This is a genomic window from Bacteroides sp. An51A (genome assembly GCF_002161565.1).
In the GTDB taxonomy this organism is placed as follows: Bacteria; Bacteroidota; Bacteroidia; order Bacteroidales; family Bacteroidaceae; genus Phocaeicola; species Phocaeicola intestinalis.
In genome coordinates this window covers 258,015-315,685 of sequence record NZ_NFIC01000001.1, presented here as the reverse complement: position 1 = coordinate 315,685, position 57,671 = coordinate 258,015, and the positions used below count along the sequence as shown (strand labels likewise).

The following is a 57,671-nucleotide window of genomic DNA, read 5'->3' as shown; positions in this document are numbered from 1 at the left end:
TTCGGGATAGTTTTTATAGATATAATCGTTGGTTACCATGTTGGCATTGGGCATTTGGGCATGGTTTTTCGAACGGATGGCACGTACCATGGCATTGCCCCAAATCCGTTTTCCGTTGGGTGTTTTCCATATCGAATCGGTGCGGTAAGCCGTATACGAGTAGAATTGGCTGATGTTTTGCCCGATGCGGAGTATCATCCGGTCTGTTTTCGTATCAGTCCCTAATGTATCAAGTTTCATGGTGCACCGGTAGGTGCATTGCAAGATGGCAGGTTCCAGTTCTTTGATAAAGTCGACGGTCTGTGCATATGCGGGCATCAGGAAACACAGCATGAAGAGTGAATAGAACATGGGTCTCATGGCATTTTTCGTTTTTGGTTTGAAGCAAAAGTAGGGAAAACTGCTGAATAGGGTGCTGTAAACGGGTTCGGTTTTTGTTCGATGCAGTACGGTTTTTGTTCGAAAAAGCATTTGCGAATTCTGAAGGGACACAGAAAACACGGAAAGACACAGACGGGCTTTTAATGTGCCAATAAATAATAGAACAATGTGCTAATTTATTTTCACATTTTCACATTATCACATTGTCACGTTGTCACATTATCACATTATTTATTGCCCCATCCACGAAAGGCACAATTTCATACCGCGCATGGTATAATCCGTGTCATCTGTAGTGGAAAAACCGGGCAGTTGGCGGATGCTTTCAGAAAGCCCGGATAAAGCGGTCGAAGTCTTCTGCCGAGCCTTTCTTGCCGCATAGCTTTTCGAATAGGTTTTTGCGGGCGGATGTGATGGTGGACTTTACACGACCAGTCAGTTGGGCGATGCCGGTAGGCTGGATTTCGGCTTTTACCAGCAGGCAAATGCGAAGCTCGCGTTCGTTGAGGGGAGAGAGTGCATAGAGGCGTGCTGTGAAATGGTTGAAGGTTTCATCGATGGTGTGTTGCAATACTTGCCAGTCTGCTTCCGACAATTCACAAAAGTCTGCTGCCTGATGGAAACGGATGTAAATATCCGATTGGCGGAACGTATGCAGTGCCAGTTCCTGTTGGCGCATTTCGGCTTCGGCACGGATGTTGCGTTGGCGCAATTGCTCTTGTTGGGTCTGCAGGCGTTCGCGCATCCGCGTGTTATCTGCCGAGGTAGAAGCCAGTCGGGTCTCCAGTTGGCGGATGACGGCATTGTTCTGTTCAATGTAGGCACGGCTTCGGGTGTATTGTTCTTCCTGTTGGCGCTCCAGTTCCTTGATGCGTTCGTTCTGCTTCTGCCGGCTGGTGCGCAGGTGGAGCAGGTAGACAGTGCCGCCTCCTGTGATGAGTACACCGGCAAGCAGGTAGACCAGTATCAGGGTGCGCTGCTCGGCGTTTTTCAGTTTCAGCTGGTTGTTCTCCCGCTCGCGTAACCGGTAGTTGTAGGTAGATTGTGCCTTGCTGATGGCAGCGGTACGGATGAGTTTCTGCACCGAGTCGGTATAAGTGACGTATTGGCAGTACTGGTTGACGGCATCCTGAAAACGTCCTTGTCCGGTAAAGATGCCTGCCATTTCCAGGCTTGCTGCCTGCCGGTCGTACACCGAGCTGCCCTCACGGGTCAAAAGACGGCAATAGTAGAGGGCAGAGTCAGGTTGTCCGGTGCGGTGAAAAAGCTGAGCTTTCAAGCGGTAGAGCGTTGCCTGCACGCTGGCATCCATATCGGCAGGAGGTGCATCGAGCAGGTGCCATGCTTTGTCGTATTCGCCCAGGCGGAGATGGAGTGCTGCTATGTCTTCTTTTACGTAGAAGCGGACGGAAGCATTGCAGGCGGTTTCGGCTTTCCGCAAGGCTTCCTGGTAGTAAAGGAAAGCGCTGTCGGTCTTTCCCTGTGCCGCGTAAGTGGCTCCTAAGTCTTTCAGGATAAATACTTCCGACACGCTGTCCACCGCCAGGTGTTTGTAGCCAAGTGCTTTCCGCTGGGCATTCAATGCCTCGTTGTACACATCCTGATGCAGGAAGATGTGCCCCATCTGGAAATAGATACGTTGCATCAGCTTTTCATTGCCTTGCGCAGCAGATGCGTCCAAAGCCTGCTGGTAATAGTCCAGTCCCCGGAGGGCATCGCCAAAACTGGCATATACCCGCCCGGCAAGGTAATACACTTCGGGCAACATCCGGCGGTCGTTCTTCTCCTCGTAGTAGTGCACGATGCCTTTTATCAAGCTATCGGAAGGATGGCGGAAACTAATCTGGTCTTCATATTTAATGGTAAGGTAGTCGTAATACATCCGCACGGCTTCGGGTTGCCTTTGGACCTTAGGCTTGTAGTCTTGCAACATATAGTATATTCCCGGTTTGTCGCTTTCGATAGCTTCGTTGATTGCTTTCAATTCGGCTGGGATTTTCGGTTCTTCCTTACAGGCAGGGAGAAGCAACATCAGGCAAAGCAACGGCAGGATGATTCTTCTTAACATAGGCGGTTATGTCTTTTAACGGTGCAAAAGTAATAAAAATGATGGAATCGGCTCATGATTTTACAACGATAAGAACGCTTTCCCTGTCTGAAAGATGATTATTTCCTTTGATTTTTCACCACAGATTACACAGATTATATCTGCATTTTTCTTAATTGCCTATAGGAGGGTGTGCCGAAATTGGAATCAACTTTCATTTTGATACACCTTCTCTGCAAAAAAACATCCCCAATCATCGCACGATAAATTCAAAACAGTTTGTAAGTTTTTGAGTTTGTAAGTTTTTGAGTTTGTAAGTTTTTAAGTTTGTAAGTTTTTGAGTTTGTAAGTTTTTAAGTTTATGAGTGTTTTTGAGTTGAAACTTTTAAGTTGAAACATACAAACTCAAGAACTTAAGAACTCAAAAACTTAAGAACTCAAAAACTTAAGAACTCAAAAACTCACTAAACGAATCCTTTCTTCGCCCATTTCATGCTGTTCCAGCGGCGGACGAAGATAATGGCACGGATATTCTCGTCGAGCAGGAAGGCGCACCACATGCCTATCAGTCCCCAGCCCCAATGGATGCCGAGCAGGTAGCTGACGCCTACCGACACGCTCCACTGCACCACCAGCCCTACATAGAAAGGGAAGTTGACATCGCCCGCAGAACGGAGGGCGTTAGTGGCATAGATGTTCACGGCACGTCCGATTTCCACAATCACATCGATAATCATCACAGTGACACCCAGCCGGATGATTTCCTGGTTGTCGGTCAGGAGGCTGAAGATGAAATGCCCCGAAGCTGCCCAGATGCACGAGAGTATGAGCGACACCAGAATGGAAAGCCGCATTACGTACTTGCCCAAAAGGTAGGCGGCACGGACCTTTTTCTGTCCTACCAGGTGTCCGATGGTGATGGCACCTCCTTGCGCCATGGCGATGGCAAAGAGGTAGACAAACATCACGATGTTGACCGTATAGGTACGGGTGGCAAGGGCATTGTTGCCTAATATATTAATAAGGTAGGTGATGACCACTTGCGAGAAACTGTACGAGATGTTTTCGCCGGCAGAAGGAAGCCCGATTTTCAACAGGTTTTTCAGCTCTATCCATGGGAAAGGGCGGAAATAGGCAAGGGGAAACTTGGGGATGTGTTTGCGGAAGAGGATGACAAACAATACAACCATGCTTACGCCACGGGCGAAAGCGGTAGAGATGGCAGCACCTTCGGCTCCCAGTGCCGGCATGCCCCACTTGCCGAAAATCAGCGAATAATTGCCGATGATGTTCATGATGTTGACCAGTACGGTAACCAGCATCGGGTAAATGGCTTTGTTGGCACTGCGTAACGAGGCGGAAATGGTGAGCGAGATGGCCTGGAAGAAAGCGAATGCTCCCACAATCTCCATATAGCCGATACCATATTGTAACAACTCGGGGCGTAGTCCCATCCAGCCCAACAGTGTAGTGGCACCAAAATGCAGGATGGCACTGACTGCCAGTCCTACTACCAAATTGAGCAATAAGGCTACCCCCACTACCTGTATCATGTTTTTTTCTAATTTAGCTCCCAAGTACTGCGAGCAGAGTACCGATGTGCCGATGTTGATGACCTCGAATACCAGAAAGGCAAAGGTCACAATCTGGTTGACCACGCCTACGGCAGCCACGCTCTCATCGGAGTATTGGCTCAGCATGATGGTATCTACTGCTCCCAGCATCATGATGAGCAAAGTTTCGATAAAAATGGGTATAACGAGTTTGACCAGTCCTTTGCGGATGCCTGTTTGTTGAGTCATAGTCTGTTTTTATTTTAGGGAACGAGGCGACCCGTTGACAAGGGGGCGAGGTCCAGCATACTCAAGACTATCTAAAGCCTTGTCACCTTGTCAACTGGTACCTTGTCAACTATCTTTCTCTTCGGATAAGATTCATGAATTCCTCGCGTGTCTTTGCCTGGTTGAACGCTCCAGTGAAATCGGAGGTGGTTGTGATGGCGTTTTGTTTTTCTACTCCTCTCATTTGCATGCACATGTGTTTGGCTTCTATTACTACCATTACGCCTAATGGGTGCAGCGTTTCCTGAATGCATTCTTTGATTTGCAGGGTCATGCGCTCCTGTACCTGGAGGCGGTGCGAGAATACATCTACTACGCGGGCTATCTTGCTCAGTCCCGTGATGTATCCGTTGGGGATATAAGCTACGTGGGCTTTCCCGTAGAAGGGAAGCATGTGATGTTCGCACATGGAGAAGAAATCGATGTCTTTCACCACTACCATCTGGCTGTATGCCTCCTTGAACTTGGCACCTAACAAAATTTCTTTCGGGTCTACCTCATATCCCCGTGTAAGCGTCAGCATGGCTTTGGCTACTCTTTCAGGGGTTTTCACCAGTCCTTCCCGTTCAGGGTCTTCACCCAGCAGGGAAAGTATTTCTTTGTAGTGTGCCATCAGTTTCTGTACTTTCTCTTCCGGGAACTTCAACAAGTTTGTATCAATCATTATTCAATGGGAATGTTAATTTGTTCACGTACAATCGCTACTTCTTTGAATTCGCCGCTTGCTCTTAGTTGGCGCATGGCTACGTGTGCCTCTTCTATGCTCTTGAAATCTCCTACACGGCACAGCCAGCGTGGAGGTTGGAAATACGTATATACCGGCATTTCCGGAAATGTTTCTTTTATCTTCCCGGCTATCCGATTTGCTTCGTTGCGTGCTACGCGCGAATTGTTTCCGGCATATACCTGTACGCGGAAACCTCTTGCCTTCAATGTTTTCGGGGCTGAAGCGGCATAACGTGTACCTATTAGCGAAGTGATGTAGGATTCTGCATGTACCGTTACTACTCCTTCGCCTGCACGGTGTGTCTCCAGGCTTTCCACAATGGTGCGCTGGGCATGCATTGCCGAAACCCACAAGAGTAAAAAGAGGGATAGTAAGTATTTCATGATGTGTGTGTTTTAGGGACTAGACAATCAGGTACGGGGGAACTACGTTCTAAATAGTTTTACTAAATCTATCTAAAACCTAGTCAACCAGTACCTGGTTCCTAGTCAACTATAAAGAATTATTTGAACGCATCGATGATGCCTTTGAAGTCGGCAGCTTTCAAAGCAGCACCACCAATCAATCCGCCGTCTACATCGGGTTTAGCGAACAGTTCTTTGGCATTCGACGGCTTGCAGCTTCCTCCGTACAGGATAGAAGTGTTTTCTGCTACTTCCTGACCGTATTTGGCAGCTACCAGCGAACGGATGTGTGCATGGATTTCTTCTGCTTGTTCGGGAGTAGCGGTTTTACCGGTACCGATAGCCCAAACCGGTTCGTATGCCAGGATAACCTTACCGAAGTCTTCTGCTGAGAGTGAGAATACAGAAGCCAATTGAGCTTCTACCACTTCGTTTTGCTTGTTTGCTTCGCGTTCTTCCAACACTTCACCGATGCAGAAAATAGGTTTCAGGTTGTTGGCAAGTGCCAATTTCACCTTTTCTGTCAGGATTTCAACGGTTTCGTGATAATAAGCACGACGTTCAGAGTGACCCAGGATAACGTATTGGGCACCTGTAGAAGCTACCATTTCTGCCGAAACTTCGCCAGTATAGGCACCTGAAACTTTGTCTGCGCAGTTTTCTGCACCTACGCCGATGATGTTTTTATCGACAATCGGAGTAACAGAAGCCAGGTGGATAAACGGAGTACAGATGATAACGTCGCAGTTCGGTTTGTCTGCGGTCAACACTTCATTCAGTTCTTTTGCCAAAGCAATACCTTCTTGCAGGTTCTTGTTCATTTTCCAGTTTCCTGCTACAATGTTTTTTCTCATTTTGTTTTAAGTTTTAAAAGGGTTAATATACTATTTTGTCGTTAAGGGGTTAAGAAGTTAAGCCAGTGGCCTGATTCGTATGTATTGACTTAACTTCTTAACTTCTTGACTCTTTCTTCTTTTTCTTCTTGCTCCATTCCAGCCAGCCTAAATCGCATAGGGTCAGGAAGATGAGTGGACCGAAGAACCAGCCGAACACCAATATGATTTTATGCCATGTGTTGGGAGGTTCCAACCGGCCGATGGGAAGTTGGTCTAAAGGTGCATTCAACTGATATTCGTCGGGGATGTTGTTTACGCTCCACTTGTTCAGAATGGTTCCGTCCTTCAGAAGCAACAGGCCCGGATTGGAGCGGATAATGGTTTTCAGGGTAATTTCGTCCATGATGGCAAAAGGATATTCAGCACCGGTATTGTCTTGCCACATCGCGATGTCTTCGTCGGATGAAGCGGTGACACACAAGAAGCTGTATCCATATTCTGAACAGTAGTCGTACACTTCGTTGAATAAATCCATCCCGCTCTCATCGGCGTGCCGCAGGTTGGGCGAGATAAGTAAGAACGTGTAATTGTCATCGTTCAGGATTTCTTCGGTCAGGTCGGTGCCGTCCTCTTGTGAGGTGAGGTGAAAATCGTGAGTAGGCGGTTCGTAGCCTTTCTCTTTTACCCGCGTTTGGGCTTCGACGAATGTCCATGTCGAGTCGGAGGGAAAGTTGTCGATGGTAAATTCTTGCTCTTTCCCGTCTTTAGCATAGATGAATGTTGTCTCGTAAGTTGTGAGTTTCACCCCTTCGGGGATTTCCATTCCTTGGCGGATGTTCATGCCGATGTGATAAGGACGGAAATCGAATACGGGCAGTTCGCGGACACAGTAGATGGAGAATACGATGATGAACACCACGGTGTAGAGGGCTATCAGCCAGTCTACCTTTTCGGTGACCAGTTTCCTGATGTAGGTTTTCCGATAGCGGAATACAGTGATGGCGGCAAGTAACAGCACGATGTTCTTGCCAAAGGTTTCCCAGTTGGTCAGGATAATAGCATCGCCGAAACAGCCGCAATCTGCTATCGGATTGTCAATGGCAAGCCATAGGGTGAGTGGAGTCATGAATGCCATGACCAGCAGGAGCAATGTGGAGGTCGCTTTGCGGTGGATGCCAAACAGCAGATAGACACCCAATGTAAACTCGAATGCTCCCATTGCCATGGAACCTACGTATGGGACGAACTGTGGAACAACCTGAAGCAGGCCCCACGCTTCCAGATAATCTTGTATCTTATAGGCGGTGCCGAAAGGGTCGTTCGCCTTCACGAATCCGGAGAAGATGAATACGGCTGCCAGCAGGAAACGGCAAACGTTTACTCCGACGACAAGGGCTCTATGTAAGCATTTATTCTCCAAATTCCAGTTTGATTAAAGCGAATACTGCATAATTAATCATATCCATGTAGTTGGCGTCTACGCCTTCCGAAACCAATGTGTTCCCACTCAATGCTTCAATCTGCTTGGTGCGGTACAGCTTCATCAAAATCAAGTCGGTGTACGACGTAATGCGCATGCTGCGCCACGCTTCGTCATAATCGTGATTTTTTTTCAGCATCAGTTCCATGGCATCTTTGGCATATTTGTCGTATAGTTCCAAGGCTTGTGCTTCGGTGATATCTTCCTTTTCTGCATAGCCCAGTTCCAGTTGGATCAGTCCGATGATACCATAGTTGACTATTGCCATAAATTCGGGGCGTATGCCCTCGTTTACCAGACTGACACCTTTGATTTCGATGCTTCGGATACGGTTCGCCTTGATAAACAGCTGGTCGGTTACTGAAGAAGAACGCATAATGCGCCATGCGGCTCCGTAATCGTGCAGCTTTTTGGCGAACAAATCCCGACAGGTGGTGATGACGTGCTCAAATTGTTCTTTCGTATCTTTCATACGCTTGTATCATGAATTTATGTCGCAAAGTTACGATTTTCCTGGTAAAGCGCGTAATAAATCGGTAAGATTTGTCGGATTTATGTAGGAAGTTAAAAAAGTGAAGGAGTTAAGAAGCAATATCCTATCAGGCTCTTAACTCCTTAAACCACTTATTTGTACGATTGTTTATAGATATTCAGTACTTCATCGTCGGTCAGCGGACGAGGATCGAGGGTAAAGAGGCTGCCCATGGTATCTCGTGCATTTTGTACCATCTTGGGAAAGTCTTCTTCTTTGATACCCCAGTCGCTCAATTTGATGTTGTCTACGTGACATTCGCGTTGCATGCGTACCAGTGCATCAATGAAATCGCTCGGACGGTTGCTCTTTTGTTGGGTCATGACATCTGCCATTTTCATAAAACGTTTCATGCAGTCGTTGCGGAAAGTTTCGAAGTAGGCTGTACTGATGGCAATCAGTCCGGCTCCATGAGGCAGTTCGGGATAATAGGCACTCATGGCATGTTCCATAGAATGTTCGGAAATGCAACAAGATGTAGCTTCTACCAACCCGGCCAGTGTGCTGGCCCATGCTACTTTGGCGCGTGCTTTGATGTCGCGTCCGTCATTGACGGCTACCGGCAGGTATTTATAGAGCAGGCGGATAGCTTCCAGTGCGTACAGGTCGCTTATAGGAGTAGCACAATTGGCAAGGAAGCCTTCTGCTGCATGGAAGAAGGCATCGAAGCCCTGATATGCCGTGAGATGGGGAGGTATGGTAACCATCAGCGTCGGGTCGACAATGGAGAGTACAGGAAAGGTAAGTGGGCATCCGAATCCGATTTTTTCCTGTTTCTCTTCGTTGGTAATCACTGTCCATGGATCGGCTTCCGTACCGGTTCCGGCTGTGGTCGGTATGGCTACAATGGGAAGTGCTTTTGTGACCGGACGCCCTTTGCCCGTACCTCCGTTTACGTAGTTCCAGTAATCACCATCATTGCATGCCATGACGGCGATGGCTTTTGCAGAGTCGATGCTGCTTCCTCCTCCCAACCCGATGATAAAGTCGCATTTCTGCTCGCGGCAGATGGCTGCGGCTTCCATAACATGTGTCTTGATGGGATTAGGAAGAATCTTATCGTATACAATGGCACTGACATCGTTTTCAGTAAGGTATCCCAATACTTTATCCAGGTATCCATATTTTTTCATGGACGTTCCGCCGGATATGACTATCATGGCTTTTCTGCCGGGAAGTGTTTCGGTAGCTAATTTCTTTATTTCACCGCACCCGAACAATATCTTGGTGGGTACGTACAAACTAAAAACTGGATTTGAGTTCATATCTGTTTGCTTTTAAAGGTTCATCATTTTCAAAGATACGAATAAAACCATTGCTTGTTGCCAGCAGAGTGTTAATTTTTTCAATTTAGAAGCTGTTTTGAATTTATCGTGCGATGATTTGGATGAGTTTTTGAGGCATTTTCGCTTCTGTGATGAGGAAGATAGCGGGCTATCTGACGAAGAACAGGAGCGAAAAGGGCCAAAAAATCGCCCAAAGCACACACGAAAACAGATACATCAAGCCAAGAAAAACTTTTTGGAGAAATTCAAAACAGCTTCTTAGGGCTTGTTTAATTTTGTTCAGGTTAAGAGCCTGTCTTAAATCTTCCAATAAAATGAGGACTCCTTGTCGGCTAAAGGACATTCATATTAATATTCTATCAGGATTCTTTTGCGTTTGTTTCCGCTCTGTGTTTCTGATTTCGGGGTTATTGTTGCTTTTTATAACTTACAATGGCCCACAGATAAAGCACAGTGGCAAAAATGGCAAGTGTACCCAGCTGCGGCAGAATATCGGTGAGACTGCTTCCTTTCAGGTACACCATGCGCATGATTTCCATAAAATAACGCAATGGATTGGCGTAGGTGATGCATTGTGCCCACTGGGGCATGCTGCTGATGGGGGTAAACAATCCGCTCATCAGAATGAATATCAGCATACAGAACCACATGACAAACATGGCTTGTTGCATGGTGGCTGAATAATTGGAAATGACCAGTCCTAAACCAGACACCACGAAGGTAAATACGATGGTGGCAATGTAGATGCAAAAGATATTCCCCGAAGGAGTAAGTCCGTATACCAGCCATGCCAACAGCATACAAAGGTTGAGAACGATGAATCCGATAAGCCAATAGGGTAATAACTTACTGAGTATGAAAGTGAATCGGCTTACGGGAGTGACATTGATTTGCTCGATGGTACCGGCTTCTTTTTCGCCTACAACGTTCAGTGCCGGAAGAAATCCGCAGAGCAGTACGAGCAACATGGTCATCAGTGCCGGAACCATGTAATTCTTGTATTCAAGGTGTGGATTGAACAGGTAGCGTATGGAAGTGTTTCCGGCAGGTGCAAGAATCTGGTTTAAATACGAACTGCCCAATCCACCTTTAGTCCCGTTGACGGCATTGACGGCAACCAGTGCTGAGGCAGGTCTGCCGTTCACTTGTTCTTTTTCAAAACCACGAGGTATTTCCAACAGCATGTCGGCACGGTCTTTCTCGATGGCTTCCAGTCCGTCACGATACGTGTCGGGCAGTCCGGTCAGCTTAAAATAAGGTGATGCTTCGATTCGGTGTACCAGACGTTCGGAAGAAGGGCTATGGTCGTTGTCGATAATCACAATGCGCAGGTCTTCTATTTCCAGGGTGGCAGCCCATGGTATAATCAGCATCATCATGCATGGGAAAAGCAGAATGAGACGTGGCAGGAAACTGTTGCGTGCCAGTTGCTTGAACTCTTTTTCTATCAGGTAGCGTAGTGTCATAGGCTTTCATTCTAAACGGTTCTTGAATTTGCGGGCAGTGATGCCTATCAGGGCGATGGCCATTACCAGTAGGACGGTTACTTCGTGCCAGACGTAGGCAAGGGGTACACCTTCTATCATGAGTTTCCGTACCAGGTCGACGTACCAGCGTGCCGGAATGAGACAGGAGAGGGCTTGCAGAATACCCGGCATACTTTCGATGGGAAAGATGATGCCCGACAGGATGATGGTGGGAATCAGCATCACCATGCCTGATACAAGCATGGCTGCTACCTGTGTCCGGACAAGGCACGACACGAGCAATCCTAATGCCAGCGAGACGAAGATGAACAGCAGGGATACACTCAGCAGGCTGAACAGATTGCCTGCAATGGGAACCTGGAGTACAAATACCGAGAGCAGCAGAATGGTGGTCAGGTTGATAAGGGACAAGACGAAATAGGGTACTGCTTTCGAGAGGATGACAAACAACGGATTGACGGGAGAGACAAGCAAGACTTCCATCGTTCCGGTTTCTTTTTCGCGTACAATGGAAATGGAGGTCATCATTGCACATATCAGCATCAGGATAAGCCCCATTACGCCTGGTACGAAGTTGTAGGCACTTTTCATTTGTGGATTATAGAGCAGCTTGCCCGATATGATGAGGCTGGGGGAAGCATCTGCTTTTGTTCCGGTCCGTTTGATGGCATTTAGGGCGGTATGCAGGATTCCATTGGCATACGTGCTCCGTGTGACGGCAAGGTTGGGATCCGTGGCATCGGCTATTAGCTGGATATCTTCTGCATCCATACGCAAGCGATTCAGGTCGGAAGGGAAAACTACTGCCAGTTCTATCCGGTTCCGTTTAAACAACCGGTCTATTTCATCGGGCGAATGTACGATGTATTTTACATGGAAGTATTCGCTGGCATCCAGCCGCTCGACTATACGTTGCACTTCTGCATCGCTAGAAGGCATCAGTACGGCGGTCTCTACATTGCGTACTTCGGTAGAGATAGCAAAGCCGAAAAGGATAATCTGTACGATGGGCATTCCTATCAGTATCAGCATCGTGCGCCGGTCGCGCAGGATGTGACAGAACTCTTTCCGGATAAAGGCGATAAATTGTTTCATAGTCGTATGTTTCTTTTTTTACCATAGAGGAAAAATTAAAGTCTCTGTGTGCTTCGGTTCCTCTATGATGAGCTGTCAGTTCCCGTTTCGTTTCGCTTCGCGTGCCAGGAGTCGGAACACTTCATCCATATCCTTGGCATTGAACATCTCTTTTAATTTTGCCGGTGTGTCGAGTGCTCGGATGCGTCCGTCTACCATCATCGAGATGCGGTCGCAATATTCTGCTTCGTCCATATAGTGTGTGGTGACGAATACCGTGATGCCTTGGTGTGCAGCCTGGTAAATTAGTTCCCAGAACTGGCGGCGAGTGGCAGGGTCTACGCCTCCGGTAGGTTCGTCAAGGAATACCAGCTGGGGGCGATGGAAAATAGCTACAGAGAATGCCAGTCGTTGTTTCCAACCCAAGGGAAGCTCGCGTACCAAGGTGTGGCGACTTTCATACAGTCCAATGCGATGAAGCATCTCCTCGGCGCGAGGCGGTATTTCCTTGTCGGGTACACCGTAGATTCCGGCAAAGAGACGCACGTTTTCCCATACGTTCAAGTCTTCGTAGAGTGAGAATTTCTGGCTCATATATCCGATGCGCCGTTTGATTTCTTCGCTCTGCGTGTATACGTCGAAGCCCATAACTTCAGCATTTCCTCCGGTAGGCAGGCTCAGTCCGCAAAGGATGCGCATGGCAGTGGTCTTGCCGGCTCCGTTGGCTCCTAGGAAGCCGAATATCTCTCCGCTTTTCACTTCGAACGAGATGTGGTCGACTGCCGTAAAATTGCCGAACTGTTTTACCAGTCCGTTGACGCGGATGATGGTTCCGGTTTCGGTAGTATCTATATCGCGTTGCAGGCCGGGCGGGCATAAGATGTTGCGGAAACGGTCGAGAATGACTGCTGGGGTATCGATGCCCCGTATATTTCCTTCTTGTAAAAAGGCAATCCGGTTACAACGTCTGGCTTCGTCCATAAAGGGAGTCGAGACCACGATGGTCATCCCTTGCGTACGGAGCTTAGCCAGTATCTGCCAGAATTCTTTACGTGATACGGGGTCGACTCCTGTTGTCGGTTCGTCCAGGAAAAGTATTTCCGGTGAATGCACCAATGCACAGCAGAGAGCGAGTTTTTGTTTCATTCCTCCCGAAAGGGCTCCTGCCCGTCGGTTGGCGAAGGGGGCTATTTGTTCGTAAATGTCTTTTATTTGTCCGTAATGGGCTTTTACGGTAGTCTGGAAAACGGTGGCGAAGAAATTCAGGTTTTCTTCTACCGTCAGGTCTTGATACAAGGAGAAACGTCCAGGCATATATCCTATACGCTTCCGTATCTCTTTATATTCTTTTCGTACATCGTAACCCATCACCGATGCTGTGCCTGTATCCGCATTCAGAAGGGTAGTCAGAATGCGGAATAACGTGCTTTTCCCTGAACCGTCGGGACCAATCAGTCCGAACAGTTCACCTTGTCCTATCTCAAAAGACACTTCGTGGAGGGCTTTTGTCTTTCCGTAGTATTTGCTGATGCCTTTGACTTCAATCACTTTCATCGGTTTGGAATTTTACTTTGCCATACATGCCCAGTTTGATGATACCGTCATTGCGGACAGCTATCTTTACGGCATATACCTGATTGGCACGTTCATCATCGGTCAGGATAGTTTTGGGGGTGAACTCTGCCTCGTCGGCTATCCAGCTCACGATACCGGCATAAGTTTTCAGGTTGTCGTCGCCGAAATCGGCATATACTTTTGCTTCCATTCCAATACGGACCGATGCAAGTTGTGTAGATGTGATGTAAGCGCGCAGGAAGATGTGTTCGGTATCGGCAATTTTGAACAGTGGCTTTCCTACCGATGCCAGTTCGCCTGGTTCGGCATATTTGGCAAGGACGGTACCGTTGATAGGAGCCACAATGTGACATTTCTGCAGTTGGTCTTCTATCTGCGCCATTTGGATGGCGACTGAAGAACTCTGTTCGTTCAAACTGGCTGTACTATTATATAAGGTAGAGCGTTGGGCTTCGAGTTGGCTTTCCAATACGGCTATCTGCGATTCCCAGTCGTCCAGTTGCTTGCGGTTGGCTGCATTTGCTTTTAACAGGTTCTCTACGCGTGCCCGTTCGCGTTGTGCTGTGGCAAGTTGTTCTTGCAGGGCAGCTATCTGTTTGCGGATGTCGGGCCGCTGGTTGTCTACCGACTTCATATTTGCCTGAAGTTGCAGTTTTTTCAGATAGAGCTGGACAGTGTCGGTCAGCCCTACTTCTTCTCCTTGTTTCAGCCGGACACCTTCTTCTGCATCCAGACGGAACAGTTTGCCGTTGCTTTCGGCAGACACGATAATCTCAGTGGCTTCAAAGGTGCCTGTCGCATCGAAGTCGATGTCCGGATGGCAGGATGCCAGCAGTATGCTTGTCAGTGAGGCAAAAAATAAAGAATAAGTTTTCATACGTTTGAGGTTATGGGTTTATGGTCGGTTGGTTGTTGGTAAGGTGCTGTTGCTGGTATTGGTGCATCAGCAGTTGGATTTCGTGTAACGCTTTGGCTTGTCGGGCAAGGCTTTCAGCGGTTACTTCGCGTAACATTTCAGTCACGCTTAGCGTGCCGTTGGCTACTTTGGCTTCAGCAGATTGCCGGATGTTGCTGCGCAAGCGGATGATTTCGTCATCGTCTTTCATCTGTTTCTGGAGTGCAAGCAGGATGCCGTCTTGTTCAGCCAGTTGCAGTCGGGTATTGAAGAGGAACAGGTCGCGGTTGCTTTCTATCTGCAAGCGGCGGGTATCCAGCTTCCGTTTGTCATTTTTCAGGGTATACAAGTTACCGAAGTTCCACGTGAGACGTGCTCCTACGATGTAATATGCCCGGAATTGGTCTTTCAGAAAGTCCAGTCCAGGATTGCCGTATGCGCCTTGTGCGAAGAGTCCGATGCGGGGCATATAGCCTGCTTGCAGGTTGTGACGTTCCACTTCGAGGCTTTGTACTTGTGCATTATACAGGTCCAGCTCCGGCCGGGCGATACGGAAAGCAGTCTTGTCATCGGGGGAGACAGGGCGTATCAGCTGGGTTTGTTCGTCCAAAGGCTTGCCGGTGAGCAGCGAAAGCATGCGCAGGTAGGCGGTGCGGTTGGCGGTGAGCTGTGTCCGTTGCTGACGGGTGTTGAGGATTTCCACCTGCACGGCATCTACATCGGCATCGTTGGCTATGCCGTTGTCACGATAAGCACGTATGTTTTTCAGGTTGCGTTGCAGGTCTTCTTCAAGCAGGTGGTTCTGTTCCAGTTGTTCGTCTATCAGCAGGATGCCGAAGAATACTTGGTTTACCTGTTCATTCAGGGCGTACATCGTGACGTTCAATTGCCTCCTGCTTTCTTCAGTTTCGGTTTTGACTTGTTCCTTTCTGGCTCGGATGTTGCCTCCGTCCCAGATGTTTTGTGTTACTTCCAACTGTATTTGATATTGGTCTTTGGGCAATCCCTTCATGCCGATGCCGGGGATGTCGAACGGGAAAGTGGTGGCTTCGCTTTGGTAGGATACTTTTCCACTGAGGCTGACTTGGGGCAGGTTGCCGCGGGTTGCATTGTCAAGTGTGTATTGTTCTGACAGGCGGAGCAGGTCGTATTGCCTTGCCAGCGGATAGTTTTGTTGCGCGGCAGCCCGGCACTCGTCCAGGGTCACCTGTCCGAAAGAGGAAAGGCAGAAGCATCCCACCAGCATCAATAAACAGGTTCGTATCATAAGCATGTCGTTTTTTAAGGTTCTTTTTGCAAATATAGATTGTTCTGTTCATATTCAGAAGTTCCATTACTTGTTTCAAATGTTCTATTTGTTTGATTTTGTACTGGCTATCTCCTGTTTTTGCTGTGAATTATTATCTTTGCAGGAGGTAGAGAACATTGGTTTATCTTAAAATTTAGGATATGGAACAGAAAGACTTTTTTTTGCTTGCTTTGCAACAGATACACGATTTTCCTTTTACACGGTGTAATGCGAGTCGTTTCATCACTCCCGAACTGGGTTTTGTGCGTTCGGTAGAGGGGATGGACGAGATTGCGGAGTCAATTCTGATACCGGGAAGACCCTATCGCCTGACAGAAGGACGGATTGTTTATATCCAGTCGGGCTATATCCGGGCTCGTATTAATTTACGTGAAGTGACGGTTTCAGGCGGGCAGCTGATTGTGTCTTCGCCAGGAGCTGTGCTTGAGTTTGAGGAAATGCCTGCGAATATGGATGTGACCATGCTGGCCTTTACTGATGACTTTATGGAAGGTTGGCAAAAAGAGCCTTTGTTGCATGCTTATCTGCAAGGTGGACTTTTTTTTGCTGTCGATTTGGATGAGAAGGAACGAAAGCGGCTGGAAGTGTTTTTGGACCTGATTTGGGAAGTGTTGCACGACGAACCTTTTCCGCGTGACACTGTCCGAAGTCTCATTTCTGCTTTGTTTCGTCAGATAGAAGTATTTTACCATCGCGATGCTGCGGTGGCGCGTCAGGAGCATACCCGGCAGGAAGAAATATTCAACCGGTTCTTGAAACTTGTTAACAGATATGCCGTACATGAGCGGAACATCACTTTTTACGCCGATGAACTGTATTTGAGTCCACGTTACCTGAGTACGCTTATCAAGCAGGTCAGTGGGCGGACGGTGATGGACTGGGTCAATGCTGCGGTGGTACAGGAAGCCAAATTACAACTGCGCCATACCGACAAACTGGTATATCAAATAGCTGATGACTTGAATTTTCCCAATGCTTCGTTCTTCTGCAAGTTTTTCCGTCGGATGACTGGAAAGACACCACATGCTTATCGGGATGAAGACTGAGTGAAATAAAATGCCACAGATTACACCGATTATATAATGAATGAAAAAATCGGTGTAATCTGTGGTGAAAAACAGAGGGCTGCTTTATTTCTTCTTGGCAGCAGGCTCTTCAATGTCAACCAGTTCTACTTCAAAAATCAGTGTAGAGAAGGGTTTGATTTTACCCGTGTTGCGTGAGCCATAGCCCAATTCTTGCGGGATGTAGAGAATCCACTTCGAACCTACCGGCATCATGGTCAGCGCTTCGGTCCATCCTTTGATGACTTGGTCTGCACGGAAGCTGGTCGGTTCTTTGCGTTTGTAAGACGAATCGAATTCTGTACCGTCGATTAACGTGCCTTTGTAGTGTACTTTCACTCTCGATGTCTTTTCGGGTACTTTGCCGTTACCTTCTTTCACAACCTTATATTGTAAGCCGCTCGGAGTAACTTTCACACCTTCCTTGGTCTTGTTGGTGGCAAGGAAGTCTTCGTTCTGTTTCTTGTAGTCGGCATATTTCTCGGCAAGTGCCTTTTCTTTGATGGCATCTACGCGAGTACGTACGTACAGGCTGGCAGAGTCGGCAGAGAAGAGAGATTGTTCTTTCACTGCAGCGATGAATCCGGCAAGGAAGTTTTCTTTCGTCAGGCTTTGTGCAGAGTCACCTTCAAAAATTTGGCCGTTGATGGCATCGAACATCTGACCACTGACTTGTTGTCCGATTTGCATACCCATCAGGTAAGCTCTTTCTTTATCTTCCGTTGTCTTTATGCCTTGTTCGATACCGCGGATGAAATCATCATAATAGGCCGAATCAATCCCCATGCGGCCAAGTGCATAGTCTTGCAGTCCTTGTGTGTTGCTTACACCCATCATGTATGAGAGGGTGTCCACTTCGGTTTTCATGTTGGCTTTCGGTCCTTGTGCGCACGATGCCATGCCTCCAGCGATAGCCAATGCCATTAAAAAAGGAGTCTTTTTCATTTGCTTGATGTTTTTATATTTGTTGTTGATAATTCTTGTTCAGCAGTTTAAGCACTGTCGTAACACACACAGGTAACGTATATTTCCTTCTTCTGATGGACACAGATAAATAATTAAAACTGTGCACGTCTGCTTTTGTCGCCTGTGTGCCGTTAATTATAATACTTCAATCAGCTCCACTTCGAAGATGAGCGTGCTGTGCGGAGGAATCATCTCGCCTGCACCTTGTGCGCCGTAAGCAAGGTCGGACGGGATGTAGAGTTTCCATTTTGCACCTTCCGACATCAGTTGCAGTGCTTCCACCCAACCTTTTATTACTTGGTTCACGCCGAATACGGCAGGTTCGCCCCGCTTGATGGAACTGTCGAATAATGTTCCGTCTATCAAAGTGCCTTCATAGTGGCACCGTACGCGGTCGGTGGCTTTTGGCTTTTTGCCATTGCCTTCCTTGATTACTTCGTATTGCAGGCCGCTGGGAAGGGTCACGATGTTCGGTTTCTTCTTGTTTTCTTCCAAGAAAGTTTTTCCCTTGGCTATGTTTTCCGCATTGGCTTTTTCTTCCAGTTCGGTAAAGAACTTATTGACGATTTCGCGTGCTTCGTTATGCGTAATGGCAGTCTTGTTGCCTTCTAATACGTCTTTTACTGCTTGTGCAAAATCGTTTACGTCGATGCTGCGGGCGCCCATACTCCACAAGTTCTGACCTATGCCTAAGCCAATGGCGTAACTGAATTTATCCATAAAGTCTTTGAGTTAAAAGATATTGTTTTTCTTTAGTCGGCGCAAAGGTATCTTTTTTATTTGAATAAGAGCTTCTGTAAGCGATTAAATTTTCTTATTTTTGTATGGTTAATCGTATGAAGGAGGAACTTGCGTATGAAAAAGTTGGTTATATTGACAGGAGCAGGCATGAGTGCCGAGAGCGGAATCAGTACTTTCCGCGACTCTGGAGGGTTGTGGGAGCAGTATCCCGTAGAACAAGTGGCTACACCCGAAGGCTATCGGGCGAACCCGAAGTTGGTAATAGATTTCTATAACGCGCGGCGTAAGGAACTACAACGCGTGAAGCCCAACCGCGGGCATGAGCTGATAGCCGAATTGGAAAAGGACTTCGACGTGACGGTCATTACACAGAACGTCGACAACTTGCACGAACGGGCAGGAAGCCACCATGTCATTCATCTGCATGGGGAACTGACCAAGGTTACATCGAGCCGGGACCCGAACAATCCGGCATACATCAAAGAGTTGAAGCCCGAAGAATGGGAAGTGAAGATGGGCGACCTGGCCGCCGACGGCTCCCAGCTCCGTCCGTTCATCGTGTGGTTCGGCGAGGCGGTGCCGATGATAGAAACCGCCATCGGATACGCCGAGCAAGCCGATATATTCGTCATTATCGGCACTTCGCTCAATGTGTATCCTGCGGCCGGACTGCTCAATTATGTGCCGTCTCGTGTACCGGTGTACCTTATCGACCCGAAAGAAGTCACCATTGTTTCGGGCAGGAAGGTGCATGTTATCCGCAAGGGAGCTTCGGAAGGAATGGAAGAATTAAAAAATATGTTATTAAAAGAACGGTGATAAACAAATCTTCCCTATATTTGTTCCATCATATAAAAGAACATTATAGCTAACTTAAAACAATTGGACGTATGAAAAAGTACATTTGCACCGTATGTGATTGGGAATACGATCCCGCTAAAGGTGATCCCGATAACGGCATCGCTCCGGGCACAGCATTCGAAGACCTGCCCGAAGATTGGGTTTGCCCGGTTTGTGGAGTAGGAAAAGAAGATTTCCAACCGGTAGAGGAGTAAATTCCTTTAGAGGTTAGAAAAGCCGAAAGCCGGCCTGCGTAGCGTAATGCTTGCAGGCCGGCTTCCCTGGTTTCGGGGCTACGGAAACCGATGCAACCGGATGCCCAACCGGAGCCAATAATAGTTTTAGGCAGTTTTAATATACTGAAACTTTGGTTTTAATGCACTGAAACTACAGTTTTAGTGCTATTATACTTCTGAAGAAACTGCCTTGTGTTGTCATTCCTTATCATTCCCTGTGTTTTTTTACCGGTATTCGTATAGCTTCACATGCAGGATTTGGAAGTTGTCCACTCCGATGCGTGCGTGCCGTCCTTGGTGATCTTGATCGCCATTATAGCGCCGGATGAAGTTCAGGCTCCCGTCTTCGTTTACGCTGACTTCGTCTACCGAGCCGATGCCGATGCGTTTTTCATTCTTCCACCGGGCGGCAGACGCTTGACGGCCCTCGCCTTCCAATACGAATCCGTCTTCGCCTAACTTGGCTTGCGCCGTGCTCAAAGCGGCTTCTTCTTTGCTTTTAAATTCGACCACGATGCCGCTTCCGGCTATCAGGTATTCGTCTTCAGCCATCCGGATGACCAGTCCTCCTCCTTCCGGCCATACACTTCCATCGGTGGCACGTGAATCCCACGGCAAGGTAAAGAAGTGCTTACATATTAATAATGTGTTATCCCATGCAAGGGTGCGTTCTTTCTCGGTTTGGTCGAAAAGTAAGCCTTTCATGGCTCCCTGCCCCTGGTAACGGGTGATGAGAGGCATCAGTTCTTTCAGCTTGAGGTAGCTTTGGGTCAACTGGTAACTGGGACGGTCGGGCGCGTCTTCTATGGAGAACGGGCTGAAACCGATGCCGTCGTGCTCGCCGAATACATAAAAGGCACGCACACCATCATTAGGCTCCAGACGGATTTCAGGTATAAAAAGCGGGTTGTTGTGCAGCTTATATTGTGCGGTCCAGCCGGTAAACCCTTTGTCGTAGAGGTCGGGAGCCAGCAGGTCAATGCCCGGAGCGGCACAATGCCAGATATCGATGAGATGAGCCAGCGGTCCTGCCGACGGATATTCACCGGGTTTGCGCCCGCGACTATTCATGGCGGCATTGACATACATAGGCAAGTTGTACGCTTCCCGTCCGCACTGAATCATACGTTCCACATACGTGGCATAGTGCCATGCCATAAAGATTTCATCGGTATACAGGTCGGTGCCGAACACCTTCTGCCAGTTTCCTTCGGTCTTTCCTCCCGCTTTTTGCCATTTTTCTGCCAGCCACGGGTGGAGCGTCTTTTTGTTCTTTACCAGGTAATCGGCCAACTCTTCAGGGATGGCTGATTGGAACAGGCGGTTGGCTTCTTCCGAATAGTCGCGTGCGCTTTCCAGCATACCGATTTCGTTTTCTACCTGTACCATGATGACGGTATGTTTGTCCCCGTCGGTTTCGGAAAGATGCCGCATGAACGCTTTGAAAGCCTTGCTATCCGCCTGGAATACATTGTCCGAGAAAGGACTGGCTATCTCCAGCGGCTTACCCGTCTGGGTCCGTACGCGCGGATACTTCTTGTAGTCTTGCTTGAACCATAGCGGGGCATAGCAACTCATGGAGTTTTTCCATGCACCGAACCATAGGAAAACAAGCCGTAGACCGTTTGCACGGGCTTGGTGGATGGTATGGTCTATCAAAGAGAAATCGAATGCCCCCTCTTCGGGCTCTATCAAGTCCCAGTAAGCAGGCACCAGTACCGTATTCAGCCCGGTGCGTTTCAGCTTAGGAAAAATACGGTCGATGTCTTGCAGGGAAGAAGCCGAAGAGTTTCCCAATTCTCCTCCCAAGATGAGGTACGGACGGTTGTCTACCATGAGTTGAGTAGCCGAACCGTGTTTTTGCCAATGTGGCATTTGTTGCGCAAGCACCGGAAGCAGCCCGATGAGACTTGCCAAAAAAAGAGTGATGAATCGATTTTTCATGTGTGTCGGTTTAGGTGATTGACTTAATGATACGGAAGCAAAGATAAACAAAAAAGCAAAGTCGTTTCGTGTTTTTTCTTTCGGAATCATGTTGTTCGGCATAAGATGTTCGATTTATGACAATATATGTAACATTTAACGCCGTTTAACACAAAAGATGTAACATGCATAGTAAAAGATGTAACATAAGGGAAAAACAAAGTGAACATAATCATTTAAATTTGCCTCAAAGCAAGTGCGGAATTCGGCCGTACGTTGGACGCAACGAAGGCCGGTTCCGTATTCTATGCCTCTATGTTAAACATAAAAATGTTAAGTCATGAGAAACACTAATTGTTCAAAAACCTTTGGACTGTTGTTTCTGCTATGCCTTCTCCCTGTATGGGCATTGGCACAAACGATAACAGTAAAAGGTGTTGTGAAAGATCCTACAGGGCAAACGGTCATTGGTGCCAGTGTATTGCAGAAAGGTACGTCGAACGGAACGATTACCGATTTTGAGGGTAGCTTTACGTTGGAAGTTCCTTCGGATGCAGTGCTTACTATTTCTTTTGTGGGTTATAAGACCCAAGAAATCAAAATTGCAGGAAAAACTTCATTGAATGTTACATTGGAGGAAGACGCCCAGATGCTGGATAACGTTATTGTGGTAGGTTATGGTACCCAGAAGAAGGAAGACTTGACTTCGGCGATTGCGACATTGAGTCCGAAAGAAGTTTTGAAGTCACCGGGTGGCATTACAGATGCGTTACAAGGTAGTACGGCAGGTGTAAACGTGTCGGGTGGCAAGATTCGTATTCGTGGTACGGCTTCTATTACAGGTAGCACCGATCCGTTATGGGTAGTAGATGGCATTATCGATGCTTCAGGCAATATCCCCAATGATGATGAAATCGAGTCTATTCAGGTGTTGAAAGATGCAGCATCATGTGCGATTTATGGTGTGCGTGGCGCGAACGGTGTTATTTTGGTTACGACCAAGAAAGGCAAAGAAGGTAAACCTCGCATCAGTTTCAATGCCTATGCCGGTTTTGGTTCGCCTACAAAGAAAGTGGAAATGTTGAATGCATATGATTATGGTATTTATGTGAATGAGCTTTATTACAATTCTTCTTCGGCGGCCAGTATCGCTGACGGTACTTGGAACCAGATTGTACCGACCGGTGTAGCTACCCCGAGTACTCCAATGGCTGATACGGACTGGTGGAATGAATATTTCTGCAATACAAATTATCAGAAATATGATGTATCTGTAAGTGGTGGCAGTAAATATGCAAATTACCGTATTGGTGCTACGCATACGGATAATGATGATCAGATGCATAAGAATGATGCGAAAGTGGATAATATCTATGCTAATGTAGAAGGAACTATCGGTCGTCTTACTTATGGTGGGCGTATTTTCGCTAATTATAGCCGTACAAATGGTTTTACAGGTGCTTCTTTGATGAATATGTTGCTTACTTCGCCCAATTTGCCCGTTTATAACGAAGATGGGACGTTTTTCCATACAGGAAACAATGGACGTGATGGGAACGATATGGCAAATCAAGCATGGTATTTGCACAATCAGCGTTTGCGTAACCGTTCGGTAAGCACAATGGGTAGTATTTTCGGTGAAATCAAGATATTTGACTGGCTGAAATACAGACTTACTTATACATATTCGTATGCGCGTAATAATGATGCTACAATCGTTCCCAAATATGACTTGGGTACGGCAAACGCCCGACAAGATTACAATTCACAGACTACAACAAAAGGAGGAAGTGGCCATGAGGTGATTGAAAACTTGCTTACTTTCGACAAAACATTTAATGATATCCATTCGCTTTCGGGTGTGGTTGGTATCGTATCTGAAAAGTTTGAAGGTTTTTCTACAGCTATTACCGGCCGTAGTAATGAATATAGTGGATTTGGTATCGAAAGTCGTTATCCAGACAGTCAAATCATTACCAGCTCACAATATAACGAGGCTTATTTTTCTTATCTTGCTCGTGTGATGTATTCGTACAACAGCAAATATATGATTACTGCAAACTTCCGTGCAGATGAGTCATCTAAGTTTGCTGAAGGAAACCGCTGGGGATATTTCCCCTCATTCTCAATAGGCTGGAGAGTCAGTGAAGAAAAATGGATGAAAGATGCCACTTCGCATTGGCTGGATAATCTGAAAATCCGTGCAACATTAGGATGGATTGGTAGTGCCAATGCTGTGGGACGCTATGATTATCAGTCGGTTGTGGAAACCGATAACCGTTATTATACGTTTGGTCCCGGGCAGATTAATCCTGACGGAAGTGTATCCAATGCACCTGCACCTTTGATTGAGAATTTTGCAAATCCGGACTTGTCATGGGAAACTACACGTGATGCAGGAGTTGGCTTTGATTTGGATATGTTTCATAATAAACTGAGTTTTGTATTCGATTATTATAATCGTAAAACTACAGATATGCTTTTGGCTGTCCAGCTTCCTCGTTCTACCGGTAATATCAATACGGTATATATGAATGTAGGTAGCATGACCAACTGGGGTATTGAGCTTGCAGCTACTTATCGCGAGAAAATCGGTGATTTCAGTTTTACCATTTCTCCTAACTTTTCGCTTTATCGGAATAAGGTGACCAGCCTGGGAAGCAATCAATCTCTTGCAGGAGGTAGTTCATCTACTGGAAATGTGACTATGACCGTAGCGGGGAGACCTGTAGCACAATTTTGGGGCTATAAGACAGATGGATTGTTCAGAACTGATGAAGAAGCCGCCAATTATGTCAATGACAAAGGCGTACGCCTGCAAGAGTCAGCTAGTGCCGGTGATATAAAGTATGTGGACTTGAATGGAGACGGAGTGATTTCGGATGATGACAAGACCTTTATAGGTTCTTCATTGCCTGATTGTTCATTTGGTTTGAATATTACGGCAGAATATAAAGGTTTTGATTTTTCTATGTTGTGGCAAGGAGATTTCGGTAACCAAATTTATAATAACTGGAAAACAGAATTAATGGGTGGTTATGCAGCTAAGAATCAAATGCTTGATATGGGTGATCGTTTCCGAGCTCATGACGTTACATTTACCACAGCTGGAGGTGAAACCATCACGTTACCTGCCAATACTAATACAGATGTGGCACGTGCTGTATTGAACGATCCTAACGGAAATCATACAAAAGCATCTGATTATTTTATTGAAAATGGTTCTTATTTCCGTTGCAACCGCATTACGTTGGGATATACCTTTGATAAGAATTTGCTTTCAAAGATTCATATCGAATCGTTACGGCTTTATATGGGTGTCAAGAATCCGTTTACCATTACAGGTTATTCTATGTTTGATCCGCAAGTTCCGAATGGAGGTTCAACTTTGAATCGTGGTGTGGATGGTGCTTACTATTATTCAGGAGATACATATTGGGCGACTCGTGAATTTTTTGCTGGTATCCAGTTGACATTCTAACACATAACAATTAAATAGCAAAATTATGAAACGTTTGAAAATTTATATAGGAGCGTGTCTGGGAAGTGTTTTGTTTACTTTAAGTTCTTGTGAACCGGAAATGGAGTTTACTAATCCTTCGGCAGATAGCGAATTGAATTATTATAATACGAAGGAACATCTGACATATGCTGTCAATGGTGCGTATAACATGTTGCAGCGTGCTGGAGGCTGGGCACGATGGATGCCGTTTATGTTGAATGCACGGAGCGATGAATATGCTTTTACAAGTGGTGCGGCTGCCGGTGAACCGGAAACTGCACGATTGTCCCAATACACGGTGAATGCTGATTTGGGAAGCCTTTCAACGACTTTCCAAGATATGTATACATTGCAGTATGCTGCTAATCTTGCTTTGGAGAAATTGGCTGCAAATCAAGATGGTGCATTCGATTTGAATAATACGGAGGATAAGAATTTGTATGACCGTCTGCGTGGCGAAGCTATTTTCCTTCGTGGGTTAAGCCGTTTTTATTTGGTTTATTTCTTTGGAGATCAAATCCCAGACCGTGATTATGTAACTACTGGTGGTGCTGATTATTCATTGCCTCCAGCTGAATCAGGACAGATTTATCAGCGTATGGTCAAGGATTTTCAGGATGCTTCTGAATTGTTGACAGCTTGGAATTATGAGGGGACAAATGATGAAGGACGTGCTACGAAAGGATCCGCCTTGGCATTCTTGGCAAAATGTTATATGGGACGTCCTATCCTTGACGGAACGGCGAAGGCTGGTGATGCCGATTGGACTTCGGCAAAAGCTGTTTTGGAACAAATCATCAATTCTGGTGCGTATGGATTGATGGATAATTATCGTGATAATGCCACTGAGGATAATGAAAATAATAAGGAATCGATGTTTGAAGTGCAGTTTTGTCAAAGTACCGAAACACAAGGTTTTAATCCTGCAGCTCCAGGCGACCTTAACAGCTGGGTCGTGACAGGGCAAAATACAATCCGCGAACTTGAATTGTCTGCCCCCAACTCTACCGAATGTGGACGCTGGTGGAACGGAATGCCATCTCTTGCCTTGTATAATGAGTTTGAACGGGATTCTGAAGGCAAAATTATTGACCCGCGTGCTTATTTGGGTATGTATATTCCTGATGGATGTAAATTTTTAGGCAAGTCAGGAAAGTGGCTTCCTTATGAAGAACTGTTCTCTGGTGGAACCTTTGATGCTTGGCGTGGTAAGTGGTTTGGATGCCGTAAATATAGTTTGGACAAAGTTCGTTCTGTAGAACAAAGTGGTATCAATGACCGACTGATTCGTTATGCGGATATCTTGTTGATGTACGCTGAATGTTGTCTGGAAACAGGTGATGAAGCAACAGCAAAAAATTATATCCAACTGGTTCGCAATCGTGCGAATAATAACACGGTTGCACTTAATACGACCGAAGCTGATGCCGGTATGTCTTATTTGGAAGGAGGGAAATTGCCTACAGTTGACGAATTGATTGCTAATCATCCTGTTGTAGGAAGGGTTGTAGGTAATAATGGTTCTGTCATTTGTGAAGGTATGGAAATAAACACAGTTCGTCGTGCACTGAAACATGAATATTCGGTTGAGTTGTACTGGGAAGGCTGGCGTTTCTTTAATTTGATGCGTTGGTATAATAACCCCAATGATCCGGATCGTGAAAGGATGTTGGACAATTTGATTAATAAGAATGCAGCCCAAGTGGAACAGACAAGTTTGACAGGTACGGCAACGTTTAATTATGAACGGAATCTGTATCTTCCTATTCCGTCAACAGAATTGACTACGAATCCTAATATGCACGGAAATGCAGCCAATTGAGTTTGAATAATAATAATTGTGCTTTTCAGTAAAACCTCTGCCGGAGCTGCTCGTGAGAGTCTGTCTGGCAGAGGTTTATTTTATCTTGGAATGTCTTTACTTGTCCGTTCCGCCTATATGGGGACATGGTTACGTCGCATAGAATGACAACGGGAAAGCCCTCAATTCGCTTAGGAACATTTGATTTTGCATCATTGTTGTATAATGTTTGTAAGTGATTGTATTTATCGGATGAAATTAAGATATACTATGGAGCGGTATGGATTTGTGCATTTAGCTGATGTCATCGTTCCTGTATGCTGTATCCGTTCCGTTCGCCGTGCATTACTAAACTGTATGTGTTATTATCTTCGTCTGGTGTAAGATTAATAATCTTACAGCGGATGGGGCTATCATCCGCGACTTTTCCGGCCGTGAAGTAAGTGATGAGGCTTTAAAGCGAATTATTAGTGCGGCGTTCAAGGCACCGGCCAACGACCATTTACGGCAATTCGAGTTTGTCGTGGTGCGTGGACAGGAGAATATAGCCAAGGTCATTGCTCCGTTGGCAAAGAACATGGCAGCATTCAAGAAGCTGGTTGCAGAGGTGGACGAATCGGGCGATAAAGACAAAATGGCGATGTTTGCCGATGCCTTGCCCAAGCAAAAAAACATCGGTACAGAAGAGCGGATACATTTGAACGCGTGGTAAGAAATTGGGTATCTGGATGCTTTTATGAAAAATCTCCCTCTCTCAAGGGAAAAGCCCAAGAAAGAGGGAGATTATCATTATTATGAAAAAAATGTATTCACTTATTTTTCTTTACGAGGCTGGGGTTTGTGCTCTCGTTTCGGATGATTGGGCTTTTCTTCAGCCATTCCTTCTGGTTTTGGCATCAATACCTTGTGTGACAATTTGAACTTGCCGGTTTTCGGGTCGATATCCAGCAGTTTTACTTCAATTTCATCACCTTCTTTCAGTCCGGATTCTTCGATGGTTTCCAAACGTTTCCAGCTGATTTCCGAGATGTGCAGCAAACCGTCTTTTCCCGGAAGGAATTCGACAAATGCTCCATAAGGCATGATGGAACGTACCTTTCCTGTGTATACCTCACCTATTTCGGGGATGGCAACGATGCTCTTAATCATGCGTACGGCATCATCGATGGATTTCTTGTTCAAGCCGGCAATTTCGATGCGTCCTACGCCATCTGTTTCTTCGATGCTGATAGTGGCACCTGTCTCTTCCTGCATACCTTGGATGATCTTTCCGCCCGGGCCGATTACCGCTCCGATGAATTCTTTCGGAATCGTCATGGTTTCGATGCGCGGTGCGTTCGGTTTCAGTTCCGGACGAGGTTCGGCAATGCATTCGGTCAGTTTGCCTAAGATGTATTCGCGGCCCTCTTTGGCTTGCAACAATGCTTTTTCCAAAATGTCGTAGGTCAGTCCGTCGCACTTGATATCCATTTGGGTAGCAGTGATACCGTTTTTCGTACCGGTTACCTTGAAGTCCATGTCACCCAGATGGTCCTCATCTCCTAAGATGTCTGACAGGATGGCGTATTTGTCTTCTCCGGCGTTCTTGATCAATCCCATTGCAATACCTGATACCGGATTCTTGATAGGTACACCTGCATCCATCAGGGCAAGTGTTCCGGCACATACTGTAGCCATAGAAGAAGAACCGTTTGATTCGAGGATGTCGGAAACTACGCGGACACAATAAGGATAGTCGGCAGGAATCTGCCCTTTCAGTGCACGCCATGCCAAGTGTCCGTGTCCGATTTCACGACGGCCTACACCGCGTTGTGCTTTGGCTTCGCCTGTAGAGAAAGGCGGGAAGTTATAGTGTAGCAGGAAGCGTTCTTTGTGCTGGTCGAGTACATCATCGACGATTTTCTCGTCAGCTTTTGTACCCAATGTGACAGTACTGAGTGACTGGGTTTCTCCGCGTGTAAAGATAGATGAGCCATGTGGGTAGGGAAGTGGGCTTACTTCGCACCAGATGGGGCGGATGTCGGTCGTCTTACGTCCGTCCAGACGTTTGCCTTCATCGAGGATGCAACGGCGCATCGCTTCTTTTTCCACATCGTGATAATAGCGGTCAATCATCGGACCCTTTTCTTCCAGTTCCTCTTCGCTGAACTGGGCCTTGAATTCATCGCAGATTGCTGTAAAGGCTGCCTCGCGTTCATGTTTGTTTTTGTTGCCCGATTCGGCGATGGCGTATGCCTTGGCGTAACAAGCTTCGTGAACCGCCTTGCGCAGGTCTTCGTCGTTTTCTTCGTGGCAATATTCGCGTTTTACGGTAGAACCGACTTCTTCCATCAGTTCCATCTGTGCCTTGCAATGTACTTTGATGGCTTCGTGTGCGGCTTTCAGGGCTTCCAGCAAGTCTTGTTCGCTTACTTCGTTCATTTCACCTTCCACCATCATGATGTTCTCGTACGTAGCGGCTACCATCAGGTCCATATCTGCCTGCTCCAGTTGCTCGAAAGTCGGGTCGATAACGAACTTGCCGTTGATACGTGCTACACGTACTTCCGAGATTGGTCCGCCGAACGGGATATCCGATACGGCAAGCGCAGCCGATGCGGCAAGTCCAGCCAATGCATCGGGCATATCGACGCCGTCGGCAGAGAACAGAATGATGTTCACGTAAACTTCGGCATGGAAGTTGTCGGGGAACAACGGACGCAAGGCGCGGTCTACAAGGCGGCAGGTAAGGATTTCATAGTCTGATGCCTTGCCTTCGCGTTTAGTGAAACCGCCAGGAAAACGTCCGAACGCAGAATATTTCTCTTTGTACTCTACCTGAAGCGGCATGAAATCTGTACCGGGAACTGCATCTTTTGCTGCACAAACAGTAGCCAACAACACGGTGTTACCCATGCGCAGCGTAACAGCACCATCTGCCTGTTTTGCCAGCTTTCCCGTTTCGAGCGTGATGGTTCTGCCATCAGGAAGCTCGATCGTCTTAACAATAGGATTGATCATAAATAATGTTTTAATATAATTTTCGACTATAAATCGCGCAAAGATACGAATAATCTTGCAGTAATTGGGTGAAGATGAGGCAAAACTTTTACACTTCGCCTGTTTTTATGCTATTTTATGCCTTTCCCTCCGGATATACATGCTCAGCCCGATGCAGGCGGTTGCGCGTGCCGCCGCAAGCGGTTGCCCCTCTCCGGCACCGTAAAGCATCAGGAAGCAGGCTTTTAAGCCTTTCGTGCGTTAAAGTTCTTTTTTTCGTACAAGAACTTTTTCGAAAAGCTTTGTGAAACCATGAAAAGCCGTATCTTTGCACTCCGAAGTAAAACAGGTTTTTAGAATGAAAAGAAATGCTTATATCGCCGCAGCTCTGTTGTTGGCAGGCATTACCGCCTGCAACAACGAGCCTGCTTTTACCGTTGAAGGTGAAATAACCGACGCGGCCGACAAAATGTTGTATTTGGAACAGACCGGACTGGAACGCATCGTTCCGCTTGATTCTATCAAACTGGATGAAGAAGGAGGGTTCAGCTTCTCCGTTGCTCGTCCGGATGCTCCCGATTACTATCGTTTGCGCATTGATAACAAGGTGATTAATTTTGCCGTTGATTCTACCGAAGCGGTGAAAGTGCATGCCGGTTTGGGCAATTTTGCTACAGGATATGAGATAGAAGGTTCGGAAAACAATACCAAGATAAAGGAGCTGGTATTGCTTCAGGCTGGCTTGCAGGAGCGTGTCAACCGCGTGGCGCGGTCGGGGCTGCCCATCGGCATAGCCCAAGACAGTATACAGAAGATTGTGACGGCCTATAAGGATACGGTGAAGCACAAGTATATTTTTGCCGGCCCTAACAAGTCATACGCTTATTTCGCTTTGTTCCAGGAATTGAACGGGTATATGATTTTCGATCCGCTTACCAGTAAGGAGGATGTAAAATGCTTTGCGGCGGTAGCTACGAGCATGAACAATATGTATCCTCATGCCGACCGTTCGCGCAACCTGTATAACATGGTAATAAAAGGGATGAAGAATACACGTGCGCCGCAAGTGAAACCCTTGGAGATTCCGATGGACAAGGTGGAGGAAACCTCGATTATTGACATTCCCTTGCGTGATGAGAATGGGAACCTGCATCACTTGACCGACCTGAAAGGCAAAGTGGTGCTAATCGACTTCACGGTGTATGGAGCATCCGAGTCGGGTGCACGTAATTTATTGTTGCGCGAAGTATATAATAAGTATAAGGAGCAAGGGCTGGAGATTTATCAGATTTCGCTGGATACTGATGAGCATTTCTGGAAAACAGCAGCAGATAATTTGCCATGGATTTGCGTGCGTGACCCTCAAGGTCCGTATTCAACGTTTCTTCGTCTGTATGGAGTATCCCAGTTGCCGGCAAGTTTCCTGGTCAACCGGAGCAACGAGTTGAGTTTGAGGATAGGAGCTGATACTGATTTGGACGCGGAGATTAAGAAATTATTATAACATGTTGCAAAGCATGTGAAAATACAGTGCTCCAACACTTGACTGGTATTATAAAAAGATTTACCTTTGTCGCAAATCAACATAGGAAGGGTTCCGATACGTAATTATGTATCGGAATTCTTTTTTGTTTTATAAGTAAGAATATAAACGAAAAATTAAAGGAGGAAAACATTATGGCTTATATGTCAGAAGAAGGTTATCAGAAACTGGTGGCCGAATTGAAACATCTGGAAGCAGTGGAACGCCCTAAAGTGGTGGCGGCTATTGCCGAGGCACGTGATAAAGGAGACTTGTCGGAAAATGCTGAATATGATGCAGCAAAAGAGGCTCAGGCTATGCTGGAAATGAAAATCAATCAGTTGAAGGCTACTATCGGCGATGCTAAAATCATTGACACATCGAAACTGAAGGCGGATACTGTGCAGATTCTGAGCCGTGTGGAACTGAAGAATGTGAAGACAGGTATGAAAATGGCATACACTATCGTGTCGGAAACAGAAGCCAACCTGAAGCAGGGGAAGATTTCGGTCAATACACCGATTGCACAAGGCTTGCTGGGCAAGAAAGTGGGTGATGTGGCTGAAATAACCATTCCACAGGGGAAAATCAGTCTGGAAGTAACAGGAATTTCATTTTAACGGTAAGGCAGGCTTGCGTAAGCGCGCAGGTTTGCCTTACTTTTATTATATATAAAGGTATGGCAACAATATTCAGTAAAATCATTGCGGGAGAAATCCCCAGCTATAAAGTGGCAGAAGATGACCGCTTTTATGCTTTCCTCGACATTAACCCGATGGTAAAGGGACATACATTGGTTGTCCCGAAACGGGAAGTAGATTACATCTTTGATTTGGAAGACGAAGAACTGGCGGCGATGCATGTATTTGCCAAGCATGTGGCATTGGCCATCCAGAAAGTCTTTCCTTGCCGGAAGGTAGGCGAAGCGGTATTGGGCTTGGAAGTGCCTCATGCACACATCCATCTGATTCCGATGCAAAGTGAAAAAGACATGTTGTTCTCTAATCCGAAGTTGCAGCTGAGCGATGAGGAATTTAAGAAGATAGCCGCTGCTATACATGAAGCCTGGGAAGGCAATGCTTGATAAAATCCCCCTCCTACTTATATAATATAGCATAAAAAGCCATCCCCTGAAGGATGGCTTTTTTGTGTTGATAGATTTTTTCTTTTATGATAAAAAGGATTTATATCAGTATCCTGTTGGCAGCACTTGGGTGCATGATTTTCGCACAATCGCCAAGGTATAGGATTGAAGGAACTGTAATAGACCGGGATACACGTGAGCCGTTGGAGTTTGTCAATGTGCTGGTTATGGGTGTGGGTGTCGGTGCAGCAACCGATGCCGACGGACATTTTATTATCGGAGAAGTGCCGCCGGGTATTTATTCCCTTCAGGCTTCCATGTTAGGGTATAAGACAATCGTAACAGCTGAATATCGGGTAAATCATCGTACACCTCATATCTGGATCGAGATGGAAAAAGAAGGTGCACAGCTTTCCGAGGTGACCGTTACGGCTTCCCCTTTTCAACGGGAGGCTGAGAGTCCGGTCAGCTTGCGGGTAATCGGTATGCAGGAAATAGAAAAGGCTCCTGGCGCCAACCGTGACATATCACGTGTGGTACAGAATTATCCGGGAGTAGCGTTTTCGCCTGTTGGGTACCGTAATGACTTGATTGTACGTGGAGGAGGTCCTTCGGAAAACCGTTTCTTTTTGGATGGGATAGAAATACCCAATATCAATCATTTCAGTACGCAAGGGGCATCGGGTGGCCCTGTGGGTTTGATTGATGCGGATCTGATACGGAATGTAAAGTTTTATAGTGGCGCTTTTCCGGCAAATCGGGGAAATGCCTTGAGTTCGGTGCTTGATTTTCGTTTGCGTGATGGGGATATGGAGCATAATTCTGTAAAGGCAACGTTGGGAGCTTCGGAAGTTTCACTGACTTCTAACGGGCATTGGGGCGACAAGACTTCGTATGTAGTGTCGGTGCGCCAGTCGTATTTACAGATGTTGTTCAAACTATTGGGCTTACCTTTTCTTCCGGCATATACAGATGCTTCTTTCAAGTTGAAAACCCGGTTCGATGCTCATAACGAACTTACAGTCTTAGGCTTGGGCGGTATAGACCGGATGAGGTTGAACTTGGACATCAATGGGGAGGATGCCGAATATCTCTTGAGCTATTTGCCTAAGATAGAGCAGGAGACTTATACCGTAGGAGGGGTGTATCGGCATTATGCCGGTTCCCACGTTCAGTCGGTGACTTTGAGCCATAGCTACCTGAACAACCGGAATTTAAAATACCGGGACAATGATGAGAGCAGTGAAGATAATCTGATGTTACGTTTGCGCTCGGTAGAGCAGGAAACCCGGTTCCGGTTGGAAAACACGTCACGATGGAATGTGTGGAAGCTGAACGCCGGAGTAGAGCTGAGTTATTTGCAATATACTAATACGACCTATCAACAGGTTTTTACCGATGCTGCACATTTGTACGATTATCGTACCGATTTGGGGATATTCCGTTGGGGAGTATATGCTTCTATGGACTATACGGCTCCCGACGAGCGTTTTACGGCTTCGTTGGGTGTGCGTGCCGATGCCAATAATTATAGTGATAAGATGAAGAAACTGGACCGGCAGCTGTCTCCACGCTTGTCTGTATCATGGAGACTGGCAGAGGGCTTGTTTTTAAGCGGGCATACGGGACTGTATTACCAACTCCCGCAATATACAGCATTGGGCTTCAAGGATGAGTATGGACGATATGCAAATCGTCATTTGAATTATACTTCGGTATCGCAGACCAGTGCCGGACTGACTTGGCATCCGAATGAGACGGTGGAAGTGTCGGCAGAAGGATTTTATAAATTGTATAAGGACATGCCATTGTCTGTAGCCGATGGTATCCCTTTGTCGTGTAAGGGAAATGATTACGGGGTTATTGGAAATGAGGCTCTTGTTTCAGATGCTGAAGGACGTTCGTATGGTGTAGAGGTGATGTTTAAATGGTTGCTTGTCCAGCGTTTGAACTTGTCTTCTTCGCTCACTGTATTTAAAAGTGAGTTCCGTAAAAACAATCAAGATACTTATGTGCCTTCAGCATGGGATAATCGGTTTATATTCAATGTGAGCGGGACATATAATTTCCCTAAACAATGGAGCGTGGGTATGAAAGTATGTTGTATAGGAGGGTCGCCTTATACACCTTATGATGTGGAGAAATCATCGTTAGTAACGGCTTGGAATGCACAAGGCAAGGCGTATTATGATTACAGCCGGTATAATACAGGGCGTCTTCCTGCTTTTGGCCAATTGGATGTTCGGGTCGACAAGATGTTTTATTGGAAGAAATGTATGTTTGGCATTTATCTTGATATTCAGAATATAACGGCAAGTAAGCTGCGCCAGCCCGATGTCTTGATGAGCATCGGGGAAATAGAAAATCCTTCTGCTTCACTGGCCGAACAGCGTTATGTGATGAAGTCCATCAAACAGGAAAGTGGAACCTTGCTTCCCACTATTGGCATTACTTTCGAGTATTGATGCTTTTTTGCCCATCACAGATTACACACACATGGTAGGATAATTCCTTTTTATAGTCTGTGTAATCTGTGGTGAGTGGAATTCAGGAGTATTTCTCCCCGAATTTCATTTCTACATCGTTGATAAATTTGCGCATGGCATCTTGGTCATCTTTCTTGCAAATGAGCAATGCATTGTCGCTTGCGGCAACCAAATAACCTTCCAGACCTTGAATAACGGCCAATTGCCCTTCTGGTATGGAAATAATGTTGTCCTTGCAATTATATAATAAGGTGTTACTATGAATGATGACATTCTGGTGGGTGTCTTTGGGAGATGCATCATACAAAGATTCCCATGTACCTAAATCTGCCCAGCCGAAGTCACATAGTTGTACGTATACGTTGTTGGCTTTTTCCATAATGCTGTAATCAATGGAAATGTTGGGGCAGGAGGTAAAGTCTGGTTTGTCACATTCAACGCGCGGACATATTTCTGCCATGATTTCATGGAAAGCTTTCAGAATCGTATTGACGTGCCATACGAAAATGCCGGAGTTCCAATAAAACTCGTCACTTTGGATGAATATTTCGGCAAACTCCCGTGCAGGTTTTTCGATGAAAGTCTTTACTTTATAGAAATCTCCTTCTTTCTCTTCATCTATCTGGATATAACCGTATCCTGTATCCGGACGATTGGGTTTGATGCCCAATGTTACCAGAATATCGTTCTTCGATGCAAAGTCCAATCCTTTCAAGATGGCTTCTTTAAATTCTTCAAACTTCAGAATAAGATGGTCCGAAGGTGCTACCACGATAGTCGCGTTCGGGTTAACTTGCTGGATGATGTGCGAAGCGTATGCAATGGAAGGGGCTGTGTTGCGCCTTTCTTCTTCTACAATCAACTGTTCTTCTGGAAGCTCCGGAAGTAATTCGCACACCAGCTGCTTGTAATCTTTGTGTGTTGTAATGTAAATGTTTGTCGGTGGAATGATTTGTTTGTAACGGTCGAATGTCTGTTGCAATAAAGTTTGGCCTGTTCCGAAGAAATCCAAGAATTGTTTGGGCAGATTTTTCCTGCTGTACGGCCAAAACCGTCTTCCCATTCCTCCGGCCATAATGATACAATAGTAGTTGTTGTTCATGATAATCAGGATGGCTTTAAAAGTTTATGCTAAGATAGCAGATTATTTTGAATAAACCACTCGATACGCTTCTAAATAGTGTTAGACAAATTTTTTTTCACTTTTTTATTCATATCCTTTGTAATTTCAAAAGATTTGTCTATCTTTGCACCGCAATTCAACGGAATGCCCAGATGGCGGAATCGGTAGACGCGCTGGTCTCAAACACCAGTGGAGTAAAATCCATCCCGGTTCGACCCCGGGTCTGGGTACTTTAAATCCCTGATAATCGACTGATTATCAGGGATTTTTCTTTTTATCGGGCGTACTAAAAGTGTACTTCCTGACGAAAAGGAGAAGAAAGGGTACTTTCGTTGTTTCGGCACCCTTATATTTATGCTTTATTAACGAAGGTGTTGCATATTTCTTCCTTTCTCCTGCTTTTGTTTGCTTTGAAAACGGTATCCATCACTTATCTTTGTAACCCAAACCGATTTTAATGCACAACGTATATGGAAGATTTCAGAGAAACCAACTTCAAAAAGATACAGCAGTTACTTGATAAATGTGTTGCCCATGAATACGGAATGAAAACTAATGCGCTTGCCTTAAAGCGTGAATACCTAACGGAAGCACAAATGAAAGACTACATCCGGCAAGAAATTTTCAACGTAACCGAGAACCTTGTATCCCTATGCCAAAAGAACCGTGCCTTGCACAATATACGTTTTGACATACTGATGCCGGACTTCTTTTGGGAAAGCGGTTTCTTCGAGAATCTCTCTTTTGACGAGCGGAAAAAATATATTTCGTTCCAATGTTCTTCTTTTGATATGGACAAATACCTGCAATCTTCTACCTGCTATGATGAGCTGCTTCCGTTCTTTTCTTCCATTGTGCGCCTTGTCATGCAGACCCAATATCTAAAATACCTCCAACAATCAGAGGACGCCAGTCCTGTCCCTATTCCTTTGGAAGAGAAATCAGAAGAACAGCCAAAAGAAGAAGAGAAGGCACAGCCCGAGCTGACTAAGATAGTCGGGAAATTCAATCCGTTCAAATCAGTCCTTACCCCGAAACAAATTAAGCTGCTGGTCGAATGCACCAACGAAGCGCATATATTCACGACAACTGTCACACAGAAAATCCTTTCGGACTTCTTCGCCTGTAAACTGAACGGGGTCTTGAAATCCAACAACAACCGCTTGCTGGCTTATCTGATGATGCAGCTTAGCTGCTACAACTATATCGCTTATGAGTGGCAGTCCGTCATTGCCAACAACCGGCTTGTACTTGCCAAGATAAAAGACAAGCACCTCACACGCAGCGATTTGTCGAGCGCGACAGACAACGTGAAGTGCATCTACCCGAAAGGATATGAAATCATAGACAAATACATCAAGCAACTGCAAAAAGGTTGAGCATAGTCTGAGCGGTCAAACAAAGCTCAATTAGTCTTCATTTTCAAGTCCTTAACTTTGCCCCCGTTAACAAAACGATGCGGCATGTCTGCATAGGTCAAAACAGAAAATATTTCACGTGAGTTACCCGTAACTTATGTGTAGATGTTTTGGAAGATGCCGATTTTTGCCCCATCAAAAAAGAAACGAGGGTGCGCACCTTCATATTGTATCACCGAAAAGTTAAAGACAATATGGAAAAGACTTTGGAAATGCGAGTGGAAGAACTCGAAAAAATGCTGTTTATGACCAAGAATGTGCTTAACTTTGATGAAGCGAGCACATTTCTCAACTTGTCCAAAAGTTACCTTTACAAGCTGACTTCGGGCAATCTGATTCCCCACTACAAGCCGCAGGGGAAAATGCTCTATTTTGAGAAATCCGAACTGGAAGCATGGCTCCGTCAGAATCCAGTAAAGACCAAAACGCAGATAGAGCAGGAAGCGCAGAAGTATATCCTCAACCGTCCCTTAAAGAAGTAAAGCCCATGGAAAACAAAAAAAGCATAGAGGCTAAAGGGAATGCCATCATGAAGAAGGAGGACTTCGCAGCTCTTTGGAAGAGCATCCGCCTGAAAGTGACAGATACCTACGACGTGCCGCCCGAAATCCTTTGGGTGAACGGCTCCACCATCGGAACTTTGGGCAATTTCAGCGCGTCCACAGGAAAGGCGAAAAGCAAAAAGACGTTCAACATCTCCGCCATCGTTGCGGCGGCGTTGACCAATGACGAGGTACTGCACTATTCAGCGTGCCTGCCTCCGGACAAACGGAAAATCCTTTATGTGGATACCGAACAGAGCAGATACCATTGTCATAAGGTGATGGAACGCATCCTGCGGCTTGCCGGGCTTCCGACCGACCAGGACAGGGACGACTTTGTTTTCATCGTGCTTCGGGAACAGACCCCTGATATGCGGAAGCGGATTATCGAGTATATGCTGGAGAACATGCCCGATGTGGGGCTGCTCATCATTGACGGCATCCGCGACCTGATGTATGACATCAACAGTCCCAGCGAATCAACCGACCTGATAAACCTGCTCATGCGCTGGTCAAGCGGGTATAACCTGCACATTCATACCGTGCTGCACCTGAACAAAGGGGACGACAACACGAGGGGGCACATCGGCACAGAACTGAACAACAAGGCGGAAACCGTCCTGCAAATCACCAAGAGTATGCAGGACAGAAACATCAGCGAGGTAAAAGCGACACACATACGCGACCGGGACTTCGAGCCTTTCGCTTTCCGCATCAACGACAGCGCATTGCCCGAAGTCGTAGACGGCTATGTATTCCAGCAGCCCAAGCAGGAAAAAAGTTTCCCGCTTACGGAACTGACCGAACAGCAGCACCGCACTGCATTGGAAAACGGTTTCGGGAAACGCACCGTGCAGGGCTATTCCAACGTCATACAGGCGTTGAAGCAGGGTTATGCAAGCATCGGCTACGAGCGTGGGCGCAATGTTCTTGTGGCACTGAACACGTTCCTCGTGAACAAGCGTATGATTGTAAAGGAAGGAAAGGGATACCGTTACAATCCCGATTTTCACTACTAAAAACAAGTTTGGTTTAGTACGGGCATATATATAAGGGGAACAGACTTCCCGTTTCCCGTCACTTCCGGCAATCAAGTCCGGTACAGTACGGGCGTATGTATGAAGGTCTAAACCGGACTGGCACACTTCCCTATTATTCATCACCCGCTAAAAAGTTTGCATTATGAACATTGAAGAAGCAAAGAAAATACACATCGCCGATTACCTGCACAGCCTGGGATATTCACCCGTCAAGCAGCAGGGAGCGAACCTATGGTACAAATCGCCACTAAGGGAGGAACATGAAGCGTCCTTCAAGGTGAACAACGAGCGCAACCTATGGTATGACTATGGCGCAGGCAAGGGCGGCAACATCATCGCACTGGCACAGGAACTTTTCTGTTCTGACCATCTGCCATACCTCTTAAACCGGATAGCAGAACAGGCACCGCATGTCCGTCCGGTCAGTTTTTCTTTTCGGCAGCAAAGGTCGGCACCGACTTTCCAACATTTGGAAGTCCGTGACCTCACCCATCCGGCATTGCTCCGTTACTTGCAGGGGCGTGGCATTGACCTAGCACTGGCAAAAAGAGAATGCAGGGAACTGCGTTTTACCCACGACGGCAAGCCCTACTTTGCCATCGGTTTCTTGAATGTGGCTGGCGGCTACGAGGTGCGCAACTCCTTTTTCAAAGGCTGCATCGCCCCGAAAGACATCACCCATATCCGGCAACAGGGTGAACCGAGGGAGAAGTGCCTGGTGTTCGAGGGCTTCATGGACTATCTTTCATTCCTCACGTTAAGGACAAAGAACTGCCCCACCATGCCCAATCTTGACAGGCAGGATTACGTCATTCTCAACTCCACCGCCAACGTGCAGAAAGCCATTGACGCATTGGGGCAGTATGAACGCATCCACTGCCTGCTCGACAATGACGGGGCAGGCATTCGGGCAACGCAAGCCATCGCAGCGGAATACTCCTACCGGGTGCGTGATTTCTCGCACAATTACCGGGGATATTCCGACCTGAACGATTACCTGTGCGGCAGGAAGCAGGAACAGAAAAACGGACAGAATCCGGTGCTAAGACAGAAGAAAGGCAAGGGTATCTAACCCAGCGTAGATAGACACTGTGACCAACGGGCAGATGCTTCTTAGGGGAAGCAAGGTTATGTTTCGGTAGACCGAAACCACCTTGCTTTGCTATCCGCAAAGGTAACCGCTCCCGTCGGTCGCAATTTTCAAGACAACTTCTAAAAACAAAAATGTATGACAGATATAAGGAACAAATCAGGCGGTCGTCCGGCAAAGAACCGGATAGACAGGCAAAGACGGGTGGTCAGTACGAAACTGACCGAGTTGCAGTATTACGCCATCAAGAAGCGGGCGGGTGAAGCCGGGCTGCGTGTCAGCGAGTATGTACGGCAGGCAGTCGTGTCTGCAGAGATAACGCCCCGGCTGAACAGGCAGGATGCGGACACCCTCCGCAAACTGGCAGGCGAAGCGAACAACATCAACCAGCTGGCGCACCGGGCAAATGCCGGAGGCTTTGCAAAAGTGGCGGTCGAACTGGTGAAACTTAAGAACAGGATTGTGGAAATCATAAGCCATTTGTCGGATGATTGGAAAAATAAGGAAAGGAAGCGGGTTTAAGGGCTGTGTGGACTACGTGCTGGGCAAGCAGCAGGCGGTCTTGCTCCATGCGGACGGAGTACTGGCGGAAAGCAGGCAGGACATTATCCGCAGCTTCTGCGCACAAGCCTCCATGAATCCCCGTTTGGGCAAGCCAGTCGGACATATCGCGCTGAGCTATTCGGTAAACGATGCGCCCAAGCTGACGGACGAGAAGATGATACAACTTGCGCAAGAGTATATGCGTGAGATGAAAATCACCGATACGCAGTACATCATCGTGCGCCACCAAGACAGGGAGCATCCGCATGTACATATCGTGTTCAACCGCGTAGGCAACGACGGCAAAACCATTTCGGACAGAAATGACATGTACCGTAACGAACAGGTGTGCAAGAAGCTGAAAGCCAAACACGGACTATACTTCGCCAAAGGCAAGGAGCAAGTTAAGCGGCACCGCCTGAAAGAGCCTGACAGGTCGAAGTACGAGATTTACACGGCTGTGAGGGATGAAATCGGCAAATCCCGGAACTGGCGGCAGTTGCAAGAGCGGCTGGCAGAAAAGGGCATCGGCATCCGCTTCAAGTATAAAGGGCGTACAGACGAGGTGCAGGGTATCTCCTTCACCAAAGGTGCCTATACGTTCAAAGGTTCGGAGATAGACCGCAGTTTCAGTTTCTCAAAGCTGGATAAGCATTTCGGAAACGCAGAAATGAATGCCGCAGAAAATAGCCGACAGCAGATAGTTCCCGCACCTATTTTGGAGCCTGAGCAAACACCGCAAAGGAACGACAGCCCTTCAATTGGCGGCTTGTTCAGCCTGTTTGATGTTTCGCCGTCTGCTCCATCGGACGAAGAAATTGACTGGAATCTGAGAAAAAAGAAGAAGAAAAAGAAAAGACAACTTAAACTGTAAACGGATATGGAAGATAATTTGATTTTGGAAGGGCTTCTTTCCATGGTCACGGAACTGAAAGAGAAGCAGGAAGCACAGGTAACACCAGCCGGACGCGAGGAAACGCTCGAAAGGCTGGATGTCATCGAACGGACATTGTCGGAGTTACGCAGGAACCCGGCGATTCCCGAAAAAGAGTTACAGGCAGTCCAAAGCCGACTTGACAACATAAGGGACGAGATGCAAGGTCAGCAGAAGCACATTGAGGACACCAAGAGAATAGCGTTGGAAACCTACCGTTGCTTCAATGTAATGGTCAAGACCCTGAACGCTTACAGGACGGAGAGGGAGGAAGCCGCTCCTTTACCGTTTTACCGGCGGATTTACAACAGGGTCGCTTCGTGGGTACGTCCAAGACTGTTCCTCTTTTCGGCAGGTCTGATTGTCTGCGCCGCTTCCCTGTACCTGAATGTCCGTCTGGCAAAACGGATGGGACAGTTGCAGGACAACGACATGAAATACCGCTTTCTGCTAATGCAGGGGCAGGCAGACGGCACCACCCTTGAATGGCTGGAGAAAAAATTCAAGTGGCAGCGGGACGGGCGTTTCATCCGCAGCCTGACGGATTCGGTGTTAAACTTTGAAGAACGTTGCCGCAAGCAGGCGGAAGCCTTGGAACGGGCAAGGTTGCTCAATGAACAGGCAGAGCAATTGAAAAGGGAAGCTGACAAGATTGCTAATCCATAAAAATGGAAAGAGAAAAGTCGGAGTAAGAAAACAAACTACCGTCAAGTTGTACTTTGGGCTTGACGGTAGTGAACTTTTTCCATAAAGGGGTTAAAAACAAAATAAAGAAAACCAACCTCTGTAGGCTATGTTACAGCTTGCTTTCTTTGTCAAACTAAAAGTTTTATCGGATGCATAATTTCGTTTACCGCAAGTTTGTCCATCTGATTTCTGACTGACTTTTGTTTACCGTCTTACAGATAGAAGAAATTATCACGGACAAAGATATCTATTATTTCACTGACGACCGATAATAACAATGTGAGATGAAGCGAAGTTTTGTCATCCTTCTCTCTACTAACGTGCATAGAGCTTATACAACGTAGCCTCCTGCAAGGTCAGGGGCTGGTTGTGGGCGAAGAAGATGATGCCGTCTGCCGGCGCATGAATCTCCGCCAGCACTTCGCCTTCTTCGGGATGAATGATGCATGCCAGCAATTCGCCTGCCCGCACCTCATCGCGTGCTGTCTTCATCCGGTAGAAAATGCCAGATACGGGAGCTTTCACACTGGTCAGGTCCGACTCGTCGATGACCTGCGAATCATAGCCGGGATGAGCGGAGGCAGTATGTACGAGGATGCTCGTCCGTTGCATAAAGCGCAAGAGAGAACCGAGGATATAAGGAGCCATAGGCCCTTCTACCTGCCCGTTTTGCCCTCCATAGACGGAATAAGCCTTCGTGTCCCAAATCTGCCAGTTGTAGTTGAGCAACGTGGTATCGAAAGGTAATGACTTGCGCAGGCAGACATAAGGGAGTCCGAACAAGCTTGCCGTCTGCACATCTTCGTATCCCGTCCGGATGATGCGTATGTGGGGAATGAAGTCACCCGGCACATAGAAACTGGCAAGTTGCACCCCAAAGGTATATCCCTGTATCGCTTCGAACAGGGCGGCGGCTATGCGCTGGGTAGTCTCCCCCTGGTCGTAGCCCGGAAACATCCGGTTGATATCGGTATTATCCATCGCCCAAAAGCGTTTCCCGATATTCATCGAATACGGATTGGCAGAGGGAATAACCAGTATCTCATGACCCGGCACCAGCCTGCCTTCCGCCTCCAGTTGCACCAGTTGTTTCACCAGTTGCGAACAGATATATTGTTGTTGTACCTCGTCGCCACGCATCGCGCCTACAATAGCGAGGCTCTTTGCTCCCGACCCGAAACGGAATCCCTGAATGCGGAACGTATCACGGAAGGGAGACTTCATGCTGAACAGGATTTCTCTTCTCATACTTTCTTTTTCATTTCATCTAAAAAGACACATTAATTCAGCCGGTGGATGCGTGCCAGCAACGAACCTTCGTAGACCACCGGATAGGCACGGAGCGTAAACAGTAGACCATGTACGGGGGCGGACACCTGCTGGAGCACCTCACCAGTAAGCGGGCTCACGACGCTCCCTATCTCCTTTCCTTCGTCCACGATGATGTTGTTCCGTATTTCGGTCAGGAAGATGCCCGAAGCCTCGGCGTTGATGAAGCTCACATTGTCTGCCACCGACACCACCGGACTGGCGATGAGATGCGGCTCGGGCTTCTCGCTCCACATGCCCATCTCATGCATCAGGTTGAGGATGCCCGTCACCAGCCGGTTGCCGTACCCATGGTTGATGCGCATGCCTACGCCCATCTCTACTACCAGCGTAGGCGTATCCGTGCTATTCAAGGAATGTGCCAAGGTAGATTCGAGTACCGTAGCCGCCTCGTGAATCCATATAAAATCAGTATTTAGCAGGCGGGCATAAGGCACCAGTCGTTCCGCCGTATTGATGTTGACCCGTACCTGGGGAATTTCACGCAAGAAGATGTTGCTCGAATGGATGTCTATCACCATGTCGGCTCCCCGCAAGTCGCGAAAGATATCGTATGCCGCCCGTTCAGCCATCGTGCCTTCAGGATTTCCCGGAAAGATACGGTTCATATCCAAATCGAAGCCGGGGATGCCGCGGGTAATGGAATCAATGCCCAGCGGATTCAGCGCCGGATAGATTTCGAGCGTACCGTCCAGCTTGTCGATGTTCTCCTGCACCATTTTGTTCAACCGGAAGCATACATACTGCCCTTCCAGCTCATCGCCGTGCGTACCGGTCACGATGCAGATGCGCTTCGTACCCTTTCCATGGCTGATGACATGTTTACGTATCAATAACCGCTCACCTACGGGGAGAGCGATTGAAACTATGGTCTTTATCATAATGTATCATCCTATTTCTTCCACGATTACACGGATTTCGGTCTGCTGGGCGGCAATGCCTGTAAAGACTCCACGGTTGACGGGACAATCCATCGCGTCACGCCCGTGTGCCACCTTGATATATCCGTACTCAATCAGGCAATTGTGCGTAGGGTCTATTCCCCGCCACTTTCCTCCGTCGAGCACCTCTACCCATGCGTGCGTGGCACCTATGCCGGCGATGAATCCGTTGGCATAACGGGCGGGTATGCCCGAAGCGCGGCACAAGGATATCAGGATGTGCGCATAGTCCTGGCATACCCCTTCCTGCAGGGCGAAAGCATCCGCCGCCGTCGTCTCGGTCCGCGTCTTGCCGGGGACATAGCGCATGTAGGCATGAATCTTTTGCGAAAGACACAAAGCCCGTTGCAGGGCAGTTCCCTCCTCCATGCCGGCAAAGAACGTCCGCATCGTCGCCGACAACACGGTCAGGCGCGACTGAACCCTGAATACGTCCGCCGTAGTGCCTTCGGGAAAACAATACGGCGTAAGGCGTACTTCCCCGCTGCTCACGAACACGAACGAGTCGTGCGGCTCCATCCGACTACCATACTGGACAGGATTCTTCCATGCGTCGGCACCGTAGATGATGCTGCCTGCCGGATGCACGAAAAGCTCCCGCTTGCCGACCTGCTGGCACGCATTGACACACGGCATGCACCGCAAGAGAAAATAGTGCCCGCCCACCGGTTTGCTGAAATGAGTAATCGTCTGGTAATTATAAAAAAATCTCTTCATTTTTCTCTATCGGTTGAAGGAATACGTCAGAGCAAGACAAGGTGGTTGAGGTATTTCAGCACCTTTGTTTTGTATTCCGCATTGTTGACATGATACAAGTTGTACAAGTCCTCGTCCAGCAGTTCGTCGAGATGTTTCTCTATCATCCGGTCGAACAGTTCTTCTTCGCCCTCACCACATTTCTTCAGGCATTCGTATGCCTCCTCAATGCGGAAATACGGATAGTCGAAGCGGACATGCATATCGATGTTTTCTACCAGCTTCCCGATTTTCAGGATGTTGCGCACCCGTTCGTCGAATACCCGTTCGTCCACCGAACCCCAGAACGCCAGCAGATAGTCGGTGATGGGTTGCAGGTCGGTGATGTTGGCGTCTTTCTTCTCCGCCGATTTCCGCAGGTAATTGAGCGAAAGCTCGACATACGAAAGTGTCTCGCTCATTATTTCCTCGCGCAAGACGATGGCATTGTCGTTCGCCGCGGTCAGTCCCGAGATGAGCGAACAAGGATTCTTCTCGTCGTACATGTATCCCAGCCGGAAACTCTCCTTGTCGGGATACGGATTGTTAGCATCCAGCTTCTGGTAATATTCCTCGTATTCCTTCGGTTCGCCGTCTATCATTTTGTCATAATACCGGCGCAACAGATGCAGGCTGATATACACCCGTTCGGTGTACCGTCCCAACCAGTAAAGGCGATTTGCTTTCGAAGCAGATATGGTGTTACACGTTATCATAGGTCAAAATAATTAGTTATGCGATTTAATGTCATTCTTCCATCACCCACGTATCCTTGAATCCTCCTCCTTGCGAAGAATTCACCACGAACGAGTCCGGATTGCGCGAAAAACGGGTCAGCCCGCTCTTCCACACCTTGGTCTGCCTGCCGCTGATGACGAAAGCACGCAGGTCTGCTTTCCGTTCCACCCGTTCGTTGCCTTCCAGTATCTCCAGGTCCTTGAAGTCGATGACCTCCTGGGCTATCCAGCGGCGCGGATCTCCGACAATCAGCCGTTTCAGTTCTTCCAGTTTTTCGGGAGTAAGGTCGCGCCCGAACACCACGCCATAGCCGCCCGCCTCGCTCACGTCCTTGATGACCAGCTTCGGGAGGTTGGCAAGGATATACTCGTAATCTTCCTTGTAATAAGGCAGATAGGTGGGAGCGTTGTGGAGCACAGGCTCCTCGCGCAGGTAATAGTCTATCATCCGGGGTACGAAATAGTAGATGCCCTTGTCGTCCGCCACCCCGTTGCCCAAGGCGTTGACCAGCGCCACATTGCCTTTCCGGTATGCCTGAACCAGATTGGGCACCCCCAACAACGAATCCGGATCGAACACCAGCGGGTCGAGATACTCGTCGCTGATACGCCGGTAGATGCAGCCCACCCGTTGCTTTTCCTTGAACAGCCCGACATAGTAGACACTGTCGTTCTCCACCATCAAGTCGCCCGGAAAAGCAAGCGTCGCCCCGGTTTTCTCCGCCAAATACGAATGTTCGAAGAAAGCGGAATTGTATCGTCCGGGCGTAAGGATGACCGAGATGCCCCGTCCGTCATTCATATAGTCTATCATCTCGCGCAACAAATCGCTGTAGTTGCGGTTGTCCGCCACGGCATTGTCCTGAAAGGTCTGTGGCGACACTTTCCGCGTGATGGTCCGTGCTATCATCGGATACGAAGCTCCCGACGGAATGCGCAGGTTGTCCTCTAGGATGAACCAACGCCCGTCTTTCGCCTGCACCAAATCGATGCCGGCTATGTGGGCGTACACCCCGTGAATGGGAGAAATGCCTTCACACTCGGGCAGATAGCCTTTCGAGGAATAGACAAACTCGGCAGGAATGATGCCGTCCTTGATGATTTTTTTCTCGTGATAGATGTCGTAAAGGAAAAGGTTGAGCGCATTGACCCGCTGGATAAGACCCTTTTCCAATTTGTCCCAGTCTTGCCGGCTGATGACCCGCGGGATGGAATCGAAAGGGAACAACTGTTCCCTGAATACTCCGTTCTTATACACGCCGAAGCGCACGCCGAACCGTTCCATCCACTTGTTCACGTTATCCCTGCTTTCAATCAATGTATCCATAATCTCGTAAATTTGTATTGCCAATTGCAGCTGCAAGCTTTCTTTTGTCTTCTGAATCCGCTACAAAGAAAAACAAAAAAACGGCACGGAGGGACGTTTTAGCGGCGTTTTGTTTATCAAATCATATATTTACTTACATTTTATCAAATTAATCCATGTATTTATTACAACATGAAATCAAATTTAGATAAAAATAATACATATTGTCAGTGAACACTTAAGCATTCTAAAAAACTAAAGAAAGGGTCGTATCATTACTCAATATAGAGCTTGATGCGACCCCTTTAAGTGTTATAGTTATAATCTGCAACTTTGGAGAGTGGTCATTTTAGTGTCAATGCACCCTCATTAAGTTCATTCTCATTTTCAGGACTTTCACCCGAAACCGTTTTGTCTGCTTCCTTCATCACTTTTTCCAACGCATCCGACACGATACTCTTATTTTCAAAACGCTTGGTATAATTGGTGTAGTCCGGGTGAATCCGTTCATAAGAGGCATCAGTAAAGAGCGGACTGGTAATGATATGGTCAGCCGTAGAGCGGTTACAGCAAAATACGATGTTTTCCACTCCTGCAAGTCGGGTCAATGCCTTCACATCCGTATCATGAGGTTGGAGGGTCATCGGGTCTGTAAAGAAAAACAGATAGTCAATCTCACCTTCCACTATACGCGACCCTATCTGCTGATCTCCTCCCAACGGACCTGACTTCAGGATGGTAATATCCCATTTGATATCAGGATGTTTTTCTTCCAAAGCCCTTTTTATCAAGGTTCCGGTAGTACCCGTGCAATAGAATTTGTGCCCTATCAGACGCTCTGAGTTCCAAAGCACCCATTCAATCATGTCCTTCTTCATGGCATCATGTGCCACAAGTCCGATTTTGCGAATAACCTTTTCCATATCTTCTGAACGTTTGTTTATTTATTGTTATCCTACTATTTTAGTTATCTGGTTAATGCAGGGGGTCTTTTGACAAAACATTCCCCTTGTCACAACGCCAACTAACCTTTATATATCAAGGACAAATATAATGGAAACAAATGACATCTCCTTTATATTAGTGATAAAAAGTATGAACCAATCGTATTTTATTGACAAAAATCATAATATTACTTCAAATAACACGCCAAAATGTTTTGATTTACTTGGATGAAAATACCATATTGTACTATCTCTACAGTGGATTTTAGGTTAGGAATACAGGTTTCTTTCATTTACCCTTATTACAACTTGTCGAGTTTAGTTTGTTCCTTTGTCTATATACCCAAACCAACCTAAACCTGTTTTTTGTTGACAGTAATAAACGTGCTGGTGAAAAGAGAAGAAATATCCCCTTTTCTCTTTTCGCCAGTAGTGCTTTTATTGCTAATAGTTTGCAGCCGAGATAAATTTTTTGATTTCTTCTTCGGAGGGGAGTTCTATCATGTACTTCTGTACGAAGATGTTCGGGTCTAATCCGGCGGTGGCGTACTTTACTAATGTGTCGCCCTTATCGGTACAGAGCAGGATGCCGACAGGCGGATTGTCATCGGGCTGCATCACTTCCGCCTTGAAGTAGTTAAGGTATAGGTTCAGTTGCGAAGCGTACTCGTGGCGGAACTTGTCTATCTTCAATTCTACGATGACGTGGCATTTCAAAATGCGGTGGTAAAACACGAGGTCGGCAAAGAAATAATTCCCGTCTATCAGGATTCTCTTTTGGCGGGTTTCGAAGCAGAAGCCATGCCCCATTTCCAAGAGGAAGCGTTGCAGGTTGTCAAGAATGGATTGTTCCAAGTCGCTTTCCGTGACCAAGGTACGGTCGTTCAGTCCGAGAAATTCCAACGTAACAGGCGTGTTAATAATGTCTTTGGGCTGTAAATGCGTGGCTTGCTGCTGCACCAAGGCAGACAAGGCTTCTTTGTTTTTCGACAATCCACTACGCTCGTAATAGAGAGAATTGATTTGCCGCTCCAATTCCTTATATGACCAGCATCCACGAATTGTTTCCATTTCATAGAATGCTCTTTTTACGGGATTGTCAATAGTGGATATAAGCATCAAATTAGAGTATGTGAGCTTATTAAAGAGTCTGTCTGCCGGAATCATCCATTCTTTTGCCTGCTTTAATTCGGCGGATGGCATCCGCCGAATGTTTGTTGTAGATTCGGCGGACGGCATCCGCCAAATTGGTTCAATGAATTCGGCGGTCAGCGAGCGCCGAATTTGCAATGTCAGATACAATGCGATAGGCTCTTTCAGTTGCGGATAAACAAGGTATAATCGCCGGAACTCACGAAACCTGCGCTCATTCAGCCCTTTGACGTTCAACCGCTGTTCCAGTTTCTTCAACAGTTGTTCGCCGTATGCGGCACGGTCTTCACCATTCTGCTCAAACTCCACGATATAGCAACCCATGAGCCAGTTGCGGGCAGTCAGGGCAAGATTTACAGCGTGTGCGGCTTGCGCCTGCAACGTGCTCTGTATCGTGCTGATATGTTTTATTAATGCTTCAAAGTCCATAGTTGCAAAGGTAAGTCTTTTATGGTTAAAACTTTAATTCCGGCAGGCTGTTTATCGCTTCCTCTTTCAATTTATCCACCGCACGGGTGTATTTCTCCGTATGTTTCAGTCCGCTATGCCCTAAAAGGCTGGCAACCGTCTTGATATTTGCCCCGTTATTAAGGATATTTACAGCGAACGAGTGACGGGCGCAATGCCAGCTTATGTGTTTGTCTATACCTGCTCTTTTCACCCAACGCTTGACGGATTTGCAGCAACTCTCATACGAAGGCAGGTTGAAGATAAGAGCGTCTTTGTTTCCGTCTGTCGGCGGTTCTCCCACAAGCGAAAGAAGCCCGTCATTGAGCGGAATGACCACACCGCTACTGGCGGAATGACCTTTGGTCTTGTTCTGCTCAAATTTTAGCAGCTTGTTAGCGTAGTCGATATTCTTATAGGTAAGGTCTTTCACGTCACAGAAGCGCAAACCACAATACAGACAAAAGATAAACGCACGCCTTACGTTGGGGTTCTCGTTGTCATAATGGCACGCAATCAACCGCTGGATTTCTTCCGGCGAAAGCACGTCCTTGCGCAATATTTGGCTATCCGCCTTGCAGGTAACGCCTTTGCACGGGTCTTTCAGCATCACATCGTGGTCAATCGCATAGTGGATAACCTTCTTGAAACGCTGGAAGATGCTTTTAGCCCCTTCGCCCACGCTCCGGGATTGCAGATAAGCTACGAACTGTTCCATCATGTCCTTCGTGATAAGTTCAGGCTTGATGCCGAGCTCGTGCATCGGGTAATGTTCCTTCAGAAAGTCCTTGAAACGGCTTAGGGCGATTTGCACCATCCGAATGTCTTTCTTGGTGTATTCATTGATATAGGCTTGAAAATAATCCAAGAAATTCACGTTCCGGTCTTTTTTCAAGCGATAGCCCAACATACTTTCCTTGAACTCCTGTTCACGCTCGGCACGTATTTTTACAGCAAGCTCCAATGTTTCCTTGTTCTGCTGGCGTTCCGCAGGGGTACGTGGCTTTTCTATCAGATACAGGCTGAGGTTCTCTTTTCGCCTGTGATGCTTGACGGCGAACTTCGGCTTTCCCTGCATCTTGCCGCTTTCATAATACACCTGATTACCGTTTTCGTCCAATACGGGCTTTTCCTCTCTACCCAAATAATACTCCAGATACAGGCTGATTCTGCCGTCTGACAGCTTATTTTGCTCCAATTTAGGGTTTTCTTTCGTTTTATTTTCTAACTTTGCCATTGCTTAGAGGTTTTATCCCGATTTAGGTACCGTAACCGGGTGATTACACTAAATGATTGATTTTCTTTTGTTTTCCGATGTTGCAAAGGTACAAAAGAAAATGGAATTTCAAAGTGTACTAAAAGTGTACTGAATAACAGAAAATAGGCAAAATATAGCAAAAATGGAGAAAACAGGAAATGCGCAAATGATTGATAATAAGGAAGATAAATTCTTTTGTTTTCCTATGATTTCTATGTCTTGTACCGGGTCTGGGTACATAAAAAGGCTGATAATCGACTGATTATCGGCCTTTGTTATTTTCCGTTTTTTTAGAGGAACAAAACTTCACTATCTCACGAAAAATGCGTATCTTTGACCGTTTTAAAAAGTAGACTGAAAAGATATGAGCGAAGAACTGACCCTAAACAGCGGAAATACGTATTCGGCAAGCAGCATTCAAGTATTGGAAGGACTGGAAGCCGTACGCAAACGCCCCGCTATGTATATTGGCGATATCAGCGAAAAAGGATTACACCATCTGGTGTACGAAGTAGTAGATAACTCCATTGATGAAGCACTCGCCGGTTATTGCACCCACATAGAAGTAACTATCAACGAAGACAATTCAATCACCGTGCAAGACAACGGGCGAGGCATCCCGGTAGATTTTCACCAAAAGGAAAAAAAGTCGGCACTGGAAGTTGTGATGACCGTCCTCCATGCCGGAGGTAAATTCGACAAAGGCTCATACAAAGTATCTGGAGGACTGCACGGTGTCGGTGTATCGTGTGTGAATGCATTGTCTACCCACATGGTGACCAATGTGTTTAGAAACGGAAAAATCTACCAACAAGAATATGCATGTGGAAAGCCACTTTATCCTGTAAAGGAAGTAGGAACGACCGATATTACTGGAACCCGTCAGACTTTCTGGCCTGATGCATCGATTTTTACCACTACCGAATACAAGTATAACATTCTCCAGGCACGTATGCGCGAGCTTGCCTACCTGAATAAAGGTATTACTATTACCTTGACCGACAAGCGCGAAAAAGAAGAGGATGGTTCGTACAAACAAGAGGTCTTTCATTCGGAAGAGGGCGTAAAAGAGTTTGTACGCTTCCTTAATTCAAGCAATACACCACTCATCGATGATGTCATCTATCTGAATACTGAAAAACAGGGTATTCCTATCGAGTGTGCCATCATGTACAACACAGGCTTCCGCGAAAACCTCCATTCATATGTAAACAACATCAACACCATCGAGGGAGGTACGCACGAAGCAGGATTCCGCACGGCATTGACTCGTGTGCTGAAGAAATATGCCGAAGACAGCAAGGCATTGGAAAAAGCCAAGGTAGAAATTTCGGGCGAGGACTTCCGTGAAGGGCTGATAGCAGTCATTTCGGTAAAAGTAGCAGAGCCACAGTTTGAAGGACAGACTAAAACCAAATTGGGCAACAACGAAGTGAGCGGTGCTGTCAACCAAGCCGTGGGTGAAGCTTTAACTTATTATTTGGAAGAACATCCGAAAGAAGCCAAACTTATCGTAGACAAGGTAGTATTGGCAGCTACGGCACGCATTGCAGCCCGTAAGGCACGTGAATCTGTACAACGTAAAAGCCCGATGGGTGGAGGAGGGCTTCCGGGCAAGCTTGCCGACTGCTCCAGCCGCACACCCGAAGAATGCGAACTGTTCCTTGTCGAAGGTGATTCGGCAGGTGGCTCTGCCAAGCAGGGCAGAAGCCGCCAGTTTCAAGCCATCTTGCCGTTAAGAGGTAAAATCTTAAACGTAGAGAAAGCCATGTGGCACAAAGCGTTCGAAAGTGACGAAGTAAACAACATCATACAGGCACTGGGGGTACGCTTCGGTGTAGATGATTCGGAAGACAGCAAGAAGGCAAACATTGAGAAGCTGCGCTACAACAAAGTCATAATCATGACGGATGCTGATGTTGACGGCTCGCACATTGATACCCTGATTATGACTTTATTCTATCGCTACATGCCTGAAGTAATCCAGGGCGGACACCTTTACATCGCCAATCCTCCTCTCTACAAATGCACCAAAGGCAAAATCAGCGAATATTGCTATACCGATGAAGAACGTCAGGCATTTATGCAGAAATACGGTGACGGTACCGAAACAGGTATCCACACTCAGCGTTACAAAGGTTTGGGTGAAATGAATCCGGAACAGTTGTGGGAAACGACCATGAATCCGGAAACCCGCATTCTGAAGCAAGTCAGCATCGAAAACGCAGCAGACGCCGACTACATTTTCTCCATGCTGATGGGGGATGATGTAGCTCCACGACGTGAATTCATAGAAAGACACGCCACATATGCGAATATCGACGCATAAGGCGTTTTTATTAACTTCATATTCATTCACAATTAAAAATCCAGCCCCGCATCTTACACTAGGGGAAGCTCCAGCAATGCATTTTGTTGCTGGAGTTTTTTTTATTCCCACATTGACACATTCCCACATTTGCATATTATCATATAATTCCTTATATTTGACACATAAACTAACCAACAGAATCAGATGAAACTCACATTCCGTATCCAATACCATACTGTTTGGGGAGAAGACCTCCGTGTCATCTTCGATGAAGGTGACCCTCTCTTTCTCCAGCTTTCCACCCGCGACGGAAGCGAATGGAAAGGAAGTTGCGATTATTCGCCTGCCGAGTCCGGACGTCCTATCACCTATCGTTACGGGGTGTTCCGCGACGATATGTGCATCCGCAAGGAACTGGGAGCTATTGCACACACCGTGTATTCGGGCAATGTCCAGCAACATCAATACCTCATAGAAGATTGCTGGCGCGATCTTCCTACCGAAAATTACCGTTATAGTTCCGCCTTTAATGATGTCCATCCACTGACATCGCCCAATCGATTGAGCAACAATGTGGGAAGCTGCATCACTTTCCGTGCCCTTTGTCCGGGATTGCATGTACAAGGACAGGAACTGGGGATTATCGGGAGCTGTAGTGCACTGGGTAATTGGGAGTATTGCCGTCCTATCCGGATGCACGAGGTTGCTTCGGGCGTGTGGCAGCTCACATTGGATGCATCGGCACTAAAATCACCATTCGAGTATAAGTTTGTCGCCATCAACGAGAAGACGGGAGCTGTAGAAGAATGGGAAACGCGTCCTAACCGCCTTTTTCAGATACGTCCGCTTCAACGCGGAGAAACTTATCTGCCTGCCGAAGCAGAAGTATTCTTCAACCGTCCTGCCTGCCGTATTGCGGGAACAGCCATTCCTGTGTTTTCGCTCCGCTCGGAAGGAAGTTGCGGTGTAGGTGACTTCGGCGACCTGAAACGGTTCATCACGTGGGCCATCGAGACCGGACAACGTGCCGTACAGATACTCCCTATCAATGACACTACAATGACTGGTACGTGGATAGACTCATATCCCTATAACAGTATCTCCATTTATGCTTTTCACCCGATGTATATTGACCTGCGCCAGTTGCCTGCATTGAACGATGAAGAAGCAATGAAGGCTTTCGAGCGACGCCGTATTACCCTGAACGGCTTGTCGCAGGTTGACTATGAAAAAGTAAACTGCCTGAAACGGGAATACCTGCATACCTTATTCCACCAAGAGCAAGAACAATTTCTGGAAATGCCGGAATTCAAAGCTTTCGTGCAAAAGAACGAAGAATGGCTACAGCCTTACGCTGCATTCAGCGTGTTGCGCGACCGGAATGGCACTGCCGATTTTCGCCGATGGGGAGTGGACAGCGTATACCAAGCAGACCGGGTGCAGCAAATGTGCATCCCCGGAAGTACGTACTACGAAGACATCTGTTTCTACTATTTTTTGCAATACTACTTGCACGTACAACTGCTTGATGCCTGCACCTACGGACGCAGCCAGGGAGTCATCGTGAAAGGTGATATCCCTATAGGTATCAGCCGCAACAGCGTGGAGGCATGGGTAGAGCCTTATTATTTCAATATGAACGGGCAAGCAGGAGCTCCTCCCGATGCTTTTTCCACCAACGGACAAAATTGGGGAATGCCCACCTACAACTGGCAAGTGATGGAGAAAGACCAGTACCATTGGTGGCAACGACGTTTCCGCAAGATGGCAGAATACTTCACGGCCTACCGCATCGACCATATCCTTGGTTTCTTCCGTATCTGGGAGATTCCTTATCATTCTGTCCACGGATTATTGGGGCAATTCGTCCCTTCGCTTCCAATGAGCAAAGAAGAAATACAAAGCTTCGGACTCGATTTCGACAAGGAACGTATGACACGTCCGTACATTGATGACCAGTTGATAGATAAACTTTTCGGTGACAAGGCACACGAGGTGCGCCACACTTTTTTGAAACATCTTCCCAGCAAACTGTATGCCTTGCGACCCGAATACAACACTCAACGTAAGGTCGAGACATACTTTGACGGAAAGGATGACCCCGCCAGTACGGATATGCGCGAAAAACTCTATTCACTCATCAGCGATGTGCTCTTCATCGCTGACCGCGATGACCCTAATAAATTCCATCCACGCATCGCCGTACAGAACGAACCGGTATTCTGCCACCTTTCTGCTAAAGAACAGCAAGCATTCAACCGCCTTTATGATCATTACTACTACCAGCGTCATAATGAATTCTGGTACCACGAAGCGATGAAAAAACTACCTATACTGCTTCAAGCAACCCCGATGCTGGTATGCGGAGAAGACTTGGGTATGGTACCGGGCTGCGTACCTTGGGTAATGAACCAGTTACAAATACTTTCACTCGAAATCCAGCGGATGCCCAAACAAACCGGTATAGAGTTTGGCAGACCCGAGAACTATCCTTACCTCTCGGTATGTACCATCGGCACCCACGATATGACTACCCTGCGCGGTTGGTGGAAAGAAGACTCCACCGTTACCGACCGCTTCTATCATAACGAACTGCACTACTGGGGCACAACACCCGAAGAAGCTCCTGGCTGGTTATGCGAGGAAATCGTCCGCCGTCACCTGCAGTGTCCTTCGATGCTTTGTATCCTGACGTGGCAAGACTGGACCGCAATGGACGAAGCCATCCGTAATGCAGACATTGATGCCGAACGCATCAATATCCCGGCCAATCCACATAATTACTGGCGCTGGCGGATGCATATCACCCTCGAAAAGCTGATGAGTCTTACCGACTTCAATCAACATATTCGCCAGATGATTGCTGAAAGCGGAAGAGCAGACGGATAAAGCTTTTTCTTTAAAACACAGTTTTTCGTTGACTAGTTCTATAGATTGAAAATTCAAAACAGCTAATCTGCGAAAAACTGTGTTTGCTTGCTTAGTTCCTATGTTTGTAATGTGCTAGCAAAATAGCATAAAGCCAAGAGAATTATTAAATTTGTAAATGAAAGAAATAACTTAATAAAACCTATGACTTTATGCGTAAACAAAGTAACACATTAAATTTTGAAGGACAAAATATTTATGTAGGAATTGATGTGCATCTGAAGAGTTGGACAGTAAGTATTCTGAGCGATCATCTCCACCACAAGACATTCGTTCAGCCCCCGAGTCCGGAAGCCCTGTTCTCTTATCTTCACGCGCATTTTCCCAACGGGAATTATCTGTCAGCCTATGAAGCCGGTTTCAGTGGCTTTTGGGCGCATTATAAATTGGTTGAAATGGGAATACAGAATATAGTAGTTAATCCGGCGGATGTCTCCACCAGCCAGAAGGAACGTCTTCAGAAGACGGATGCAGTGGACAGCAGGAAAATAGCCAGGTCTCTGCGTAACAATGAACTGACAGCCATCCATGTCCCTTGCAGGGAGACATTGGAGGTCCGTACCCTTTTGCGCAGCCGTGACGCCCTTGTCCGTGACCTGGCAAGAATGAAACAGCGCGTCAAGGCATTCCTGTATTATTATGGGATTGACTATCCTAAAGAATTCCAGCACAGCGGCACCCACTGGTCACGCGCTTTCATGAACTGGCTGCGTAACGGTATCCGCATGGATACGGAGGAAGGGGGTGCCGGTCTTTCCCTTTTGCTGGATTCCGTAGAGTCACAGCGCAGGCTTCTTCTGGAAGCGACACGGAAGCTGAGGGCGCTTTCCCGTTCAGACGGATATGCCACCGACTACGAACTGCTACGTTCCGTCCCGGGCATAGGCATGATAACGGCTTTGTCTTTACTCGCCGAACTGGAAGATATACGGCGTTTCGCCAATTCGGACAGGCTTGCGGGGTATATCGGCCTTGTCCCCACTTCCCACTCCACGGGTGAGAAAGACAATAAGGGGGAGATGACCTTCCGGGGGCAAATGCAGTTAAGAAGCAAACTGATAGAATGCGCATGGTTCGCAGCCCGGATTGACCCGGCCTTGAACATGGCTTTTTCAAAGCTGACACGGCGGATGGAGCCTAACAAGGCCATTGTGCGGATAGCCCGAAAACTGTTGAACCGGATCTTTT

Annotated in this window: 47 protein-coding genes, 1 tRNA gene and 1 pseudogene (2 of these 49 cut by a window edge); 22 read left to right on the top strand and 27 right to left on the bottom strand. The window is 47.0% G+C overall.

Going from position 1 to position 57,671, the window contains the following annotated elements; genetic code table 11:
- From B5G04_RS01200 to B5G04_RS01160, 9 genes are all read right to left on the bottom strand, one after another.
- On the bottom strand, nucleotides 1–360 hold the 5' end (the start) of the coding sequence (locus B5G04_RS01200) for a GLPGLI family protein (RefSeq protein WP_158100010.1). It extends 522 nt beyond the left edge of the window; the window shows 360 of its 882 coding nt (coding positions 1–360); it begins with the start codon at nucleotides 358–360; the stop codon falls past the left edge of the window.
- 346 nt (nucleotides 361–706) lie between these two features.
- Complete coding sequence (locus tag B5G04_RS01195) at nucleotides 707–2,449, bottom strand: hypothetical protein (protein ID WP_087395265.1); 1,743 nt, start codon at nucleotides 2,447–2,449, stop codon at nucleotides 707–709.
- Nucleotides 2,450–2,892: 443 nt separating this feature from the next.
- Nucleotides 2,893–4,230 carry an MATE family efflux transporter gene (locus B5G04_RS01190; protein WP_022038851.1) on the bottom strand — a complete coding sequence of 446 codons (1,338 nt, stop codon included), beginning with the start codon at nucleotides 4,228–4,230 and terminating at the stop codon, nucleotides 2,893–2,895.
- A gap of 109 nt (nucleotides 4,231–4,339) precedes the next feature.
- Nucleotides 4,340–4,933, bottom strand: coding sequence for a GTP cyclohydrolase I FolE (folE, locus tag B5G04_RS01185; protein ID WP_022038850.1), 594 nt, complete (start codon nucleotides 4,931–4,933; stop codon nucleotides 4,340–4,342).
- Nucleotides 4,933–5,379, bottom strand: a complete 447-nt coding sequence (locus tag B5G04_RS01180) for an SPOR domain-containing protein (RefSeq protein WP_022038849.1) — start codon at nucleotides 5,377–5,379, stop codon at nucleotides 4,933–4,935. The genes folE and B5G04_RS01180 overlap by 1 nt, the downstream gene beginning before the upstream one ends.
- Nucleotides 5,380–5,498: 119 nt before the next feature.
- Complete coding sequence (gene tpiA, locus B5G04_RS01175) at nucleotides 5,499–6,254, bottom strand: triose-phosphate isomerase (RefSeq protein ID WP_022038848.1); 756 nt, start codon at nucleotides 6,252–6,254, stop codon at nucleotides 5,499–5,501.
- A 97-nt stretch (nucleotides 6,255–6,351) separates the two neighbouring features.
- Nucleotides 6,352–7,656: a BT_3928 family protein gene (locus tag B5G04_RS01170; protein WP_022038847.1), complete on the bottom strand. Its 1,305-nt coding sequence runs from the start codon at nucleotides 7,654–7,656 to the stop codon at nucleotides 6,352–6,354.
- Complete coding sequence (locus B5G04_RS01165; RefSeq protein WP_087395262.1) at nucleotides 7,646–8,188, bottom strand: DUF1599 domain-containing protein; 543 nt, start codon at nucleotides 8,186–8,188, stop codon at nucleotides 7,646–7,648. The genes B5G04_RS01170 and B5G04_RS01165 overlap by 11 nt, the downstream gene beginning before the upstream one ends.
- Before the next feature lie 152 nt (nucleotides 8,189–8,340).
- Nucleotides 8,341–9,513, bottom strand: coding sequence for an iron-containing alcohol dehydrogenase (locus B5G04_RS01160; protein WP_022038845.1), 1,173 nt, complete (start codon nucleotides 9,511–9,513; stop codon nucleotides 8,341–8,343).
- 97 nt (nucleotides 9,514–9,610) lie between these two features.
- On the opposite strand from B5G04_RS01160, the gene B5G04_RS19230 reads away from it, so the two are divergent.
- Nucleotides 9,611–9,796 (top strand): hypothetical protein, encoded by a 186-nt coding sequence (locus B5G04_RS19230; protein WP_140406886.1) that lies wholly within the window; start codon nucleotides 9,611–9,613, stop codon nucleotides 9,794–9,796.
- 145 nt (nucleotides 9,797–9,941) lie between these two features.
- Here B5G04_RS19230 and B5G04_RS01150 read toward each other — a convergent pair whose 3' ends face one another.
- The 5 genes from B5G04_RS01150 to B5G04_RS01130 all read right to left on the bottom strand — a co-directional run bounded on the left by B5G04_RS01150 (nucleotide 9,942) and on the right by B5G04_RS01130 (nucleotide 15,832).
- Nucleotides 9,942–11,000: an ABC transporter permease gene (locus tag B5G04_RS01150; protein ID WP_022038844.1), complete on the bottom strand. Its 1,059-nt coding sequence runs from the start codon at nucleotides 10,998–11,000 to the stop codon at nucleotides 9,942–9,944.
- A gap of 6 nt (nucleotides 11,001–11,006) precedes the next feature.
- Nucleotides 11,007–12,116 carry an ABC transporter permease gene (locus B5G04_RS01145; RefSeq protein ID WP_087395256.1) on the bottom strand — a complete coding sequence of 370 codons (1,110 nt, stop codon included), beginning with the start codon at nucleotides 12,114–12,116 and terminating at the stop codon, nucleotides 11,007–11,009.
- 75 nt (nucleotides 12,117–12,191) lie between these two features.
- The gene (locus tag B5G04_RS01140) at nucleotides 12,192–13,649 is read right to left on the bottom strand and encodes an ATP-binding cassette domain-containing protein (RefSeq protein WP_087395253.1); all 1,458 of its coding nucleotides are present in this window, start codon (nucleotides 13,647–13,649) and stop codon (nucleotides 12,192–12,194) included.
- Entirely contained in the window at nucleotides 13,636–14,547 is a 912-nt protein-coding gene (locus tag B5G04_RS01135) for an HlyD family efflux transporter periplasmic adaptor subunit (protein WP_022038841.1), read from the bottom strand. The genes B5G04_RS01140 and B5G04_RS01135 overlap by 14 nt, the downstream gene beginning before the upstream one ends.
- Before the next feature lie 10 nt (nucleotides 14,548–14,557).
- Complete coding sequence (locus B5G04_RS01130; RefSeq protein ID WP_239413997.1) at nucleotides 14,558–15,832, bottom strand: TolC family protein; 1,275 nt, start codon at nucleotides 15,830–15,832, stop codon at nucleotides 14,558–14,560.
- A gap of 182 nt (nucleotides 15,833–16,014) precedes the next feature.
- Here B5G04_RS01130 and B5G04_RS01125 point away from each other — a divergent pair, with 182 nt between their 5' ends.
- The gene (locus B5G04_RS01125; RefSeq protein ID WP_022038839.1) at nucleotides 16,015–16,920 is read left to right on the top strand and encodes a helix-turn-helix transcriptional regulator; all 906 of its coding nucleotides are present in this window, start codon (nucleotides 16,015–16,017) and stop codon (nucleotides 16,918–16,920) included.
- Nucleotides 16,921–17,004: 84 nt separating this feature from the next.
- Here B5G04_RS01125 and B5G04_RS01120 read toward each other — a convergent pair whose 3' ends face one another.
- Together B5G04_RS01120 and B5G04_RS01115 are read right to left on the bottom strand one after the other, a co-directional pair.
- Nucleotides 17,005–17,883 (bottom strand): FKBP-type peptidyl-prolyl cis-trans isomerase, encoded by an 879-nt coding sequence (locus tag B5G04_RS01120; RefSeq protein WP_022038838.1) that lies wholly within the window; start codon nucleotides 17,881–17,883, stop codon nucleotides 17,005–17,007.
- Nucleotides 17,884–18,039: 156 nt separating this feature from the next.
- Entirely contained in the window at nucleotides 18,040–18,624 is a 585-nt protein-coding gene (locus tag B5G04_RS01115) for an FKBP-type peptidyl-prolyl cis-trans isomerase (RefSeq protein ID WP_022038837.1), read from the bottom strand.
- Between the two features lie 135 nt (nucleotides 18,625–18,759).
- Between B5G04_RS01115 and B5G04_RS01110 the strand changes: the two genes are divergently transcribed.
- The gene (locus B5G04_RS01110) at nucleotides 18,760–19,464 is read left to right on the top strand and encodes an NAD-dependent deacylase (protein ID WP_022038836.1); all 705 of its coding nucleotides are present in this window, start codon (nucleotides 18,760–18,762) and stop codon (nucleotides 19,462–19,464) included.
- A gap of 71 nt (nucleotides 19,465–19,535) precedes the next feature.
- Nucleotides 19,536–19,700: a rubredoxin gene (gene rd / locus B5G04_RS01105; protein WP_022038835.1), complete on the top strand. Its 165-nt coding sequence runs from the start codon at nucleotides 19,536–19,538 to the stop codon at nucleotides 19,698–19,700.
- Nucleotides 19,701–19,946: 246 nt separating this feature from the next.
- On the opposite strand, the gene B5G04_RS01100 is transcribed toward rd, so the two are convergent.
- Nucleotides 19,947–21,665, bottom strand: coding sequence for a DUF5597 domain-containing protein (locus B5G04_RS01100; RefSeq protein WP_087395792.1), 1,719 nt, complete (start codon nucleotides 21,663–21,665; stop codon nucleotides 19,947–19,949).
- A gap of 319 nt (nucleotides 21,666–21,984) precedes the next feature.
- On the opposite strand from B5G04_RS01100, the gene B5G04_RS01095 reads away from it, so the two are divergent.
- The 3 genes and pseudogenes from B5G04_RS01095 to B5G04_RS01085 form a co-directional block, all read left to right on the top strand.
- Nucleotides 21,985–25,125 (top strand): TonB-dependent receptor, encoded by a 3,141-nt coding sequence (locus tag B5G04_RS01095; RefSeq protein WP_087395249.1) that lies wholly within the window; start codon nucleotides 21,985–21,987, stop codon nucleotides 25,123–25,125.
- 25 nt (nucleotides 25,126–25,150) lie between these two features.
- Nucleotides 25,151–26,968, top strand: a complete 1,818-nt coding sequence (locus B5G04_RS01090) for a RagB/SusD family nutrient uptake outer membrane protein (RefSeq protein ID WP_022038832.1) — start codon at nucleotides 25,151–25,153, stop codon at nucleotides 26,966–26,968.
- Between the two features lie 364 nt (nucleotides 26,969–27,332).
- Nucleotides 27,333–27,617 (top strand): annotated as a pseudogene (locus B5G04_RS01085) (nitroreductase family protein); the annotation flags it as partial.
- Between the two features lie 143 nt (nucleotides 27,618–27,760).
- Here B5G04_RS01085 and pnp read toward each other — a convergent pair.
- Nucleotides 27,761–29,947, bottom strand: coding sequence for a polyribonucleotide nucleotidyltransferase (pnp, locus tag B5G04_RS01080; RefSeq protein WP_022039824.1), 2,187 nt, complete (start codon nucleotides 29,945–29,947; stop codon nucleotides 27,761–27,763).
- Between the two features lie 337 nt (nucleotides 29,948–30,284).
- On the opposite strand from pnp, the gene B5G04_RS01075 reads away from it, so the two are divergent.
- From B5G04_RS01075 to B5G04_RS01060, 4 genes are all read left to right on the top strand, one after another.
- Nucleotides 30,285–31,430, top strand: a complete 1,146-nt coding sequence (locus B5G04_RS01075) for a TlpA disulfide reductase family protein (protein WP_087250441.1) — start codon at nucleotides 30,285–30,287, stop codon at nucleotides 31,428–31,430.
- Nucleotides 31,431–31,603: 173 nt separating this feature from the next.
- Nucleotides 31,604–32,068, top strand: coding sequence for a transcription elongation factor GreA (gene greA / locus B5G04_RS01070; protein WP_022039826.1), 465 nt, complete (start codon nucleotides 31,604–31,606; stop codon nucleotides 32,066–32,068).
- A gap of 59 nt (nucleotides 32,069–32,127) precedes the next feature.
- Nucleotides 32,128–32,532: an HIT family protein gene (locus tag B5G04_RS01065; protein WP_022039827.1), complete on the top strand. Its 405-nt coding sequence runs from the start codon at nucleotides 32,128–32,130 to the stop codon at nucleotides 32,530–32,532.
- A gap of 134 nt (nucleotides 32,533–32,666) precedes the next feature.
- Nucleotides 32,667–34,997 (top strand): TonB-dependent receptor, encoded by a 2,331-nt coding sequence (locus B5G04_RS01060; RefSeq protein ID WP_239414023.1) that lies wholly within the window; start codon nucleotides 32,667–32,669, stop codon nucleotides 34,995–34,997.
- A gap of 82 nt (nucleotides 34,998–35,079) precedes the next feature.
- On the opposite strand, the gene B5G04_RS01055 is transcribed toward B5G04_RS01060, so the two are convergent.
- Entirely contained in the window at nucleotides 35,080–36,123 is a 1,044-nt protein-coding gene (locus B5G04_RS01055) for a mannose-1-phosphate guanylyltransferase (RefSeq protein WP_087210028.1), read from the bottom strand.
- Between the two features lie 164 nt (nucleotides 36,124–36,287).
- On the opposite strand from B5G04_RS01055, the gene B5G04_RS01050 reads away from it, so the two are divergent.
- The 8 genes from B5G04_RS01050 (at nucleotide 36,288) to B5G04_RS01015 (ending at nucleotide 42,374) form a co-directional block, all read left to right on the top strand.
- Nucleotides 36,288–36,371 (top strand) — tRNA-Leu (locus B5G04_RS01050).
- Between the two features lie 240 nt (nucleotides 36,372–36,611).
- Nucleotides 36,612–37,520 (top strand): hypothetical protein, encoded by a 909-nt coding sequence (locus B5G04_RS01045; protein WP_087395247.1) that lies wholly within the window; start codon nucleotides 36,612–36,614, stop codon nucleotides 37,518–37,520.
- Between the two features lie 233 nt (nucleotides 37,521–37,753).
- Complete coding sequence (locus B5G04_RS01040; RefSeq protein WP_087395243.1) at nucleotides 37,754–38,041, top strand: helix-turn-helix domain-containing protein; 288 nt, start codon at nucleotides 37,754–37,756, stop codon at nucleotides 38,039–38,041.
- 5 nt (nucleotides 38,042–38,046) lie between these two features.
- Nucleotides 38,047–39,120 carry an AAA family ATPase gene (locus B5G04_RS01035; RefSeq protein WP_087395240.1) on the top strand — a complete coding sequence of 358 codons (1,074 nt, stop codon included), beginning with the start codon at nucleotides 38,047–38,049 and terminating at the stop codon, nucleotides 39,118–39,120.
- Nucleotides 39,121–39,283: 163 nt separating this feature from the next.
- Nucleotides 39,284–40,213 carry a toprim domain-containing protein gene (locus B5G04_RS01030; protein ID WP_087395238.1) on the top strand — a complete coding sequence of 310 codons (930 nt, stop codon included), beginning with the start codon at nucleotides 39,284–39,286 and terminating at the stop codon, nucleotides 40,211–40,213.
- 156 nt (nucleotides 40,214–40,369) lie between these two features.
- Nucleotides 40,370–40,753: a MobC family plasmid mobilization relaxosome protein gene (locus B5G04_RS01025; RefSeq protein WP_087395235.1), complete on the top strand. Its 384-nt coding sequence runs from the start codon at nucleotides 40,370–40,372 to the stop codon at nucleotides 40,751–40,753.
- Nucleotides 40,719–41,648, top strand: a complete 930-nt coding sequence (locus B5G04_RS01020; RefSeq protein WP_087395232.1) for a relaxase/mobilization nuclease domain-containing protein — start codon at nucleotides 40,719–40,721, stop codon at nucleotides 41,646–41,648. Before B5G04_RS01025 ends, B5G04_RS01020 begins: the two co-directional genes overlap by 35 nt.
- Nucleotides 41,649–41,654: 6 nt before the next feature.
- On the top strand, nucleotides 41,655–42,374 hold the full coding sequence (locus B5G04_RS01015) for a hypothetical protein (RefSeq protein WP_087395229.1): 720 nt from the start codon (nucleotides 41,655–41,657) through the stop codon (nucleotides 42,372–42,374).
- 336 nt (nucleotides 42,375–42,710) lie between these two features.
- On the opposite strand, the gene B5G04_RS01010 is transcribed toward B5G04_RS01015, so the two are convergent.
- From B5G04_RS01010 to B5G04_RS00975, 8 genes are all read right to left on the bottom strand, one after another.
- Entirely contained in the window at nucleotides 42,711–43,643 is a 933-nt protein-coding gene (locus tag B5G04_RS01010; RefSeq protein ID WP_087395226.1) for a succinylglutamate desuccinylase/aspartoacylase family protein, read from the bottom strand.
- Between the two features lie 32 nt (nucleotides 43,644–43,675).
- Entirely contained in the window at nucleotides 43,676–44,605 is a 930-nt protein-coding gene (locus tag B5G04_RS01005) for a M14 family metallopeptidase (RefSeq protein ID WP_087395223.1), read from the bottom strand.
- Between the two features lie 6 nt (nucleotides 44,606–44,611).
- Nucleotides 44,612–45,382: a transglutaminase family protein gene (locus B5G04_RS01000; protein WP_087395220.1), complete on the bottom strand. Its 771-nt coding sequence runs from the start codon at nucleotides 45,380–45,382 to the stop codon at nucleotides 44,612–44,614.
- Between the two features lie 26 nt (nucleotides 45,383–45,408).
- Complete coding sequence (locus B5G04_RS00995) at nucleotides 45,409–46,116, bottom strand: alpha-E domain-containing protein (protein WP_087395217.1); 708 nt, start codon at nucleotides 46,114–46,116, stop codon at nucleotides 45,409–45,411.
- 31 nt (nucleotides 46,117–46,147) lie between these two features.
- A complete protein-coding gene (locus B5G04_RS00990) occupies nucleotides 46,148–47,464 on the bottom strand; it encodes a circularly permuted type 2 ATP-grasp protein (RefSeq protein WP_087395791.1) in 1,317 nt (438 codons plus the stop codon).
- Nucleotides 47,465–47,787: 323 nt separating this feature from the next.
- Nucleotides 47,788–48,366, bottom strand: a complete 579-nt coding sequence (locus B5G04_RS00985) for a methylglyoxal synthase (RefSeq protein ID WP_239413996.1) — start codon at nucleotides 48,364–48,366, stop codon at nucleotides 47,788–47,790.
- 465 nt (nucleotides 48,367–48,831) lie between these two features.
- Nucleotides 48,832–49,968 (bottom strand): PDDEXK nuclease domain-containing protein, encoded by a 1,137-nt coding sequence (locus B5G04_RS00980; RefSeq protein WP_087395214.1) that lies wholly within the window; start codon nucleotides 49,966–49,968, stop codon nucleotides 48,832–48,834.
- A 25-nt stretch (nucleotides 49,969–49,993) separates the two neighbouring features.
- Complete coding sequence (locus tag B5G04_RS00975) at nucleotides 49,994–51,223, bottom strand: site-specific integrase (RefSeq protein ID WP_087395211.1); 1,230 nt, start codon at nucleotides 51,221–51,223, stop codon at nucleotides 49,994–49,996.
- A gap of 385 nt (nucleotides 51,224–51,608) precedes the next feature.
- On the opposite strand from B5G04_RS00975, the gene gyrB reads away from it, so the two are divergent.
- The 3 genes from gyrB to B5G04_RS00960 all read left to right on the top strand — a co-directional run.
- Complete coding sequence (gyrB, locus tag B5G04_RS00970) at nucleotides 51,609–53,573, top strand: DNA topoisomerase (ATP-hydrolyzing) subunit B (RefSeq protein ID WP_022039830.1); 1,965 nt, start codon at nucleotides 51,609–51,611, stop codon at nucleotides 53,571–53,573.
- A gap of 186 nt (nucleotides 53,574–53,759) precedes the next feature.
- Complete coding sequence (locus tag B5G04_RS00965; RefSeq protein WP_087395208.1) at nucleotides 53,760–56,444, top strand: 4-alpha-glucanotransferase; 2,685 nt, start codon at nucleotides 53,760–53,762, stop codon at nucleotides 56,442–56,444.
- Between the two features lie 191 nt (nucleotides 56,445–56,635).
- A protein-coding gene (locus B5G04_RS00960) for an IS110 family transposase (protein WP_087395205.1) crosses the window boundary here: on the top strand, nucleotides 56,636–57,671 show its 5' portion. The gene runs 47 nt beyond the window's last position; 1,036 of the gene's 1,083 nt are visible here — the first part of the coding sequence; its start codon is at nucleotides 56,636–56,638; the stop codon falls past the right edge of the window.

Coding starts and splice junctions, on each gene's coding strand:
- B5G04_RS01195 (WP_087395265.1), bottom strand. CDS start 2,449: ATGTTAAGAAGAATCATCCTGCCGTTGCTTTGCCTGATGTTGCTTCTC.
- B5G04_RS01190 (WP_022038851.1), bottom strand. CDS start 4,230: ATGACTCAACAAACAGGCATCCGCAAAGGACTGGTCAAACTCGTTATA.
- folE (WP_022038850.1), bottom strand. CDS start 4,933: ATGATTGATACAAACTTGTTGAAGTTCCCGGAAGAGAAAGTACAGAAA.
- B5G04_RS01180 (WP_022038849.1), bottom strand. CDS start 5,379: ATGAAATACTTACTATCCCTCTTTTTACTCTTGTGGGTTTCGGCAATG.
- tpiA (WP_022038848.1), bottom strand. CDS start 6,254: ATGAGAAAAAACATTGTAGCAGGAAACTGGAAAATGAACAAGAACCTG.
- B5G04_RS01165 (WP_087395262.1), bottom strand. CDS start 8,188: ATGAAAGATACGAAAGAACAATTTGAGCACGTCATCACCACCTGTCGG.
- B5G04_RS01160 (WP_022038845.1), bottom strand. CDS start 9,513: ATGAACTCAAATCCAGTTTTTAGTTTGTACGTACCCACCAAGATATTG.
- B5G04_RS01150 (WP_022038844.1), bottom strand. CDS start 11,000: ATGACACTACGCTACCTGATAGAAAAAGAGTTCAAGCAACTGGCACGC.
- B5G04_RS01145 (WP_087395256.1), bottom strand. CDS start 12,116: ATGAAACAATTTATCGCCTTTATCCGGAAAGAGTTCTGTCACATCCTG.
- B5G04_RS01140 (WP_087395253.1), bottom strand. CDS start 13,649: ATGAAAGTGATTGAAGTCAAAGGCATCAGCAAATACTACGGAAAGACA.
- B5G04_RS01135 (WP_022038841.1), bottom strand. CDS start 14,547: ATGAAAACTTATTCTTTATTTTTTGCCTCACTGACAAGCATACTGCTG.
- B5G04_RS01130 (WP_239413997.1), bottom strand. CDS start 15,832: ATGATACGAACCTGTTTATTGATGCTGGTGGGATGCTTCTGCCTTTCC.
- B5G04_RS01125 (WP_022038839.1), top strand. CDS start 16,015: ATGGAACAGAAAGACTTTTTTTTGCTTGCTTTGCAACAGATACACGAT.
- B5G04_RS01120 (WP_022038838.1), bottom strand. CDS start 17,883: ATGAAAAAGACTCCTTTTTTAATGGCATTGGCTATCGCTGGAGGCATG.
- B5G04_RS01115 (WP_022038837.1), bottom strand. CDS start 18,624: ATGGATAAATTCAGTTACGCCATTGGCTTAGGCATAGGTCAGAACTTG.
- B5G04_RS01110 (WP_022038836.1), top strand. CDS start 18,760: ATGAAAAAGTTGGTTATATTGACAGGAGCAGGCATGAGTGCCGAGAGC.
- rd (WP_022038835.1), top strand. CDS start 19,536: ATGAAAAAGTACATTTGCACCGTATGTGATTGGGAATACGATCCCGCT.
- B5G04_RS01100 (WP_087395792.1), bottom strand. CDS start 21,665: ATGAAAAATCGATTCATCACTCTTTTTTTGGCAAGTCTCATCGGGCTG.
- B5G04_RS01095 (WP_087395249.1), top strand. CDS start 21,985: ATGAGAAACACTAATTGTTCAAAAACCTTTGGACTGTTGTTTCTGCTA.
- B5G04_RS01090 (WP_022038832.1), top strand. CDS start 25,151: ATGAAACGTTTGAAAATTTATATAGGAGCGTGTCTGGGAAGTGTTTTG.
- pnp (WP_022039824.1), bottom strand. CDS start 29,947: ATGATCAATCCTATTGTTAAGACGATCGAGCTTCCTGATGGCAGAACC.
- B5G04_RS01075 (WP_087250441.1), top strand. CDS start 30,285: ATGAAAAGAAATGCTTATATCGCCGCAGCTCTGTTGTTGGCAGGCATT.
- greA (WP_022039826.1), top strand. CDS start 31,604: ATGGCTTATATGTCAGAAGAAGGTTATCAGAAACTGGTGGCCGAATTG.
- B5G04_RS01065 (WP_022039827.1), top strand. CDS start 32,128: ATGGCAACAATATTCAGTAAAATCATTGCGGGAGAAATCCCCAGCTAT.
- B5G04_RS01060 (WP_239414023.1), top strand. CDS start 32,667: ATGATTTTCGCACAATCGCCAAGGTATAGGATTGAAGGAACTGTAATA.
- B5G04_RS01045 (WP_087395247.1), top strand. CDS start 36,612: ATGGAAGATTTCAGAGAAACCAACTTCAAAAAGATACAGCAGTTACTT.
- B5G04_RS01040 (WP_087395243.1), top strand. CDS start 37,754: ATGGAAAAGACTTTGGAAATGCGAGTGGAAGAACTCGAAAAAATGCTG.
- B5G04_RS01035 (WP_087395240.1), top strand. CDS start 38,047: ATGGAAAACAAAAAAAGCATAGAGGCTAAAGGGAATGCCATCATGAAG.
- B5G04_RS01030 (WP_087395238.1), top strand. CDS start 39,284: ATGAACATTGAAGAAGCAAAGAAAATACACATCGCCGATTACCTGCAC.
- B5G04_RS01025 (WP_087395235.1), top strand. CDS start 40,370: ATGACAGATATAAGGAACAAATCAGGCGGTCGTCCGGCAAAGAACCGG.
- B5G04_RS01020 (WP_087395232.1), top strand. CDS start 40,719: ATGATTGGAAAAATAAGGAAAGGAAGCGGGTTTAAGGGCTGTGTGGAC.
- B5G04_RS01015 (WP_087395229.1), top strand. CDS start 41,655: ATGGAAGATAATTTGATTTTGGAAGGGCTTCTTTCCATGGTCACGGAA.
- B5G04_RS01010 (WP_087395226.1), bottom strand. CDS start 43,643: ATGAGAAGAGAAATCCTGTTCAGCATGAAGTCTCCCTTCCGTGATACG.
- B5G04_RS01005 (WP_087395223.1), bottom strand. CDS start 44,605: ATGATAAAGACCATAGTTTCAATCGCTCTCCCCGTAGGTGAGCGGTTA.
- B5G04_RS01000 (WP_087395220.1), bottom strand. CDS start 45,382: ATGAAGAGATTTTTTTATAATTACCAGACGATTACTCATTTCAGCAAA.
- B5G04_RS00995 (WP_087395217.1), bottom strand. CDS start 46,116: ATGATAACGTGTAACACCATATCTGCTTCGAAAGCAAATCGCCTTTAC.
- B5G04_RS00990 (WP_087395791.1), bottom strand. CDS start 47,464: ATGGATACATTGATTGAAAGCAGGGATAACGTGAACAAGTGGATGGAA.
- B5G04_RS00985 (WP_239413996.1), bottom strand. CDS start 48,366: ATGGAAAAGGTTATTCGCAAAATCGGACTTGTGGCACATGATGCCATG.
- B5G04_RS00980 (WP_087395214.1), bottom strand. CDS start 49,968: ATGGACTTTGAAGCATTAATAAAACATATCAGCACGATACAGAGCACG.
- B5G04_RS00975 (WP_087395211.1), bottom strand. CDS start 51,223: ATGGCAAAGTTAGAAAATAAAACGAAAGAAAACCCTAAATTGGAGCAA.
- gyrB (WP_022039830.1), top strand. CDS start 51,609: ATGAGCGAAGAACTGACCCTAAACAGCGGAAATACGTATTCGGCAAGC.
- B5G04_RS00965 (WP_087395208.1), top strand. CDS start 53,760: ATGAAACTCACATTCCGTATCCAATACCATACTGTTTGGGGAGAAGAC.